Raw genomic sequence first — 57,437 nt, forward strand, 5'->3', positions numbered from 1 at the left:
CTCTGTTAGCAAAGTTAATACTTTATTTGTTTGCTTTGCTGACACAGTTTAAATTACAGCCTCTAAGAACAAAAAAGTTCATCAAATTAAGCATTTACGATTTAGCGTTCCCTGAATACTACTTTTCTATTACTTATTTTTATTCTATCATAACTCATTATGATATTTCCATTATGCTTAATAAAAAATTCATTCATGATTATAGATTATATATAATTTGGATTTATTCATTGGATATTTTATTCTTTTTACTACTCTCATAGGCTTGTAATAATCTATAGTCATTTACTGAATAAGATTTTAGCGGAGATACCCCTATTAAAAGTCTATATTCATTTATTAGATTATCTCTCAATTTGATTATTTCACTTTTGTTAAATTGATAAAAAAGCCGAAAAGAATCCAATGCCTTTTCCTTAGAAGTATTATCAAGGTTATGATTTATATCATAGGCTTCTTTTCTCAAATTATATACTAGTGCAATGATTTCCATGTGTTTTATCGTAACTTCCATAGGAAAAAACATCTGATTGCTTTCTAAGAAGTCATTAGTTTGTCGAGTATATTTGTCGAATGAGACAATTTTTTCCCAATAGTTTATAATACAATCATTGCTACATTCATTTCCATCAGAAGGACATTTTTTGCCATAATCTACATTTTCTTTACAGTCATATTCGTAATAAGAGGCTATAATATTTATTTGATTTAATATTTCTGTTAGCCTACCACATGCTTCTTTAAGTATTTGTAGCCTTTCTGATTGGATCAGTCCGAACTCGATTCTCATAGTTTCTAATTGAGTATCAAGGCTTGATTGGATTTGTCTGCTTTTCCTATCTAGTTCTGCACGATGAGATTCTAAGTCTTTATTAAACCAATGAGAAATTTTCCCTTTTATAGAAAATAATATAATTGTAGGAATAGCAGATGTGCAAATAGTTAGAATTTTCCACCAGTGATTAATAAGGAAATCATTCATATTAGTTGAATTTAAATTATTTTTTTACAAGTTTACTGTGCATGTTATACGGAAATGAACATTATATAGAAAAATACTCAAAGCATGACTATATAAATATCAGCAACTAGCATTCTCAAAGATAGAAAATTTTCTGTAAACAATCGGTATTATAGCTAATATACTTTCTCTGATCTCGATTAAAGAGAAAAAGTTCTTTTTTTATCTTCACTTTTAATCATCATCTTATTACTTTTTTTCTTGTGTTACTATACCTGTAAATGTTCTGTTGATATTGCATCGTAATTATTGCCATCTCCCAATGAGAAGATAGACAGTAAAGAATCTCCAGCCTTATTATTTACCTGATTAAAAGACTCTTAATTATTTTATTTACTATCAAGATTGCAAGAAATCATGTTTTCTTTTTCACCGGATTGGAATATCTCTTTTTTATTTTCGCCAGTAAAATATTGTTTTGGCTCTTTCAACTCCTGCTCCTGCATTTTCAGTTTATCGTCCATGTTACCGTTCTTCATAGTATTGGCATACTCAAAGGATTCAGATAATTGGCGGTTATAGCTGAATAGCTTAAAGCCCTGTTCCACTTGTTGAAATAGGTTCACACGGTCAAAGCCACCTATTATTACTCCGTTTTTGGTGTTTTTGTGATTAGTAAGCGGTGACAGCTTCTTTTTATTAGTTTGGTCTTTCCGGATCACTATCAAATGACAGTGCATATTCAGTTCGTTATTAGAACAGATGCGGTCAAAATGAATCTTACCGTAAAACTCTATATCCGAAGCGGATGGTTCTTTGTTGAAATTCTTGGCGTATTCGGGGATGAATACTTCCCCAATATACCGCTTCATGGCTTTGGCTTTCTCCTGTTCGGTGTTCCCCATTATCCGAAGTTCACTTTCCGATGGGCTGACATGGATAGCAAAAAAACTTAGTATCCGTTTTCAGTAATTGCCTTAATCTATTAACTTTGTGCAAAGTTACAGGTAAGCCTTAACTGTTACAATAGTCATTTATAATGAGACAAGATGTAACAATCTGAAAATTTGAGATATGAAAAGTCAATCAATAGATAAAGTAGAAAAAGTAGTAGATTCTGCCTACATCAGATGCTTTTATTGACGAGTTGGATTACTCTGTTATAGAACGGAAAAAAGCTGATTGGCTTAAACTATCAGAATTCGCACATAGTATAGTGTTGGTCTTTGACTGTTATGCTAAGAAATTCATTTTTGTATCAGACAATATCCCTCAATCATATGGGATTGACTCTAAAAGGTTATTTATCTATGGCCATGAACCTGTCTTAAAGATTATTCATCCAGGTGATATACATTATGGCTTGCTTGTTAGAAAGAAAATCTACTCCTTATTAAGTAGTCTTTCCGCTGAAGAAAAAATGAAGCATAAGATGGTACATGAGATGCGAGTAAAAAATGTACGTGGTGAATATATCCGTATTATTGAACAGGAGCAAGTAATAGAATTAGATAAGTCAGGTGATATTTGGCTTATGTTATCAGTTATCGATGTTGATGCAAGCCATGAATCAGAAATAACCAAAAGCCACCTCTATAATTTTGAAACAAGAGAGCAGATATTTATTGATTTATCAGATACCTTAGAAGAACCATTGACAAATAGAGAATTGAGCGTCTTGCAATTAATGAAACAAGGTTTATTAAGCAAAGAGATTGCAAACTCTTTAAATGTCAGCATCAATACAATTAATACTCACAGGCAGAACATCTTACAAAAGTTAAAAGCGAACAATTCTATCGAAGCTGTTAATTTGGCACAAAGGTTGGGTTTATTCAACTCAATTCAAAAACACATTTTTTCCGAAACGGATTAATAACATTAACTCTATCAATGCAGCAGCCAGTATGTGCAAGTCTTAAGCTAAAAATACGACCCGAAGCGTAGCGCAGGTGTGGAGATTTTTAGCTTAACCCGTAGGGCTTGGACTTGAACGGACTGGATGCGGAGCTTTTCTTTGTTAATGTTTTTAGTCTGATTTTGAAAAAACTAAATATATTTCAATACACCTATTTAGTAGTACGGTTTAGTTTTCGTCATGTGTAGTTATCAATCTTATCATCTTACTTAATAATGGTTTCACTTTTATCTCAACATCCTTTGACTTATTAACCATATTTGAGAAAGCTATGAAAACAAGAAAAGCTTTTAATATTGCACTATCGATATTAGTTGTTATCAATGGCTCATTATATTGTATCTGCATAAATCCTGATAGAGAGAGGTATAAGAAGTAAGCTAAATAAATAAGAAAATTTACATTGTTCTTATTGATAACATATAGAGCTAATTCAGTCTTAACGGCTTCATATTTATGGTTTTCCCAATTTTTCAATGGAGATTGTTCTTTTATCATCCAATGAATAAATTTTGACCCATGAACACTTATAATAGAACCAACTGCAAGTGTAATAAAAAACATAGTTTCCCATGAGATATTCAAATTAAGCAAAAAGTACAAGGCTATCACAATTATTATAGGTATTCCAAATGCATATGCTCCCAAACACATATAACTCATTAAAACTATCATTGTTGGAAACATTAAATTAAGCAATATTTTAGTGATTATTATTGGTAACGAAATTATAAAATCTAATATTTTTACTATCCTATTTTTACTCTTACTAATTAACGATTGCAAAATCATAAATATAACAATATATACAATAAAAAATACTATAGCTTTCCATTCAAATTTTATCATTAGCCATAAGTATAAAGAAGTTAAAGCAATCCCTATGCTAACGAATGCGAATATTATTAATGAAAGTTTTGCTTTTTCGGGTATCGCAATCTGCATCCACCATTTGGTAAAACTCCTTATTTCAATAACCTTTTTATGTTCTGGATTAGTACATTTTGTAGGTCTTTTTATAAACTCATGATATGCATATTCAATTTTTGTAGGTTTATGATATTTTAATTCATACTCTAAAATTTCGCCATCTGATAATAACACTAACATATAAGTGCCGGTTATAATACCGTATGTACCTTTTGAATCTTGGTGAAATCTACGCCTCACTTCATAGGTGTTTTTATTAAACGTTTTCAATTCATTGTGCAGACGTAAATCTACATTTTTATCCATCATCATTTCTTCTACTGCTTCATTGTCTTTGCATGGATAAACACACCAATACATAAAAATAAACATAAATAGAAATAATAGAGGAAATAAACTATAGGCAGTATTAAAGTATAGATATTCGGCAAATATTACAGTTCCAATACATATACCAATAACTGCAATTATTAATGGCTTCTCCATTGGTTGTCTCGTATTATAGCTAAAACAAAGATTTCCTTCTTTATTTTTCCAAGTCCTTATATTCTTTGTTGTCATATTCATAAAAATGGGTACTTACATAATATTATCACAAATACGATTATTTGATACTTATCAAAGATATAGTTATTATATATATAATCAAACACTTGTTAGAGATTTATTGATAAAGAGTAAGCGTCACCGTTTTCTATTAAAGCTCTTTTCTACATTAACCATATCACGCATAATGGAGCTATCAAATACTTTAGCATAGTATTGCGTCATTCTTATATTGGAGTGTCCTAAACATTCTCCATTGATACCTCATTGCCTAAAAATACGATTGTAGCCGCCGTATGACGGGCGACATGTGTCGTCAGCCGTTTGGTTATACCGCACAAATCAGCAATTTCTTTCAGATAGGCGTTCATGCGCTGGTTACTTATAGCAGGCAGAAGTACACCTTTCTCTATACACTCTATATTATCTTCGTACTTTCTAAGTATTCTTTGCGGAATAGACAATACAGGTATATTGCACATCTGATTAGTTTTTTGTCGTGCCTTGCGTATCCACAATGCACCGTTATTGTCTCTTACCAAGTGTTAGCGGCTCAACTGCTGAACATCTGCGAAAGCGAGCGCGGTAAAACAGCAGAAAATAAAAGTATCTCTTACCTGTTCCAATCGTTTGATAGAAAACTCTTTATTCAACAGAATATCCAATTCCTCACGGGATAGAAATTCTACATCTACTTCTTCCTGCTTGAAGTGAATACCATAAAAAGGGTCTTTCTTTATCCAGTCATTAGCCAAAGCAATACGAACGACTTTCTTTAAAGTTTTCAAATGCTTCAAGGCTGAATTGTTTTGGCAATGCTTATCTGTTTTTAGCCAAAAGTCAAAATCACGAATAAACTGCCCGTCCATTTCCGACAGCATTACATCATCACGATGGTAGCAGCTACGAATATATTCTTTCAGACGATTAATTGAAGTATCAAACTTGGCAACGGTAGACTCTGTATATTCCTTACCTATCAAAGCCCGGCATTTCTCGTTATGCTCTGCATAGACTTCCAATAAACTACGCTGTACTTTATCACGTCCGTAGAAACAATCCTTTATTATATCCGCTGTTATCAGTTTATTGTCTATCTCCAATTCACGATGTATCTGTAATACTTTGGCTCGAACTGTACTGATATAGTGGTTTAGTTCTGTGGCTATACGGTCTTTTCCTTTGGAACATTCCTTTTTCTGATTCCATAAATCTACGGGAATACTCCGTTTAATCATAACTTCGGCTACTCGCTTGTTTACGGTGATGCGCATACAAACAGGAGCTTCACCGTTTTTGAGAAGTTTGGCTTTCTTGATAATGAATAGTACGCTTAACGTGCTTCTTTTCGCTGCTCCCATAATCCTTTAATTTTTAAGTGTTGCAAAATTAGTTTATTAGGTTCAAAAACCAACTACGAAAAACACTGATAATCAAAGCCAAATACGTCAATTCGTGGGAGCAAAAACGGCTTTCAAAAAGTCCCACGAATAAGCCACGTGAAGACTACCTTAAACTGCCATTTTTTGCCTAAGCGAGGAAAAAGAAAAAGCTCTGTAATCATTGAATTACAGAGCTTTACTTTATTTCGCTTCTTTCGAAAGCGGTCCGGACGGGACTCGAACCCGCGACCCCATGCGTGACAGGCATGTATTCTAACCAACTGAACTACCGAACCAATGTTTTCATATCGCATCTCTCTCGATTGCGGTGCAAAGGTAGATAATATTTTTAATTACACAACAGTTTCATACAAATATTTCACATCGGATCGATTATTTTTTTACTTTTGTCCCCCATATAAACTATAACAGACATGAAGAATACTCCAGTAGATTATCAGACTGCCAGACGAATAATAGATGGCTACAGATTACCGGATTTCGGGAAAGCTACAATCCGTGAAGTTGTTGCCATATCCACACAATTGGAACAGGAAACAAAAACCGAGTTCATACATATGGAAATGGGAGTTCCCGGACTGAAAGCGGCGCAAGTCGGTGTTGATGCGGAAATAAATGCACTAAAGAGCGGCATCGCCTCCATCTATCCGAATATCAACGGTACGCCGGAAGTAAAAGCAGAAGCATCCAGATTCATCAAGGCTTTTATCAATATAGATATAGCACCGGAATGCTGTGTTCCGGTAACCGGTTCCATGCAAGGGACATTTGCCTCTTTCCTTACCAGCGGACAATGCACGGAAGGAAAAGATACTATCCTCTTCATCGATCCCGGATTTCCGGTTCAAAAACAACAGATCGTCGTGATGGGATATAAATACGAATCATTCGACGTCTATGAATATCGCGGAGAGAAACTGCGTGCCATCCTGGAAGAACACCTTTCAAAAGGCAATATCGCAGCCATGATCTATTCGAATCCGAACAATCCTGCCTGGTTCTGCCTGACAGACGAAGAACTGAAGATCATCGGAGAGATGGCAAACAAATATGATACGATCGTGATCGAAGACCTCGCCTACTTCGCTATGGATTTTCGCAAAGAACTCGGCAAACCTTTCGAAGCTCCTTATCAGGCAAGCGTTGCACATTATACGGATAATTACATCTTACAGATCTCCGGTTCGAAAGCATTCAGCTATGCCGGACAACGTATCGGTGTAACTGCTATCTCCAACAAACTTTACCACCGTGCTTATCCGGGACTGACGAAGCGTTATGGCGGCGGTACTTTCGGTACTGTTTACATCCACCGTGTACTGTACGCTCTGTCATCAGGAACCAGCCATTCAGCGCAGGTAGCATTGGCTGCCATGTTCAAAGCAGCCTCCGACGGCCAGTTCGATTTTATCTCGGAAGTAAAGGAATACGGACGCCGCGCCGAAAGACTGAAAAAGATTTTTACAGACTACGGCTTCACGATCGTTTACGATCATGACCTGGACGAACCGATTGCCGACGGCTTCTATTTCACGATCGCTTATCCCGGAATGACCGGCGGAGAGTTGATGGAAGAATTAATCTATTACGGAGTAAGCGCCATTTCTTTAAGCACAACCGGCAGTAACCAGGAAGGTCTGCGCGCCTGCACTTCGTTCATCAAACCGCACCAATATGACCTTCTGGAAGAGCGTTTAAAGCTATTCAAAGAAAATCATACCCTATAATTAACACAAACCCGGCATTTATTTTACACTTATTAACCCAAATGCCGGGTTTTTCGTTTGCTTCTTAACATCAAAAGCCATATATTGTCGCTGTGTATTAACAGTTAAGCGATCTTATCATGGCATCATACAAAAATATCTTCAAAATAACGCATAATAATCTCCTGCCTGCACAAGGTAGCATACTCATATCAGAACCTTTTCTGCAAGATGCCTATTTCCAACGCTCCGTCGTTCTGCTCGTAGAACACACAGATAACGGATCAATGGGATTAGTCTTAAACAAGAAAACGGATCTGGTAGTCAATACATTTTTTCCGGAACTGGAGAAGTTCCCGGAGATACCGATTTACCTGGGAGGCCCTGTAAGTGCCAATCGCCTGTTCTTCATTCACTCACTGGGTGATCTGATTATCCCCGATTCCCTGAAGATAAAAGACCATCTCTATTTTGACGGTGATTTCGAAGCGTTAAAACGTTATATCCAGAATGGTCATTCTATTGACGGGAAAGTAAAATTTTTCCTCGGTTATTCAGGCTGGACAGAAGGTCAGTTGGGTAATGAGATCAACCATAACTCATGGGTAGTAAGCCACGCATCGAAAGAAAATGTGTTGCTGGCCGACGGAGAGGATTTTTGGAAAGATTCATTGGGAGAGCTTGGCAGCAATTATGAAGCATGGACAAAATATCCCAAGGATCCGTATCTTAACTAATTATCTTTCAGTCCGTACCTTTTGCATTACCAAAACGTCGGAATATCTTTTTTCCGTCAGGACCCAATCTTTCATTATTCCGGAAAGAACAAACCCGCAACGGGTAAATAAGGCCTTACTGGCTTCATTCTCTATCGGGATATGAACAAATAACTGGTGCAATTTCAGAAACATAAAAGCATATTCCATCAATACATGCATCGCTTCCGTAGCAAATCCGTTCCCCTGATAAAGCGGATCGACCAGAATACCGATGCCTGCACGCCGGTGATGGGGCTCGAAGTCATACAAGTCGACCGTGCCGATAGCTGCTCCTGTCGAACGCAACTCGATCATCAGACGCAATTGCCTGGTATCGAAAATATCCCGGTGTGACTCCCGGATATACTCTTTCAATATATAACGGGAATATGGGGACATAGTGTTACCCAACTCCCACAGGTCTGAATTATTCTCCCAACGATATAAAAGTTCCAGATCCTCCGGCTCCAGTGCACGAAGCCGGATCATTTCATTTTCCAGTAGTGCCATATTACTTCCCCGGTGATATTAATTGTCCGCTCTCTGTACTATAAATATGATAGGTTACTTTTTTATCTACCAGCTTATCCATAAACAAAAGCATTTGTTCAAAGCGAGCATCCGGATAACAAAAGGCATAGTCTGTGAACTCTTTCATCTGATTACGACGGCAAATGGCATCCATCACACGCTCTTCACTCAAGTTCCATAGATTGATATGCTCCAGTTCAGGCATACGCTTGGCACAAGCCGCTTTCATTGCTTCGAAATGCTCTTCCCGGCAAATCACCAGCAGACGGCGGTGTTTGTTATTCGGCTTTGTCCGAACTCCCAACATCCGTGACAAAGCAGCCAGAGATGCACGCAACAGGATAGCCATCTTGATAAAAAATCCCATCAGCCAGCCGGACTGCGGATAATACTTTTTGAAAAAGATCAGCATAGCCCCGTAAAATGCCTTCACATATTTCATGTCGCCATGCTTGGTACTTTCTCCCTTATAATGAAGGATACGTTCGGGAATATAGTAATTCTTATATCCACCCAATACCAGACGGTATGATAGGTCAATATCTTCACCATACATAAAAAACGCTTCATCCAGCAAGCCGACCTTATCCAAGGCCTCATGACGGAGTAACATGAAAGCACCAGCCAATACATCGACTTTATGCTGTTTCTCCTTATCGAGATAAGCCAGGCTATACCTGGAGAATATACGCGATTTAGGAAACAATTTCGACAAACCGAATATCTTGCAGAACGAAACCCAGGGAGAAGGAAAACTTCGTTTACTTTCCGGAAGGAAAACGCCATGCCCATCCAACATCTTCACACCGATACCACCGGAGTTCGGATTCTCATCCATAAAGAAACAAAGGGTCCGCAAGCTCTCCTCTCCTATCACCGTATCAGGATTCAGCAACAAAACATATTCTCCTTTACACTGGCGGATAGCCTGGTTATTCGCTTTTGCAAATCCCGGATTATCTTTATTCTCTATAAACAGGACTTCCGGAAATTTAGGACGCAAATAATCGATGGAGCCGTCAGTCGAGTTATTGTCAACCACAAAAACCTCCGCATCCAGTCCGGCTATTGCAGCACGAACCGAAAGCAGACACTGCTCCAGAAAATACTTTACATTGTAGTTTACAATAATAATGGATATCTTGGTTTCGTACATAAAGAGTCTGATTAAATTTTTATCGAATCATTAAAGCTAGTCCGGTTCACGATGGAACGACCGAGGGTTATTTCGTCGGCATATTCAATCTCGTCACCAATAGACACCCCACGGGCAATCACCGTAATTTTCACTTCATAAGGAGATAACTTGCGATATATGAAAAAGTTCGTCGTATCGCCCTCCATCGTTGTACTAAGTGCCAGCACGATCTCCCTCACTTCGTCATTCGCCACCCGCTGCACCAGACTATCTATCTGCAGGTCGCCAGGCCCTATGCCGTCCATCGGGGAAATAATTCCTCCGAGCACATGGTAAACGCCACGGAACTGCCCGGTATTCTCGATAGCCATCACCTCCTTAATATTCTCGACTACGCAAACGGTAGAATGGTCGCGCTGCGGATCGGCACAAATCGAACACATGTCGTCATCACAAATATTGTGGCACACCTTACAATATTTCACTTCTTTCCGCAAAGCCAGCAAAGCCGAAGCAAAGTTTTCCGTATAACCTTCATCCCGGCGAAGCATATACAAAGCCAACCGGAGAGCCGTTTTTCTTCCTACTCCCGGTAGCGAAGCCAGCTCGTTCACAGCATTCTCCAATAAAACGGACGGATATTTCTGAGTCATTGATTACCTTTCTTTGACCACAAAGATAATTAATTCCGCACAAACAACTCTATCCGTAATAAATAACGAATCGTTTTTATTAAAAATACCAAACCAATCAAAAACTTCATATTTTTGACACATCCATACAGCCCTTATAAAATCATATCTGTGAAACAATGTTAGCACTCAGAATATTTTCTACTAGAAAATTGTTTTATTAAAAAATAGAATATAAGTTTGCAGTATCATTGCAAGTAGAAATATTTATCAGTAGAAAACAAATAAGTAAACGCATGGCAAAGTTATTTTTCAAGAGACATTGGCTTACACTGCTAGGGATAGCACTCGGCGCCGCAGGGGGATTTCTATACTGGAATTTTATTGGTTGCACAACAGGAACCTGCCCTATCACATCTTCTCCTATCAACAGTTCAGTTTGGGGAGCAATTATAGGAGGTTTATTGCTCAGCTCTTTTCAGAAAGAAAATAAAATATCAACCGATAAAGATCAATGATATGGAAGCACTATACAAGAAACAGGCATATTCACTGTTCGGTATGTTTACACTGGCACTACGCCTTGTAGTCGGCTGGACTTATTTTTCTGCTTTTTGGAGAAGATTAGTACTTGAGAATAAACTTATCCCGGATACGGCAGGTTATATAGGAGAGAAATTCAACCATTTCCTCCCTAACGCATTCGGAATAAAACCGGTGATAGAATATCTCGTTTCAAATCCGGATCAACTTTGGTGGGCGATGGTCGTTTTCACGATCATTGAAGGAATTGTAGGTCTGTTTTTTATGCTCGGCTTCTTTACACGGTTGATGAGTATCGGAGTGTCGAGCCTTGCAACCGGTATATTATTAGGTTCGGGATGGCTGGGAACCACTTGCGTGGATGAATGGCAAATCGGGATATTAGGTGTCGCAGCAGGCTTTACCCTATTCCTGTCCGGCGGAGGCAAATATTCTCTGGACAACATAGTCATTCCCCGGATTCCACTACTAAATAAGTATGCCTGGACAACCTGGTTGACATCCGGCCCGCTTCCACTCGATGAGAAGTCATCGGGAAGACTTTCGGTAGCCGGTGCAACAGCCATATTGTTTCTCTCCCTCCTGACCAATCAGGTATTCCATAATGGAGTATGGGGAAAGCTACATAATAAGTCGGTCAAGCCGAAGATAGAAATAAACGATGCCAATCTGGGCAAAGAAAAGTTGTCATTCACCGTCTATCGTGTAGAAGGTGTGGATGTATACGGTTCCTTCCTGATCGGCGTTACTTTGAAAGATGCAAATGGCAATATCATCCTCGACAGAAACGGAGAGGAATTATCTGAATTTCCGGAAACAGATATCCGGAATATGTATATAGCGAAAGTGGCTCCTGGTAAGCATAGCCTTGTCATCCCTTTGGGAAGCAAAGCGGAGCTGACAATAAAAGATGAAACACTCGCCAATCTGCCCAAAGGTGACTACGAGTTGACATTGACAGATATCAGCGGCATTACCTGGAAACAGAAACTGAAAAATTAATTATTAACATCAATTCAAATCCAAATGAACAGTAAAAAAATCTTCACATTATTAGTATTGGTCGTAGGTTTCATGACTTTATCCTCCTGCAAAGGACAAGCCAAAAACGCTGCCGGTGAAACAGAAAGCAGCCAGGAAACAACAGCCAATACACCTGTCCATATCACAAAGGCTGATTTTCTGAAAAAGATATACAATTACGAAGCCAGCCCCAACGAATGGAAATATCTAGGCGACAAACCCGCCATCATCGACTTTTATGCAGACTGGTGTGGCCCCTGTAAAATGATCGCTCCTTCTCTGGAACAACTAGCCAAAGAATATGCCGGAAAGATCGATATATACAAAGTAGATGTCGACAAGGAAACTGAACTGGCACAGGTTTTCGGAATACAAGGTATCCCGGCATTGCTGTACATCCCCATGACAGGGAAACCCCAGATGCTTCAAGGAGCATTGCCTAAAGATCAATTAAAAGAAAAGATTGAAACTATTTTACTGAAAAAGTAAAAGCATTCTATCCATAACTAAAAAAGAGGTATCCCAATAAAGGGACCAGACGCAGACGACGCAGGATTACTCCGCGTTCGTCTGCATCCGGTAAAGAAGCTAATAACTCACCACCACCCTCAACATCGCAATATTACACCTCTCATTTCCAGTCCGTATAAAATGGAATGCAGGTTGCACAGTAAAATGATCCGACACTGTATAATTCCATGTTATTTCCAAAGCCCTCTCCCGGACATCGGAGAAAGAAGCCTGAGAAAAGATTACTCCCAAAGCATCCTCCCGTGAAGCAGAAAGTATCCCTCTGAAAACACCACCGGCAGCCACATACCGCCGGCAGTCATTACGGTCAGACGGAGCAAAAGAATACTGTCCCAACACCCCCGCCGAATAACGTCCCGAACGCCAACACTCTTGTTCCGCAGAAAGCCAGCAGGCATAATTCACCCGCCAATGTTTTGCCGACGACGTTTCCGTCTGCGCCTGTTCCGACGGCAGACGACAGTCAGACGCATCACCGAGACGATTGCTGCCATGTACAACAACACCCAAATTATAAGTACCATGATAACTGTTGTTTGTAGTATAACTTATTTCTGCCAAATCAAGCAACCCATCCCGGCGTGGCGCAACGGTAAAAACCGAACTTCCCCGCTTAAAAGGAAGATAAGCCTTCCCGTTATACAGACTGTTTTTTATCCCGATTTTCTCATTTATCCGATATTCCAGATGCAGACAGACAGCAGACAAAGGATAGTTCGCCAACACATAATTAGCCGATAACGTCGGATAAATTCCAAAAGAACTATTCGTGAACAAGGAAGCATATGGAGTCGTAAAATAATCCTCGTTCACATTCCTTAATCCCCCGAACAGAAGCACCTTCCCTATCTGCTGGGAATACCCCAGAATAAAAGGGCTAAAAGGCAGATTATCCTCTTCTATATTCGAAAAGACCTGCCTGTCCCCGGCAATCCGTTCACGGGAAGTCTTGTAGACAGAAATCGCCTGAACCTCCAACTTCCCGTTACCCCATAGCCCCAGCCATTCCATCGGTACTGTAGCACGAAGAGAAAGAAGATTCACCCAATTCAACCGCCTGCCGAAATCCGACTGTAGTTCGGTTGTGTACTGAACGGATACTTCCGGCTTTTCCCGGGCAAAAACCACTCTCTCCTCGCCCATCTGCAACACTATTACAACCAGCGTGTAAACCGTTTTACGTACCATTGTTTTACGATTTGAGTCAACATACAATATCCAAGTAAAGTCGCAAGCAGCCAGGGGAAATAACTCAGCGGCAGCGGTACAAGCCCGATAGATGCACCTATCCCTGTAAACGGCAGGAGGATACCGATCGCCATGATCGCAAAAGTGGTGAGTAATACCGGCCATGAAGCCCGGCTCTGTATAAACGGAATCTTTCGTGTACGGATCATATGCACGATCAATGTCTGCGAAAGCAACCCTTCCACGAACCAACCGCTCTGGAACAAAGCCTGATGTTCCGGCGAAGTACACCCGAACACATACCACATCAACAGATAAGTCGTAATATCGAATATCGAACTGATCGGCCCGATACAAATCATGAAACGGCTCAGGTCAGAAGCATCCCATTTACGCGGCTTCAATAGGTATTCACGGTCGACCTTGTCAAACGGTATTGTCGTCTGCGAAACATCATACAACAGGTTCTGTACCAGCAAATGAATCGGAAGCATCGGCAGGAAAGGCAAGAAAGCACTTGCCGCCAACACACTGAACATATTACCGAAATTTGAACTCGCTGTCATCTTGATATACTTCATAATATTACCAAATATCTTACGCCCTTCGAGAACACCCTGCTCCAGCACCATCAAATCCTTTTCCAGCAGAATGATATCGGCACTCTCTTTAGCAATATCGACCGCCGTATCCACCGAAATCCCGATATCCGACTGACGCAAGGCCGACGCATCGTTGATCCCATCCCCCAGGAAACCGACTGTATTCCCATCCTGTTGCAGTAACGTGATAATACGCGTTTTCTGCATCGGAGTCAGTTTCGAATAAACCGTCGTATGTTGCAGCTCCTTTACCAGTTCCTCATCCGTCATCTTCTCGATCTCCGGTCCCTGCAACGTATGCGTAATATCTACACCGACCTGGCGGCAGACCGCTTTCACCACAGCTTCATTATCACCAGATAACACCTTCACCTCTACACCATGCTCATGCAACTGTCGGATCGCTCCGGCAGCCGACGATTTAGGAGGATCGAGGAAAGCCAGATAACCGATCAGCACCATATCCATTTCATCCTCCACCGAGAAATCCAGCTCCTTTTCTATCCAACTCTTCTGGGCAACTGCCAGCACACGCATACCGTCACGGTTCATCCGCCCGCTTATTGCCAAAGCAATCTGCTTCAGTTCGTCCGTCATCGGGCATACTTCACCGTTATATTCCACATACGAACAGATCTGCATCATCTCCTCGATTGCTCCTTTCGTGATAATCTGCCGTTTACCGTCGTTATCTTCCACGATCACCGACATGCGGCGGCGGGTAAAGTCAAACGGAATCTCGTCCACTTTCCTGTATTTATCACCCAGATGCTCAAAATCCAGTTCCTTCGCATGCGAAAGGATCGCCTTGTCCATCAGGTTCTTCAGCCCGGTCTGGAAATAACTGTTGAAATAGGCATGTCGCAACACACGTAGATCGTCGTCCCCATGTACATTGAGATATTTCTCCAACACGATCTTATCGCGCGTCAACGTCCCCGTCTTATCTGTACAAAGAATATTCATCGCCCCGAAACTCTGTATCGCATTCAGATTCTTCACGATCGTCTTGCGGCGCGACATGCTGACAGCCCCTTTTGCCAGATTGGAGGTAACGATCATCGGCAACATCTCCGGCGTAAGACCAACGGCAACCGACACAGCAAACAAAAAGGCATCAAACCAATCCCCTTTGCTCAACCCGTTGATCAGGAACACAAACGGAACCATCACCAGCATAAACCGTATCAGTAACAAACTCACCTTATTGATTCCCCGGTCAAAACTCGTCTGCGCCCGCACCCCCGTCAGGCTTTTGGCAATCGTCCCCAGATAGGTAGAACGCCCGGTAGCAAACACCACGCCTATTGCCGATCCGCTCACCACATTCGACCCCATGAAACAGATATCATCCAGCTCGACCACACTGCCTGTCCGGTGCGTCCTGTTCCCCAGTTCCGCCCTTTTCTCTATGGCATCCGACTCGCCCGTCAACGATGACTGACTGACAAACAAATCCTTAGATTCCACAATACGGATATCGGCAGGCACCATATCACCGGCAGCCAGGTAAACGATATCCCCTGGCACAAGTTCAGCGATATTCACTTCCTGTCCGTCTTTTGCACCCAGGCGGTAGACGGTAGCCGTATTCTTCACCATCCGTTTCAAGGCATCCGAAGCCCTGCCCGATTTCCATTCCTGCACGAAACGAAGCACCGCACTCAGCATCACCATCGCCGTAATAACAATAACGGTCACCCATTCCCTGTCTTCCGGCGCAGCCATCAGAACATCTATCACCAGCGAGACAACTGCCAATGCCATCAATATACCGATAAAAGGATTGATAAAAGTTTTAATAAACATGATCAGCCAACGGTCGCGTTTTTCGCGTACGATTTCGTTAGGCCCATGAAAACGTAAACGGTCTGTAACTTCTCCTTCCGTCAGTCCCAGACGTGAAGTGTCGAAATAACTGAACACAGATTTCAGTGGTTGGGTAGCAGCCAGGAACACCCGTTCGCTGTTGAAAGAGATTGCGTTGTTGTTCTTTCTTTTCTTTCTTCTGATCCACATGATAACTCTCTTTTGTGAAGCCCCCTGCTCCCAAAGCAGGAGGTCTCCGGTTTGGTATTCGTTTTATGTCTCTCTTTTTGACAGCACAAAAGTAGAGACACCCGCCCAGACAAGCCGTTAGAGAACTATTAGAAGGGTATTAGAGAACCATTAGAATTTTGCAGTTTACTTCTGCTTTCTAAATATTATACATATACATAATGAACAAACCAACAACATCACTCCTACCACCCAGTTTGAAAAAGAAAACTTCGCCACACTATTTCCCTGAAAAGATTCCGTATCAACCGAACGTCTCTCATCTGCCGAACCGGAACTAACAACCGATTCAGCCTCTACCTTCCCCTGCTCCTTAATAGCAACGCGGGTAACAGACTGTACCCCATCCGACCGACAGCTATCGAACACGACATGCTCTATACCGATCACCTTATTACGGGAAGCCTGATACAGCTTTCGCAACAACATACTATCATTATGAAGGCTATGCAATTCCCCCTTTATCTCTCGATGCTGCACTCTACGCCACCCGGCACTACAACCAGGCAGCAAAACAACCAACAAAACCACAGAAACAAACAAATTCCTCCCTCGCATATCCACACCTATCGCTTCCTTCATTTATTAATGATCACCTGATAACGATTCTCTCCATTTACCCGAAGCGACAAATGCAGGAATTTCTTCTGCTTATAAAGAATCGCCTGATCAAAAGGCAATTTGCTGAAAAGCAATACATCCAGTAACACCTTCGGATCAGGCACATAACAATCCGCCGCCTCTCCCTTCACATGTTGGCTCGAAGGTACACCACCCACCAACCTGTTCACCTCCGGACTCCGATAACCGCTTGTAATCGCGATCGGTTTCCCATAAGCAACCCGCAACGGCTGTAACAACCGTTTCACCAACTCCATCATGATCAATCTCACCTCAAACGGTGGCTCATTCAACAACCCATTCTCCACCGCCACCCTACTATACGTCATTTCCTCCCAGGTAAAATCCCTACTTATCCTCTCTCCCATTTTGTACCGATTTTATTTTATACGAATAATCCACCCCAAACAAAGCCCCGGCAAATGTGCAAGTCTCCCCGAAAGCCACCAGCACACTATTATGAATCTCCCCTTTCGGAGCAATCCAGAAACCGGAGAAGAGAAGTACAATCCCGCTCATCACGAGCAGGATTGCCATCACCAATTGAACAGTCAGCCTCTTTCTCATACATCCCCCTTTCTTCTTACATCCCAACTGCCACCAGCCGACCACCGACTCTATTCAATCACCGGTCTGTCATCCTCACCCGAATCTCCCTTCTTTTTCTTAGGTTTCGTATCTTCGTCCTCCTCGAACTTCACGATCTCACTCATCCAGCGCAGACTCGTTCCCGGCGAGAAGATCACACGTGCCTTCTTTATCATCGAAGCATTGAACGCCTCCTTCGTTTCAGCCCCTCCCGAACGGATCGAAAGACGGAAACTACCGAACTCGCCTACCTGCACAATACTCCCCGAACGAAGTTCCAGACTCATCGCCCAGTTCAGCGAATCCAATATCGCCTTCACATCCGCACTCGACATCGCCGAACGGCTGGAGATCAACTCACACAACTTCGCCATATCGCAGTAACTCGACGACCTCGCCATCGCATAAGTCTTCACCTTGTCCTTATCACCCCCACTAAGAACCTTACGCTGTACCTTTCTGAATTTTAATGTCATAGCTTTATACGTTTAATGATTAATACTAGAACTGAATTACTCGATTTCCGGTCTGTCTCCCGACCCCGAACCTTCCTCTTTTTTCTTAGGCTTCGTAGCTTCATCCTCCTCAAACTTCACGATCTCGCTCATCCAGCGCAGACTCGTTCCCGGCGAGAAGATCACACGCGCCTTCTTTATCATCGAAGCATTGAACGCCTCCTTCGTTTCAGCCCCTCCCGAACGGATCGAAAGACGAAAATTGCCGAACTCACCCACCTGAACGATACTTCCCGAACGAAGCTCCAGACTCATCGCCCAGTTCAGCGAATCCAGTATCGCCTTCACATCCGCACTCGACATCGCCGAACGACTGGAGATCAACTCACACAACTTCGCCATATCACAGTAACTCGACGACCTCGCCATCGCATAGGTCTTAACCTTGTCCTTATCATCCCCACTAAGAACCTTACGCTGCACCTTTCTGAATTTTAATGTCATAGCTTTTATACATTTAATGATTAATATGATTGTTTCCGGAGAACGAGACAAAGGTATAAGCAGGTAGATAGACGAAGATCAGCGCAAAACATTCGTGTAAAACAATGCATAATAAGACTTTAGAAGTAATCAAAATCTTAAAATACTATTTTCCACGAACCTTCACACTGATAAATTCAGGTTCTTATTTAACGTATATCAGTAGAATAATCATTATTCTGTAAGATTATCGATACCCTTTAGGGTATTGTTTTATCAGAACCACAAAATAAATACCCGAAAGGGTATCAAATAAAAAACATTCATTATATTTGTACCCGAAGAGGTATCAAATATGAATAACTTATCATTAAATGAATACGTAAAATCAAAGCGCAAGTCGCTTGGATTATCACGTGAAGAACTTGCATTGAAAGCTGGTGTCGGTCTCCGCTTTCTGCGTGAACTTGAACAAGGAAAAGAAACCTTGAAGATGGATAAAGTAAATCAAGTACTAAAACTGTTCGGAATGCAACTCGGTGCCATGCCTATGGACAGGAATAATTTAATAGAACCATGAAACAGGCTAAAATTTATATGTATAGTAATTTTGCCGGGATTCTTACAGAAGATGAAAACGGTTATACATTTATCTATAACCCTGAATATCTTGCAAGTAAAGATGCAGAACCGATCAGTTTAACAATGCCTTTGACAGATAAGGCATATATCAGTAATATATTGCATCCGTTCTTTGATGGATTGATTCCTGAAGGTTGGTTATTAGATATTGTCGAAAAAAACTGGAAAATCGACAATAGAGATCGTATGTCTTTATTATTGGCCTGTTGCAAAGATTGCATCGGTGCAGTTAGTGTTCAATCCTTTTAATACGCAATTATGGAAAGATGTTTATATTGCTATCAGCCATTAGAACAACACGAAACAGACTTTCATTCGCGATGTTCAAAAAAAATATTCGGAACAGCTACACCTCCCCTTCTTCCTTATAGTAAAGCTGATATTGAATCGCTAGCTTTAGAAGTGGTACGCTCGCAAGTCACTATCACAGGTGTACAACCCAAACTATCTGTTGATTTAAAGAAAGAAAAAGGAGGAGAAAAACGTTTTACAATTGTAGGTTTATGGGGAGGTTACATCCTCAAACCACAAACTGAACAATATGCTAACCTTCCTGAAAATGAAGACTTAACTATGCATTTAGCCAGATTAGCAAAGATAAATACCGTTCCTCATTCACTCATACGTTTTAAAGATGGTTCGCTAGCATATATTACCAAACGAATAGATCGAGACAAAAAAGGCAAAAAAATACCTATGGAAGATATGTGTCAGTTAACAGAGAAACTTACTGAACAAAAATACAAAGGCTCCCATGAACAGATAGCCAGAAAGATTGTAGAGTTTTCTGCAAATCCCGTCCTGGACTTAATCAATTACGTTGAGATTTTATTATTCTGTTATCTTACAGGTAATGCAGATATGCATCTAAAAAACTTTTCTCTCTACAAAAAGATAAAAGAATCCACACTAACGCCTGCTTATGACCTCTTATCAACTAAACTGGTTATACCTGAAGACACAGAGGAACTAGCTCTCACTCTAAACGGGAAAAAAAGAAAACTAAAAAAATCAGACTTTGACAATCTACTAAAAACGATGAAAGTAGAGGACAAAGTTATTGATAACATATATAAAAAGTTTAGAAAAGTGTTACCACTATGGAATGATTTTATTGAGATTTCATTCTTACCAGATCAAATGAAAACAGACTATAAGTCATTAATAGAAAATAGATCTTCTATACTAAACAAGTGATGACAATATATTTACAAAAATTAACCCACATATTTTCCGCACATTATACGCTAAATATGGATACCAATCAGTTAATTTATGACTATTTCCTTCAAGATAGATTTACAATAACGATGTATGTTAGAAATTGAATAACCCTCTTTCGAGTGATCGCTGTTTCATATCCTGCTCTAAGGAATAAAATTACTACATGTGTTAATCATTGTTATTTTCATCTTTAAAGCCCAAATAAGAAACAAGTTTATCCGAAGTATCAATAATACTTTGGTTCTCATATTTCATCCCTAAATCTCTAATTTTTGAAATTATATCTAGTATATTTTTTGACTTTTTATTTTGAAGCTCTTGGAGTGATGCTAACAATGATATTAAATACTTATCAATTCTATTACACAATAAAATAAGTTTGAGAAGTTGCTTCAATTCCTTAACATGATTCATCTTCTCAAATGCTTGCCATCTTTCACTTATATTCAATTGCCTCTCTTCTCGGTAATGGGTATATAAATTACGCCTAGTACAATCTATATGTGTTGTAAGTTCTTCTAATTGTTTCTCTACTTCATTCGACATTGGATTTGCAACAAATTCAGGAATACCCTTTAATTTATGCCATATACTTTCCGATTTTTTATCGTCATTATAACCATATAGTTGAGTCAAAGCTGCTGTTTCAAATCTATATATCCTATGCAAGCAAATTGAGCGTTCAATTATACTTGACGCCTTTAGATAACTATCCATTGAACAGATCAAATCTGATCGCATAAAAGTAATAATCCAACGTATTTCAACAAGAGATTGCAAATATTGGATACTTGCTGTATCTAAACCTTGCTGTTGCAAAAATGATATACCCACATCACATTGACTAAAAAGTTTATTCATGGATTCAACTTCGGTCCATGCCTTCAATATTTGGTCTGAAATTATTGTTTTAAAGTCAGTCTTTTTATCGAATGCTTCTGCAATTTGGCTATTTATAAAAGTTTGTATTTCTATATCCATTTGTTTTCTAGTTTTGTGTTCAGTTGTATTCGCTGAAGAAATATTAGAAAAAATGGTGGTAAAAATTGAGTTTGTCAATTTTAAAACTTTATCGTGTATTTCCATCTGTATTCCCAATCTTATAGCATATTCATCTTCACTATTAAGTGTTAATAATTTTTGATACATTTGTGATGGCTTATCATAATGAGCTGTCATATTTCTTAGATCCTTATCACAATTACCACCTAAAGTTTTTATAAGTAGCCTTAAGTCTTGTAGATATGTATTAGTCACATCGTCATTACAATCTTTAAAAAAATTTATCAACCGGACTAAAACACCATTACCATCTCTTCCCAAGAAATATTTACACCATTCATACTGACACAAGTTTATCATTTGCATATGATAACGCTTTGCGTAAATACTATCAGTTTGTAACATATTTTGAAGTCCGTTAAATCCCTCATACATCCCTGAAAGACTTCCACTAAGCAACTCAAAGACTATCTGTAAAAACTCTAAAGAGGTGTCCCCTATTGTAGATATAGATTCGAAAATCGTTTTCGCATCCTCAATCTTTTCTAATAATTCTTCGCTATCATAAATACCTCGTTTTGAGTTCTCAATCAAAATAGCAACACTTTCTGGACTAGCTGGTTGTTTTCCCATATCACTTTAATTTAATAGAGTTCTTTTCATTTGATTAAAGATTCCCCTGGCCTCTTTTCCATTAAAACCATCTTCCTTTACAACAATAAGTAAGTCTGATATTTTTTCTGTTACAAAAATAGCAAAACTCTTTGTAATCATCATAAATTTTCTATCATTGAACAATTAAAATAATTCGCGTATGGCAATCATATTGTAAAACGCACACATAGATCAAGCTGACAATCTATAAACTTGCCTGTACAGTGCTCCCGATAACTTCAATCAGGAATGGGAAATGGGGATAATATTCGATATAGATAGTAGCTCATCGGAGCAATAACAGTCAATACAACTGTATATCAATGGCGGCAGGGAGTATTTCCTGTTATCTTTTCTCTATTAAGTGATTAAATTGTCTTACCTTTGTTCCGTCAAATAAATCTAAACTCCATTCTTGCATGAAAATAACACTCAGGATACTACGCATTATCTGCAAATTGCTACTGCTGACCTACGTGACGGTAGTCAATCTAATCTTTATCATCATGTTTTATGCCCTGATACTGGGAATTATTCATCTGATATTTCCCACATTTAGCGCTAAGCTATCAAGTGGGGCGTTAGGGTCGCATCTCATCAATACATTACCGTTCTATCTTCTCCTGCTACATATTCTGTATTGTCTTTCCCCGATAAGGGTCTGGTTCCTGCGAAAAAAAGAAGGTTTCAAGCCATTGACCGGAAATGAACAAGCAAGAATAAACCGACTGCTCTTGGAGATAGGAATTGAAAGGAAACTGAACCTGTACTGTAACAGGGATACCCGCCCCAATGCCATCACCTTTGGTTTCAATACGATAGGCTTCACTGAAGGAATAATGAAACAGGCCTCGGATGAAGAACTGAAAGGGGTTATCTGCCATGAGATAGGACACATCACACATTACGACTATGTGTATCAGGTGTTCATTTACTCAATGGAAGCGTTCGGTTATCGTTGTCTCTATGGGCTCTATTTCATCCCCGCTTACCTGTTCGGGATTATCGGTGCTTTCGTATTCGCCTTGGTTCCAGCCCTTAGTTTTGTTGGAAGGCTGATAGAAGAATTATGGAATATCGCATATAAACTGATACATAAAGTGATTTATGGAATCAGCCACTTGCTTAGTGTGAATATAAACAAGTACACGGAGTATCGTTGTGATGCCCATTCCTTAAAATATGGCTGTGGCGAAGGACTGCTTTATTTTCTGCGTCGTCTGAAGTGGATGGAAGAAACATACGGTGAACGGATGTCATTCACCGAATATATCATGAGTACCCATCCCGCAACAGAGAAACGGGTGAAGAGATTGGAAAAATTATTGGATTAACAACATTAAAACAAGTTAGGCAACCATCCAAAATAGCTTGACTTGTTTGTAAATTATTTGTCGGTGTAGGGTGTGGCAGGTCAATCCAACATCTTTCTCACAGCTAAAATCTGCTTGAGTTCCAGTAATAGTTATGCACTCCATTACCAGAACTTTACCGTTTTTCACTGATTGATTTTTTGTGTAAAACAAGACCTTAAACATCTATTTAAAGCAAATTGGACGTGGTAACAATTTGATATTAATTATTTTGCATTACATTCACACATCTAAAAAACATTGTTTCTTTTTGAGAAACTTGGCATTTTATTATAACTTATTGTAAATCAGAAGATGATTACAGTACTTAAAAAATGCAGGTAACGATTTAGTAGCAAAAGTTTTGCTTTCGGTTACACAGCTTTGCATAGTTTCAAATAACTCATATACAAATATAGGCACTGTTTGGGATATAACCAAATTTATAAGGATTATTTTTTACAAGTATTTGCATATTAATATTTTACCCAATAATAGGCTTTATAATCAGATGCCTGTTCTTTTAAGAATGACTGAAAATTGTTTCTAATTATTTTTTGTCCTATTTAGAGCTTTCTGTTTTTTGGCGAGATTGTGTCAGACTATAATTGACAACCTCTTATATTTCCTAGAATCAATCCTCCCAAAATAGACTTAAAGCAGAATTTTTATGAGTGATGCAATGTTCATAGAACTTTCTTTGTCGATCCTCATCTTTAACGTATTTGAAACAATCTATAGCCCAAACTTGCTCCGTTCGAAAAACCTCTGCAATATGATTATTATTAAAATAATCTCCCATTACAGTGTTTCGTGGTACGATTTTGTCATTAATCATCCATTTGAAGGGAAAATCCTCGCTTGAATAGGACCATCTTATAATATTATTTTCTGCATATACTATTAAAAGAGGATAATTTCCAATATCTGCAAATCGCAAAGCACAAGCCGTTCTACTTATTTTATATTCAGACCTCAAGTAGTCTATCACCTTGATGCCAAATTTCTTATTCCCAATGTCTTTGCGAAAACGTTCTTCAGGCATTAATAAGCAGGCGGCAAAATAATCAGCTTCACGTTCAATAGAAAAATATTGAGCTTTATTGGTAAGAGAAGGATGTGGTTCTAACAATCCATTTTTCAAACCGATTCTATGTGTGTCAATAAAATAATGACCAAGTTCGTGTGCTAAAGTAAATCTTCCTCTATCTGTATCGACTCGGTTACCATTGTATGTATTAATATGAATATAAAACTTCCCATTATCATAAATAGTCATTCCATCAAAAGTATTACTTTCGTAGTTATCATAAAATACATCTAAGTTCTCATCAGCGACAATCCTTTCAAGCGGCGTTATTTTTTCATCGAACTGTAAAGCAATATATTCCGCTAATTTCTTAATTTTTAATCTATTCTTCTTCGCTATCATTGTTCTTGCGATGCTTTTTAGTCATTTTATCAAGAATATGTTTAGGAACTTCCTGTCCTTTTCTTGCAACCATTCTCAATCCTTCTATTTCACTTTTCAGTTCATCTGATTTTTTGATATGAAGCACTTTTGTACCGCAAGAACAAATTTTCCCTTCAACTATAGACTTCGCATCAATTGAAACGTCTTTTAATTTGAAGTCATAATCAGCATACAATTTATCAAACCTTGCAAGTTCCAATTCATTTGTCGGAAATAAAAATCCAGTAGAACGGAACCACTCTTCCAAATTCTGATTGTTGATTTTATGTTTATTATTTGTTCCCATTGACTTTGTTTATATAATTATTGACAAGATCGGTTGCCTCTTTTCTATATACTCTGATGGAAGCTTGTGTCAACTCCAATTGTTCTTGTAACTTATTGCTTACAGAACGTGGAATGTTCTTATCTTTATCTGGTTTGTATGCTAAATAAGTGAAATAGATTATTCTATGTTTTAGTGAAAGCCCTTGTAGTACTCTTTCCAGAAAACTTAAATTTTCTTTTAATTCCTTTTGTTTCTCAAGTTCCTCTGGAGCATACACCTTAATGAGTCCGTCCACATTATCAATTAATGACAAATCTTCCTCTTTTGTAGGCTGAGCGCAAGTGTCCCTATTTTTAAAAAGCAATATTTGGGTGAATAGTATTTTATACATCCATAAAAGAATGGCCTTATCAACATTTTTAGTATTTGCTTTTTCCATACTAAAAGTATGAGCGTTTTTCCATACTTTATCAAAAGTACATGTTGCTGCTAAAAAAGCAATAACTTCATTATATTCAAATTTTGAACATAAAACCTCTGATTTTTGTAATATATCTCGTTGATATCGAGCTTGGAATACATAGAAAGCCATTTCTGCCTCATTGGGGAATTCATCTTTGAATGATATATATTCCAACAATTCAGAACCAGCCATATTCTCAAAATCTATCTTTTTTGTCATTACGTCACTTTTCATATATATACTAAAAGCGTTACTAACGGAATTGGTATATTGTTGAAGGGGATACCAATTATTCTGCAAATATAGGGATATATCATAGAATAACGGGATTTTATCCTAACGGAATTTGTATATAATAAAATGGTGGCGAATAAAATAGATACAGAATGAGCGTAACAAGCATTACTACTAAAAAACAGAATCTCCTATGGGCAGTCTCTGGTGGGAGATGTGAATATGAAGGATGTAATAGGATATTGTACACAGATATATTGACAAAAAAGAAATACAATAGTGCCTATATTGCCCACATAGTAGCGGATAAACCAGATGGCCCAAGAGGTGATACTGTACGTTCCAAACTACTTTGTGATGACATAAGCAATTTGATGTTATTATGTAATGAGCATCATAATTTAATAGATAAGGTGGACATAGAAGGACACCCTGAATCCCGGTTATTAGTTATGAAACATCAACATGAAGAACGTATTAGACGAATAACGGACATAGTCCCCAATATGTCCAGTGAAATAATCTTATATGGAGCGAATATAGGGAGCAACAATTCTCCCTTATCTTACCAATCTGCATGTGAAGCATTGTTATATGATTATTACCCGGCAAGCGATAATGCCATAGAATTAAGAATGAAGAATGTGCCGTTTACGGATGACACTGATACTTATTGGGTGATAGAAGAAGCTAATCTTTGTGAACAGTTTAAGCTACAAATAAAGCCACGATTGATGCAAGGAAATACCGATCATTATTCTGTATTTGCACTCGCACCGCAGCCGCTACTTATAAAATTGGGAGTTTTATTGAACGATTTGAATGATGTAAAAGTATATCAAAAACACAGGGAACCTTCTACGTGGAAGTGGCAGTCGATGATATCCAATGATATAGAATATGTTCTAAATGAACCTGCTAATAAAACGAAGATTCCCGTACTCGTATTTAGTTTGAGTGCAACAGTGACACATGATAGAATACAAAAGGCTCTTGGAAAAAATACAAGTATATGGGAAATCACAATATGTGGTACACCTAACAATGATTTCTTAAAAACAGAAGCATTATTATCTGATTTTCGTCGTACGGTTAGAAATGCTTTTAACAAAATCAAATTCCATCATGGTTGTACGGAATTACATGTTTTTCCAGCTATGCCAGTATCGGCATCTATTGAATTGGGTAGAGTGTGGATGCCCAAAGTTGATATGCCTATGATAATCTATGATGCGAATAAGTTAAAAAACGATTTTTACAAGACAATAACAATAGAATAAACAGATATGCTGACACAAGAAGAAAAAAAACAATTCAGTGAAATTTTAGAAACACTCGGCGAAACATTGGACATCACAGAAACCCAATATAACACCGCAGTTAGTAGTTATGGTGCAGTAGGAGAATGGCTGGCAAAGCCCGAATCATCGCTTGCTCCATATAAACCGGTCATTCGCCCGCAAGGCTCATTCTTGCTTGGAACAATGATCAAACCTATTTGTGAAGATGATGATTTGGATATTGACTTAGTATGTGAACTGACGGGAAAAAATCCACAGTGGACACAATATCATCTCAAACAAGTGATCGGAAATAGACTTAAAGCAAATGAGACTTACAAGAATATGCTTGACAGAGAAGGGCGAAGATGTTGGACGTTGATGTATTCTGATAGTGCCAATTATCATATGGATATACTTCCAAGCCTTGTTTGCAGTGGATATAATATTGTATTTGAAAAAGCCTTTTCAGATACGGAATTGGAGAAAGATTACGAATCATTGGCAATACGTATAACAGACAATAAACAAAACAACTATTACACCGATACAATTGCTGAAAACTGGATGAAAAGCAACCCATTCGGTTATGGTCGATGGTTTTTCAATGCAGCTAATGTTGTCTCATTACATAAATCTATAATGTTGGCAGAAGCTGTAAGTCCTGTTCCGAAATATAATAAAGAGAAGTTACCGCTTCAGCGGGTTATTCAAATTCTGAAAAGACATCGTGATATAATGTTTAACGGAGATGAAGATAAACCTATATCCATTATTATTACAACTTTAGCTTCAAGGGCATACAATAAAGAAACGTCTATCATAGATGCATTGACGAATGTGATTATCAATATGCCGAATTATATTGAGAGTCGCTATGACTCAAGCATAGGCAGAACTGTTAAATGGATTCCAAATCCGGTGAATCCTGAAGAGAACTTTGCAGACAAATGGGTAGAACATCCACAGCGAGAAAAGAACTTTTATAAGTGGCTCAATCAGGTTGAACAAGACATTCAAACTATAATTCAACAACGGGGATTGTATAATATTTCTGAATCTATGGGAAAGCCATTTGGCGAAAAAATTGTAACAAAAATTTTTTCAGAATTAGGCAGGAAAAATTTTAATCTTCGGGAAAATGGAGTATTAAAAATGGCAACAGGTACAGGGATTCTTAGTACAGCTGGTAGCGTTACCGCTGCTGCACATAATTTTCATGGTAATGATTAAAAGACAAGAAATTTCACTAATGATACAAGCTCTTAAACTTCAGTCTTACTTCCCTGATTCTAAGTATTCAATCAGGTCAAATACTCTTGTTTGGAAAGGCTACATACAACCCACCTACTTGAGTCCCAGATATCTTATTAAAGTTGTTTACCACCGGGAAAGCCATCCTAATGTCTATGTTTTAGCTCCAAAACCTTTGACATTAGCCAAAGGGGAAACGAGACTTAAGCATGTGTATAACACAGAAAAACAACACCTGTGTATATATTATAAAAGGGCAAAAGAATGGGATGAGTCTCAATTTATTGCAGATACAATTATTCCTTGGACAAGTGAATGGTTACTTCATTATGAAATCTGGGTTGCCACAGGTATTTGGCATGGTGGTGGAATACATTAAAACTATAAAAATATGAATAATAAAATTTTAGCTGTTATTTTTTCTTTGTTATTGCTGGTGTCGTGTGCCTCAATACCCAAAGAAACCGTAACCCTGTCGAAAACGATAGGCTCGGATTTGCAAATTTTGCATAATTCTCAGCGTAATATGGTACAACTGTATTATAACGGAATAAAGCATAACATAAATGCTTTCATCGACGATGTGTATGCTCCGTTTATCATCCATCATGTTTTAGAAATAGAGCTGAATAAGTATAAAAGAAGTGAATCGTCGATATACGGAATTATAGAAAATGCCGGGAAAAAAGGTGGTAAAGATGAGACGGAAGAAGCCTTGAATGTTATGTTGGAATTTCAAGAGGCAGCGAATCAACAAATAAATGCGAAAAAAGATGAATTGCTTTCTCCGATACTACAGCAAGAAAGAGAAGTATTGAGTGCAATAGACCAATCCTATCAAAATACGATATATGCCAATACAACTCTAACTGCTTATCTTGTATCAGTTCGTAAAGTCAAAGAAAGCCAAAACGAAGCACTTTCCATTGCTGGTCTTAATGGTTTAGATACTACAGTTACCAATCAATTGGTCGAGTTGTCAAGTTTTGTAGATATGATTCTTGATAAAGGGGAAAAGATTAACATTAAAAGTGACAAAGCCCAACAGCAAATCGAAGATATAACAAATAAAATCAAAGAATTAACCAATAAAATAACAAAATGAAAACAAACAGATTTTCTGAATCATTTGCCAATGCAGATGCAGTGTTTAACGGCATGTATAGTGCTGAACTAAGACAGTTAAAAGGATTATCAAAGGAGGAAATTAATGCAATCGTACCTGCATCAAACAGTATGCAAACCTATCAAGCATTAGTGGAAGTTGTAGAGAAAGCCTCCAAAGATAATTTGGCACAAGCCCAACTTATATCGAAAATAAAAAGTTTAGGTACTTCAGCGATTAAATTAGCCAAGAAAATTCCTAGCTGGGCTGCATTGTTTTAATATTAAACAGGTATAAGGAAATTCGCTATTTAAGAACAATTTTCGACAGAAATCAACCTGCATTATTTGGATTGGAAATAAAACTTTAAGGTAATGGCTAAAAAAGTTACTGGTAAAGCAGCTGCTAGTGCCACTTCAAAAGCATTAAGAGACGGACGGGTAAGTGCCACAAGCAAAACCGCCGCAGAAAGTGCACTTTCTCAAAGAGAAAAAGATGGAAAGAGAAAATAAGCAGAAAAGCAAAGAGCGTAGAGAGTTTTTGAACCTACGCTCTTTTAATATTTACCATCTTTCCATAGACATTAAATTGAACTATCTCATAAAACTTGTGTACATCTGTGGACCTGCTTCATATCAATATGAATATAATGGAAAGTATATCTGACCATAGATATTGATATATCACTATTTATCACTGATTAGTAACTTAGACTTTACATAATTTATTAGTTTCCACAACCAGTGCCATTTGTATATAGGCATCCGCTTTTTTGTAAGAATATCCTTCTGGGAAAGATTCAATGAGATATGAATGACCGGCTTACTAATGTGCGAATTGAGTGCAACGTAAGGTTTGAAAGTCTGCACTCAATTCGCACATTACTGGAAGTGTCCACCGCTATTTTCGGATATCATAAGACCTTTACCGTACCGTCATCCTCCTTTTTTATTATAGGCAGCCACCCCGTAGGAGAAACTGCCCGATATGATATTCAGCACCATGAACATTATTCCTTTTTAGTAAGATACTCCTTTTCGTACCGTTTTGTAAGTTCAATAACCTGCCTGCATATTTCTTCCAGCTTACGGGTTTCTTCGGCGAGTTTATAGAGAAATGCAAGCGATTTCTTCTCCCCGTAAATGGTATGGATGATCTTTACACATTGGTTATAGTTATTTCCTATCCTGCGGAATTGCTGATAGAAAGCGGTAAGCTGGGCGTAATACTCCTGAGCTTCCTTGTCAATCTTCACCACCTTGAACTCTCAGCCGAAGATGCGGGCGAAGATAAATTCGGCCTTGTTCTTCATACCCGATTGTTCAAACATCGTGAGGAATTTTTCATTTTCCTCACTGCTCAACCGCACAGAGTGGCGATGCACCCGTGGGTCAGCGAGCACTTTGTGTCCCGCTTTGTTTCTTACAAGCATTCTTTTCTTCATGACATGAATATTTTTAAAAGGTTCGACTTGGGAGAACCGCCGTCCCCGAAAGGTCTTTCGGGCGAGACTTTGAGGGCCTGAACTTCAAGTGAGGGCCTCAAAGTACACCTCGCTATATGCTGACGCATATTAAAATCCGGTCGGGCCGGATTAAGGGTCTGAAGCATTTGTCTTACGTTCTCTTTCGAGAACGGGCTGCGCTCTCCCGGCGACAAAGGTAGATAGTTTTTTCTGTCCGAGCATTATGGCGGTTCCCGCCAACAACCGCCAATAAATGACTTTGGAATTATGAATAGCTCTCTTGAGGTTTATTTGCAGCCGGATAGTCATTCGGCTACTTATTCGGATAGATGAAAAAACGGTTATCCGAATAAATGTTCGGGTAGTTTTCTTTTTGAAGAGCTATTCGATTAAGTATGTTTTCAGGCAAGCGTTCATAAGGCTGCCTATCCGCTTATACAGCCATACATATATAATGATATATAGACAAACAGATACTCGGATAGATGAATAGGAGCACAGATTATTAAACGGATGCTTACATAGACAACCGGATAGCTAAATAGCTATATAGCTGAATAGACAGATAGCTTTGTAGCTAAATAGCTATAAAACAAAACAGATAAGTGGACAGAGACCTGTCTGCCTGACTAAACAGATAAAGGTTGCTCTTATATGTTATCATTCAACCATTTCTAATCTTATAACTTTCTTGATATTCTATTCAACTGCGTAAGAATATTAAAAGTCGGGCAATCCCATAAGGACGGCCCGACTTTTTAATACGGTCACTTATCAGGTGTGGGGTGTGGCAGGTCAGTCCACCGGTTCTCCGCCATAGCACAGACGGCAGATGTCACTATGGATTTCACGCATGATGTACTCCTGCATCCGTTTGCTGATGCGGCGGTTCTTGGAACGCATGAACAGTCTGTTTTCTATCAGACTGCAAAACTTCGTGCCTTCCTCGTCCACGATACAGAGTATCTGGTTCTCAAGGAAAAAATCCATGTCTGTGGAGTATTCCACATTCGGGGAGATTCTTATATATTTCATACGGTTACAATTATTTGGTGATTACGGTGGCGGTGTGGGTGGGGTCATACGCCCTTGTCCGTCTTGTCATTTTTGAAAAGAAAAACCATACCGGATTTTATTTCCGGCATGGCTTTATTTGCATTTTAGGCCGCCTTATCACTTCCTGCGTTCCCTTTTTTCGTTCCGGTGAGTTTCCTCTCCTGCTTTTCTTCAGTCGGCTGCGCTTCGGCTTTTTGTGCTGCCGCCTTTTCCGCTTTCTTCATCTCCTTTATCCTCTCTCCCAAACGTTCGTGCCTTTTCTGATATTCTTCCTCGTGGGTGGCTTTGGCAAGTCCGTACTGGTCGGGGAAGTGCATGTTTGCGAAGTCCCTCAAGAGCTTGGATGCGTTATTGTCTCCGTAACCGCCCTCGCAGAGGGAGTGGATGATGAAATCGCGTTTGATGACCGTCCTTTGTGCGTCCGTCAGTTTGGCTACAATCTTCATCCGCTGTTTCTCGTCCAACGGCATCGGCTGGTCCTTGATGCCGCAAAGCGGATAATGCTTCCTTTGCAGTTTGGTCAGCATGATGAAATAAAGCATTCCGTCCTCATACTGCGTAAACGGACTTTCGGGATAGTCATTCTCACGGACTATCTTTTTCGTATCGGCAACAATCTTCTCGGTGGAGAGTTGTTTGAAACGCTTGTCCCGCTCCTGCAATGTCTCAATGGTGACGGGGGCGGTTTCCTTCCTGTTTATCTCCACATAGCAAAGTTCGGGTTCTGTCTGTCCCACTTTGACGTAGGTCTTTATCCTGCCCTCCTCCCTTTTACGGTTGAGTTCTTCCACCTTTCGGGCGTATTCCTCGTTTTTCTGTTCAAAGGTCTGTACCGCTTGTTCATACTCTGTCGGTTCGGAGAACTGCTCCTTTTGCGGTGCTTCGGGTGCTTTGGGAAATTCCCTTGCCGATACGTTATAGTCGAGTTCTTTGATTTCATGCCCTTTCTTGTCCAATTTTTGGAGTGCCGTGTCGTTACGGCTTCCGTAATAAGGTCGGGCGATTACCAGCTTCGGGTCGGATTTCAACAGTTTCTCCGTTTCCTTTGCCACATGCGCTGCGTTCTTGGCTTCCAGACATTTGCGGTTGGTACAATGTCCGCACCCGTTATGTTCGGCAAAAAGGTTGTAGTTGGCTGCGTTGTGTGCACACGCCTTGCATTCCGTCTTGTCGAACTTGTATTGTTCAAGGTCGGTTGTGTAGTATTTCTCAAAATGTTTCTTGAACAGATTGAGCGTATAACCGCTCCAATCGTCCCTATTGCCCTGCTTCAGATGGCTCTCGTACACGTCCTTTTGGATGTTGGCTTCATAGGTGCTTATTTCCTCGGCCACGCTGACGGTGATTGTCCCGTTATCCAGCAGTTCACCGACAGGCGCATACAATTCGTTCAGTTTCAAACGTGTATAGATATATTTCTCGCTCCGTCCGAAGCGGCTGACGAGTGAGTACATGTCGTACCTGCCCTTTTCAAGCAGGCGTTTGAAGGCTCTCGCTTCCTCGGTGGGGCGTACCTGCTCACGCTGTAAGTTCTCGCTTAGTGACATGTCCTCCACTTCATCGTCCGTTATATGGTCGTATATGGTTGCCTTTATCGTCTTTGCTCCTGCAAGCAGTGAGGCACGGTAGCGGCGTTCGCCGTAGATGATTTCGTAACCGCCTGCCGTGCGTGGACGTACGGCAATGGCCTGCAAGACTCCCACTTCCCGAATGCTGTCCGCAAGTTCCTGCAAGGATGTGTCATTGAACGTCTTGCGGTGGTTGTCCGCACTTGGGTGTACGGCTGTGATGTCAAGGTCTATTTCAGCCGTTGCCGTTGCAAGCGGTGTCTTAGGCGTGGCTTGCTGCGGTATTTCTTCCACAACGGTGGGAACGGTTGCCGTTTCGGGTGCTTCCGTCACTCCGGCAGTTGTGGGTATGTCCTGCCCACAGATTAACGTCATTGGCTTGGGGATGATTGCCAAAGCGGTTACCTTTACTGCCGTTTCTTTCTCTGATTTCTGAACTTTGTTGTTCTTCCGTGCATTCTTGTTCGTTTTCATAACTATAAATTTTAATGGGTTGATATTGATTGAATTACTTTCGATAGGCAGGGCGGTTTGTTCCGCCCTGCCTTTTACGTCTCTATACGTTGGCATACGTTGCGAGTGTCTCACGTACTTTCTGTTCCTGCTTCCTGCTGTATATCCATCCTGCACGCCTTTCACCGTTATAGGTAAGGTTCGCACGGAACAGACCGTTCAAGCCTTTCAAAACGTCCTTTATCGGCTTGGTGTCCCCGAATACGGCTATCGCCTTTTCGCTGTATTCCACAATTTCAAGATTGAGCGTTGAGAGGTCTGTGGATGTTGTCGGCTGTGCTTCGGTTTCCCCTTGCGGTGCTTTCAGACAAATGTTAGCTTTATCCCCTGCGGTGTGGGCATATCGTTCGATAAACTTTTCAAGGTCGTAAATCCGCTCTTTTGAAATCGTCCAACCGCTGTACTTGTTACGTCCCAAATACATGCCGTCCCCCATGCTGTAATTTTCACGGTGTTCGTACTCCTTGTCGTTCCCTGCCAGATAAGCCGTTCCCTCAAAATTGGCGGCATATTTGCGCATTTCGGAAAAGAGGTTTCGTGTATGCGTGGAAAAGCCCAAAATCACGGTTCTTTCTATACGGTAGTCGTAGTAGTCCGTATAGCTGTCACACTCGCTCACCCGTAGTTCACCGATAATGGCGGCTTTCGCGTCCGAAGGGATAAGGGGGCGCAAGCGTTCCGCTCCGATTTTTGCGGTGTGTTCGTTCCTCTGCCGTTCTTCCTCCGCTTTTCTGTCATCCTCCGTTTTCTTCTCCCTCGCTTTGGTAAGCAGGGCGGCTGTTTCCAACGGATCCAAAAATTTGGGGTTCGCATCGTCATAATACATGCCTATCCCGAATTTTTCCGACAAGGGCCGGATAAGGTCGGAAGTATGAAACTCGTGTGTCCGCAAATTGATAAGATGATAGGTTATTCCCCACTGGCTGCGGCTTATTTCATACACTACATAGCTGTCGTAGCTGTAACCTTCCAGCATTACCACTTGATTGACTGAAACGGTCTGTTCGTCTCTGTCATAGCTTCTGTTCGCTCCCAATAAATGTACTTTGTTCATAATGAGTTGTTTTAATGATTAATATTTCGTTTCAGAGTATCACGCAAAAAAGGATGATGAAAAGGAGAAGGATAGCGGAAAGAATGCGCCACACGGCACGGATGAGGAAAACCACCACCGCCAAAACTACCAACGTGGGCAGAATACCGCCTAAAACCGTCGCCACACCACCGACAAAGGCACACACGAAACGCACCGCCACATACGCACCGAAGCCGACCAGCAACCACTTCACCAAAATTTTTATGCCAGTTGGAGCGGAGCCGAAGCCTCGTTTCAAATCTTGCTGTATTTCTGTTCTCTTTTTCATAACATTGACTTTTTTTTTATGCCTTGTCGGTGGCTTCACCTTGCTCGTTTCAGGGGGCAGATACGGACGGGGAGAAAATATGCAAGGCTTTTGGTGAAAAATTTTCAACCGCCCCGCTGGACGGATTGAAAAATTTTCGCCAAAACCCGTAGGGCGCAAAGCGGCCTTGCAGATTTTTAGGGGCCCCGGCCGTAGCTTCGCACCCTGAACCATGCAAGGGGAAGTCATGACGGGATAATAAAAATGAGGAAATTGTTATATGAGGAAAAAGAGATAAGGAAATACTGCAAGATTCGAGAGGATTGCTATCGTCTCAATCAGTATATGACCATTCGCAACATGGTGTTAAACCCAACCGATTGAAACCATTTGGATGAGAGTTATTGTATAAGGGAAGACTTTCACGTATGGTTATGTGAGAGGTTTGGGCTGAAATACCCAGACCTACTTGATTTAAAGTCTTAGGTTATTATTTCTTTTTATGCCCTTGTGTCCAGCTTTGCATCCGTTTGGTTAATGCTTCTTTCAATGAATCCAAGAAAGGTGTCTTATTATTACGGATACGCATATCGCTGAATGTGCGTGAATGGTTAGAGTCCAATTCAATATTAAAAACGGTCTGGATATAGTTAAAAAGTTTTGCCAAAGGAATATCACCAAAGACTTTACGGCTATCCCAAGCGTAAATCTGTTCATAAAGTTCTGTTTTTGTCGCAACCCACGTGATACGGACGCGAGGTAAAGATTGTTCTAACCGGCGATTTTCCAATGCTTCAAGTTCCTTATTCAGATATACCATCAACATCTCGTTAGCTTTCAGCCTGGCGACCTTGAAATCACAATTAGTAGAAAACATCGGATCACGTTCGTAATGGAACGATTCCAGATAAAGAGCCGTGTCGATACGTCCTCGCAAATAGTAGATTGAATCCAAATGCGTCAAGCCTGAACGGTAATAACGCACGAAATCCGAGCGTTTTGTGTTGTAACGATTGATAGCCTTGATTTCATCAATCAGATAAGCCCGCTGTGAATCTACTCCTACCGGACGATTCATTTCGATATTATAGACCTTACGATAGTAAAGCAATCGGTAAAACAAACGAGGTTTTATTTCTTTGAAGAATTCTATTTCTTCCGCTTCATCTTTGAATGTATAGGAACCTATAAACTCTTTTACCTGTTGAAAAGCATTAGCCAATACTTGTGAGGCTTCAAGAGATTTCTTCATGATATTCAAGTCTGCGGACTCGATTTTCTTCAATTTCTTTTCAATCTCTTTTTCGAGATTATTGATAAACTCATTCATTTCTAATTTAGAACTTTATGATGTTTAGACTGTTTTACAATCAAAATGCTAATCTCATACAATACCCACATCGGCAATGCAACCAGCGAGAGCGTGAACACGTCCGATGTCGGGGTAATAACCGCAGCGATTACGAGAACAATCACGACGGCGTGTTTCCGATAGTGGCGCATGAAATCCGCTGAAAGAAACCCCAACTTGGTGAACAGCCACGATAGTATCGGAATATCGAAAACAATGCCCATTGCAAGACACATCATTACAAGTGTCGAGATATACGAATCGAGTGCGATCAGATTATCCACCTCGCCGCTCACCTGATAAGTTCCTAAAAAGCGGAATGTCAGCGGAAAGATCAAAAAGTCGCTGACGAGTACCCCCAGAGAGAACATCGCATAACCGCCTCCGACCATCCGCACTACATATCGTCGTTCATTATCATAGAGTGCCGGGGAAACGAACCGGAACAACTGGTAGAGAATATAAGGCGAAGCGCACAGTACTCCGGCACATAGGGCTGTCTTCATGTGGATGATGAACTGCTGCGCCAGCCCCGTATTGATAAGCCGTACGGAAAACGGTTCCACCGCACCTCCCGCCCATACCGCCATGCGGTCGAGCAGCCGGTAGGTAACGAATCCGTCGTCTTTCGGTGCAAGTACGATGGCGAACAATTCTTCCTTGAAACAGAACGCCGCGATGCCGAACACGACGGCTACGGCGACAATCTTCACGATTGCCACCCGCAGCACATCTAAATGTTCCCAGCAAAGATTGTGTGTGCGTCCCCGTTACCATCGGTTATTTCTTTTGCTCGGTATCCTCAATCTCTTTTTCCACGCTGTTCATCCCCTCTTTGAAGGAACGCACGCCCTTACCGATTCCCTTCATTAGTTCGGGGATTTTTTTGCCGCCGAAAAACAGCAATACTACCAATACGATCAGTAGCACTTCCTGCATACCGATACCGCCGATAAATAGTGGTGTCATCATCATTATTTGCGAATTAACCCGTTTATCATTTCAAAGATTTCATTTTCATCAAGTTCCGTATCGCAAGGAATACAGCCGACTTGTTCGTGGTTGATTATGCCATCGTAATACATATCCATCCCGAAATCGGAAAACAACGCTACCAGCTTCCTCGAAGATTCCTCTATGGAAGAATCGAAACCGAATACGTCGAGATAGTATTTTCCGACATCCTCCGCATGGCGTTTTCCCATCGCTTCGAGGAATCTCGGAAAAATAGACGTCAGGCTTCTACGGTAAGAACTGCCGAATAACTTTTCCGGAAGAAATTCCAACTCGTAAATGTCGTATGCGTAAGCCTCCTCTTTTCCTATGCCCATTCTGGACGAAGTGGAAAGAGATGCGCCCATCATAATAATACCTCTTGCATCAAGGTCATTCGGATTTTTCAGTAAAGTCTTCGTCGCTTCGAGTACGTTTTTGATATAAGAAATTCCTGCATCGTAGGACATCCGGTTTTTGTCGCCCAAAATACACGCCGATAGTTGAACCAGTGTAACAAGTCCCGTATATGCGGTCATCTCTTTGTCTAAAGTCAGGGAATATTTGGGACAAAGAATAGCATAGTCGGCCGGTATGCCGTATGCCGTTCCGAAATCGTCCGTCTTCGAATCGACGGATACAGCCCCAAGTCCATTCTCCGAACCGCTGGACGGATAGGTCGGTATCAATACGAGCGGCAGTCGTTGCAGCCCGTAAGAAGGTTTCCCTTTCAGGTAATCCCACAAATCGGATTCATGATAAAAGCCGAAAGCCATCAATTTGGCACTATCCATCACACTTGCGCCTCCGGCTCCGACAATCAGGGTTACGCCGTTGGACTTGGCAAACCGAATACCCTCTTGTATTTTGGAAAATTCCCTTGAAGAAGCTCCATATTCCACAAAATGAATGTCGGCATCGGTCAATGTTCGGATTATATCATCGTAGCACCCATTTCGTTTTACGGAACCGCTACCGTAAACAAACATCACTTTATGCCCTTTAGTCACTTCTGCGATAGTCTCCCGTATATCATTACGAAAGAGCAGTTTCGTATCGTTTCTGAAAATAAAATCTTTCATTATAATGTCTCTTGTTTAAGTTGTTCCACAAAGAAGTTTATTCGCTGCATTTGTGCCGGGATATTGATGCTTTGCGGGCAATGGTGTACGCATTGGTCGCAGCCGATGCAATGGTCGGCCTGCCGCAATTTCGGCACGGAACGGTCGTATCCGACGAGAAATGTCCGTCGAGCTTTCCGATAATTCTCGTCCTGCGAAGAGACGGGAATATTCCCTTCGTTGATGCACTTATTGTAATGTGCGAATATGGCAGGAATATTCAATCCGTATGGACAAGGCATACAATACTGGCAGGCGGTACAGGGAACCGACGGGTATTTCAGCATAGTCTGCGCCGTATCTTCCAAGACTGCCAACTCCTCTTCTGTACAAGGATCGAGCGGCGAGAAGGTACGGATATTGTCCTGCAAATGTTCCATATAGGTCATGCCGCTCAATACGGTCAATACCTTTGGAAACGAACCCGCAAAACGAAATGCCCACGAAGCGATACTATCTTCCGGGCAACGCTGTTTGAGCCTGCCGTTCAGGTAGTTGGTCAGCGTGGTAAGTCTGCCGCCCAACAGCGGCTCCATTACAATAGCCGGTATATCACGTTTCTCCAACTCGGCATAGAGGTATTCCGCGTTGAAATTCATACCTGAAGCGTGCCGGTAGTCCATATAGTTCAGTTGGATTTGTACAAAATCCCATTTGAACTCATCGTGTCGGGAGAGCAGGTAATCGAACACTTTCACATCCCCGTGATAGGAGAAACCCAAATGCCGGATACGCCCCGCTTCCCGTTCTTTAAGCAGAAAGTCGAGCAGTCCGTTATCAAAAAAACGCTCCATCAAAAAAGGCATACCGCTCCCGATACCTACTATATGGAGCAGGTAATAATCGAAGTAATCGGCCTGCAACTCCTCGAACGACCGGCGGTACATCTTTACCGAAGCATCGAACAGCTCTTCGGGAGACAACCCTTGCCCGGCCAAACGGTGGTTCGACATCTTCGTTGCCAGATAGTACGAATTGCGCGGATGGCGCTTCAATGCTGTTCCGGTGGCTTTCTCTGAAAGCCCGCGACAATAGGGAGGAGCCGTATCGAAATAATTCACTCCATGCGCTAGGGCATAATCTACCAATCCGTTGACTGCTTCTTGGTCGATAACTTCTCCAGTTCCATCCGGCGACGGCATCATAGGCCAGCGCATACAGCCATAGCCGAGTAGCGAAATCTGCTCTCCCGTTTTCGGATCGATACGATAGGTCATCTTATCGGTCGGGACTTCGCCTTGTGCGCTACCTCCGGTTCCGGCATCCCGAAAGGAACATCCCGCAACCGTCGTTGCAGACACCGCAGTAACTCCGGCTCCCAACCGCTTCAGGAACTCACGCCGGTCTATCCTATGTTTATCTGTTTTTTCCATACTGTTATCTGATTTTATATGATTCTATGGGCTTCGTGTCCCTCGACATAAATGGCACTGAACGGACGTGCCGGACACAGATTTTCACACGCACCGCACCCGATACACCGTTCGGTATCCACCATCGGTATCAAGGGCGAGAAATCATCGTCGGGGATGGAGGGTATCATCGAGATTGCTCCCGCCGGACAATGTCTGGCGCAATTACCGCATTGCACGCCGTCTGTCAGGACAACGCAATTCTCCTTTACCCATACGGCATGGCCGATCTGTATAGCGGACTTTTCTTCAGCAGAAACCTTTCGGATTGCTCCAGCCGGGCAAACCTCCGAACATTTCGTACATTCGGGACGACAATAACCGCGTTCATAAGAAAATTCCGGTTGCATAAGCGTTTCCAACCGGGAGGAAGGGCGCAGTACCCCGTTCGGGCAGACCGACACGCATAACTGGCAGCCCGTGCAACGACGATTCATATTACACAGGCTACCTGCTCCGGGAGGGACAAGAGGTGTGGTGCGCTTCGGAATTTTCTTGTCGAGAATAACAGCCAGCCCGCCGTCCACATTCTTTTCCTGCGCTTTGGCCGCAGCAGTACCGAGAAGAAGAGCAACCCCGGTGAGGAAATGGCGTCGGGAAGGATTCTGTTCCTCTGTTTTAGATGATAGCACGGCTGCCCGTTCCCGTCGTCGGGTATAAGAGATGGCCCCGTGTTTGCAGGCATCGAGACAATCCATGCAAGCCACACAACGCGAATGGTCTATCTCGTGATTCTTGTAGTCGATACAAGACGCCTTGCATTTTCGGGCGCACAAACTGCACGAGGTGCATTTCTTGGGATCAATGACCGGACGTAAAAGTGCATATTTCGAGAGCAAACCAAGTACAGTACCTACCGGACAAACCGTATTGCAGTAGGTACGTCCGTTACGCCATGTCAAGACAAATAACAGGATACAAGTAACAATGGCTATAATGAATGTCGGCAGGCTTCTCATCCAGACCTCCGTTTCATAAAAGGTGTAACTTTCGGCTCTCTCGGCAAGGTAGGCCAAGAGGTTGTTTCCCCATCCATAAAACGGAGCCAGTAAATTTTGGGCAATCCGACCGTAAGCACTGTACGGAGCTATCAAGGCGACCAGCGAACCTGCGCCTGCTGCTATCGCCACGAGGAAAAGAGCCAATACGCCGTACCTGATTCCAGATTTTGCCGGAGAATAGGAAAAACGGTTTTTTCCTTTTTTACGCCGACTGCCTACCCACGAAACAATATCCTGCATGACACCCAGCGGGCAGATGACGGAGCAATAAATGCGACCGAAAAGCAGTGTCAGCACAACGAGCAGAGCCACGACACCTACATTCAAGGCCAGCAGAGCAGGTAAGAATTGTATTTTTGCCATCCATCCCATCCATGTATGCCACCCTCCCGTGAAGTCGAGAAACAGCAACGTGACAGACACAAAAAAGATGATTGCCAGTATAGCCCTTATTTTCCGTAACATAGCTATCATTTAAGGGTTTTCATATCTATCACATACCTGAATTTTACATCTCCATCCACGACCTTCTGATAGGCTTCAGTAATCGTTTTTCCGTCAGCCGGAATAATTTCGACTTCGGGATAGATACCGTTGGCGACCGAATAGTCTAACATCTCCTGCGTCTCCTTGATTCCCCCAATCTGGGAACCGAAAATCTTGCGATTGGAGTTCATTACGATGGCATTTACCGGAATACTCGGCATATTGGCTGCCGAGGGGATTCCGACGATAGCGAGCTGACCGTCCAGCTTCAACATTTTCACATACATTACCGGATCATACTTGGCGGGAATGGTGGAGAGAATGAAATCGTATTGCTTGTTCAACCCTTGCAATTCATCGCTGTTGTTCACATTGACATAACGGGTAGCCCCCATGCGTGCGGCATCCGCACGTTTTGCTTCCGTTACATCGAATACGGTCACATCAGCTCCCAATTTCACAAGATACTGCACAGCCAAGTGTCCCAACCCGCCGAATCCGGCGACACCGACCTTATCACCTTTCTTGATACCTACATTACGGATAGGCGAATAGGTCGTGATTCCGGCGCAGAGTAGTGGCGCGACTTTTTCGATTTCGGCATTTGCCGGAATCTTGATGGCGAAGTCTTCCGCTACAACGTAGTTGTCGGAATAACCGCCCTGCGTCGGCTCGTTACCGTTATAGCGGTCTATGTCATGGTAGGTCATGATAGCCCCTTCCTCGCAATACTGCTCCAGATCATGTTCGCAAGCCTCGCAATGACGGCATGAACCGATCATGCACCCGATACCGGCATAGTCGCCTACCTTGAATTTCGTGACGTTGCGGCCTACTTTCACCACACGTCCGGCAATCTCGTGTCCGGGAACCATCGGGTATTTTTCAGGCCCCCAATCCTCGCGGACATGGTGGATGTCGCTATGACAGATACCCGCGTAGAGAATTTCAATCTGGATTTCATTATCGCCGACAGCGTGGCGGGTAAATGCGTATGGTTTGAACTGACCGTCGTTCTTGAAAACGGCGAATCCTTTGGTCAGCACGCCTCCGACACATTGTGCCGAGGCTGTCATTGTGCATACTGTACACATAATTGCTAAAATGATATTTCGTTTCATATTGATATTATTGCTTATTCTCATTGGTATTATTGGATGATATGGATGTCGCGCAACCAACTTTCTACGCCACCGCCCGTATAGGTACGCAGATGAACCGAAGCGGGCGTCACCTCATGAATCTTGTCGATGGATTGCTGGAGATATTCTGTCGAGCCGTAAGTGAAGAACGGGATAACGATCTTACCTTCGAGGTCGTAGTTTTCGAGGAACGTACAGACGACCATTGCCGGATTGTGCCACCATATCGGCGAACCGACAAAAATCACATCGTATTCGTCGATATTTTCAGGCAGGTTGCCGACACCGGGACGCAGGTTGTTGTACGATTCGTTCTGGATACGGTCGCTGTCGTCATAGGGATTCGAGGCATAAGGTTCGGACGCCTCGATACGATAAACGTCCGCACCGGTCGCCGCCACGATCTCCTCGGCTCTCCGCTGGGTATTGCCCGTAGCGGAAAAGTAAGCCACTAAAATTTTGCGGCTACCATCGTATTCGATCTCATCGGAAGGATAATCCGTATCGAAATCATCCTTGTCACACGCGCTTGCCAGCGTCATTATAGCCAGTACCATAAATACATAATAAAAAAATGTTCGTTTCATAATCATATTGTTTTTGAAGTTATTGTCTGTTGGCTCTTATAATGTCATTCAGTGAAATATCCGGATGGCGGTATCGCGCATCGGGATTTTTCTCTCCCGCACGGAGTGTGATGGCTTTTTGCGGACAATTCTGAACGCAGGAGAGGCAATATTCACAGGCTCCTTTGCATTGAACACCTTCGCCCGTCAAGGTATAGTTCCGGCGCGGGCATACCTTTACACAGATTCCACAGCCGATACAGTTTTCCTTGATGACAAGCAACTTTTCGGCGGAAGGGGAAAGAGTGTGTCCCGCACGTTGCATGAACTCGGCGTGCTGCTGTCGTTCCTCCTCGGTAACGGGTTGTATCCAGTGCTTGCGTGCCTGTATGTCCTGCATGATTTCGGCTATTTGCTTGTCTTCCTGCTTGTCGATTTTTACTTGTTCATTCATATCGAATGACGGGAGAAAGTTATCCACCATTTTCAGGGTGGTGATATAGTCGAAGCGCGTCCCGTTTTCTGTTGCCAGATTGTTCCATAGTTCGGTCGCACTGCACTTGCGGTTGCCGTAGGTAAGGATGGAAAACAGATAAGGGGCTTTTAGTTTGGCCTTTCGGATAAACTCCTGCACCATTTGCGGGGCAAGATGTCCGTAAATGGGGTAAACGATACCTATTTCATCCGCCTCGAACTCCAGCTTGTCCTGCCTGATAATCTGCGGAATACTCAACGGATTTTCCGCGAATTTCCGAGCCACGTAGAGGCAGTTCCCGGTTCCCGTGAAATAGAATACCAGACGTCTCTTTTTCTCTTCCGTGCAGGACGTGATAGAGGAGAGCCCGGATGCGGTCAATGCCAACCCTGCCAATGTAGTTCCCATACATTTGAGAGCTTCTCTTCTGGTTATTTTTTCATTGTTCATATTCGTATTAAAACTACTTGTTATTCATTTCTTTATCTGATGCAAAATTACGTCAGACCAGCAAGGGAGACCTTATATGAATTACGGATTGGCGTATAATTATTACAGATTGAAATTATACTTGAAAAAGTATCCTCATTTAACTTTATATATCCCTTATTAAGCAAGTTACCCGGCCGGAAATCCGGTCGGGTAACTTATTGGATAGGTTTGAACCGTTATCATTTATTCGGCCATTCCGATTCTTTTCAGCCAGTTCAAGACATTGGGTTTCGCTTCGCTGACACGGTCACGGGGAATTGCATAACCATCCAACACGGAGGCTTTAGGCTCCAACTCCCGTATGGTCTTGATGGCATCCGAGAAACGGCTGCCGCCATGCGTACAGAAAGGGATAACGGTTTTACCACCGAAGTCGTATTCGTCGAAGAACGAGTATAGCGGCATCGGCATATCGTACCACCAGTTGGGGAATCCAATGAAGACCACATCGTAGTCATTGAGATTTTTGATGTGTGTAGCCAGCTTTGGACGGGCATTGTTGTCTATCTCGACCTTTGCCGCATCGATCAATGCCTTATGCGAGCCGGGATAGGTGTGTACGGTCTTTATCTCGAAAAGGTCGCTACCCGTAGCTTCCCCGATGACGGATGCGATGTATTGCGTATTCCCCATTACTTTACCATTGGAAATAAGGCGGCTGGCTCCGGAAGAAGCATCCACTCCATCCGTTTCGGGAACGGAGAAATAAACCACCAAAGCTTTTCCTTTAGTATTTTGAGAAGTCGATTTTACTTGTTGCCCGGATAGGGATTGCGCTACATTTGTACTCTCCGATACGGTCTCGTTCCCGGCAGCCCAACAATAGGCCGTTATCGTACAAGCAATGATTGCCAGTACACTCATTGTTATAATTCCTTTTTTCATTCTTTACTTGTTTTATAAGTCTATTCAATAATTCCAATTCGACGCAACCAGCCTTCCGTACCGTTTGCACTGCCCGGCATATCAATACCCGCATCGTCGGGACGCCCCGGCGTCGTAATGTCGTCCGCATCGAGGTCTTCGGGAAGTGTTTCCGGAATATGCTTTGAGCCAGGTGTTACCTTATAAATTTTCTGCATGGATTCGTTCAGATAGGTAGTAGCTCCATAGGTAAAGAACGGAATGACAACCTTATCTTTCAAGTCGTATGCTTCGAGGAACGTGCAGACTACCATCGCAGGTTGATGCCACCAACAAGGCGAACCGACGAAAATCGTATCATATTTCGCAATCGTTTCCTCATCAAGCAGGTTCGCCACTCCGGGACGCAGGTCGTTGTAGGCTTCACGCTGGATGCGGTCGCTGTCATCGTAAGGATTTGCGGCATACGGTTCGGCAGCCTCAATCCGATGGATGTCAGCACCCGTAAGCTCCACGATTCGTTCCGCTACGGCCCCGGTGTGTCCTTCAGCGGAGAAGTAAACCACAAGCATATTGCCGTTCCCGGACGGAGTATTGGGTTCATCTGGGTTAGTCGGATTTTCAAAATCATCGGGATTTTCTTCATCGCCCGGTTCTTCGGGAGTGGAGGGTTGCTCCGTTGGCGACATAGGATCATCATCGGGAGAACAAGCGGCCATAGTCGTCAGAGAAAGAAGCAAGAGTGGAATAAAAAGTAACTTTTTCATATTCAGTCTGTTCTTTGATGTTTATTTATTGTTATACTCTTTTTCGGTTACGGGAGCATACCACTGGGTAGTACCCAAATGAACCTTTGTATTGATTGCTATATGCGTGAATCCGCTGTCGGAAGCCGCCCCGTGCCAATGCACCACGTCTGCCGGAATAGCGACCACGTCACCGGGATTCAAAACTTGTATGGGTTTCCCCTTTTCCTGATAGTAACCTTTTCCGGCAGTGGCGATCAGAATCTGGCCGCCCGGATGCGAGTGCCAACTGTTTCGGGCTTTCGGCTCGAATATCACGTCGGACACTACTACATCGAATGTTTCACTGTCGGTCATCAACCGTTGGAGGTAGGCCGTACCGTTGAAATTAGCACCTTCAATGACATTTCCTTTGGGAAAGATGGAAGAGGATGTGGCAGGCTGGATTGTTTCAACCTTGTTTTCCGGTTTCGGGGTACAGGCACCGAGTGCTGCAACCAGTAAAAATAAGCAAGTTATCTTTTTCATATCGAATCGTTATTTTAGATATTGTTTGAAGAAAGCGTCCAGTTTCGGAATCGTGATTTTCAGATATTTCGGCTGGTCGTACAAATCCACGTGCGTTGCTTCGGGAACGACGAACAATTCTTTCGGTTCGGCAGCTTTCTCGTATGCGTCTTCCGAGAAATATTTCGACACCGCATTTTCTCCCACGATGAAAAGCACAGGACGTGGAGATATGGTCTCAATTTGCGCGAACGGGAAGAAGTTCATCATCGGCGCAAGGCTCGTGTAAGAGTAATAACCCGTAGAGTTGGGGTGCTGCCCGCGCTGCGGATTGTCGTAATAATCGAGGAAATCGATGGCAAACTTCGGCGTGTTCTCATCTACCTTTTCGGGCAGGGCGCGAATATCCCGACGTGTGGCTCCACCGTATTCCGCCGTGCGCTGACGACCGATCTCATCGAGAATCGCCATACGCTGCTCGTAGGTCTGCGTGTCGCCCACACCCTGACGGCGGGCACGTCCCATGTCGTACATACTGATGGTGGCAAGAGCCTTGATACGATGGTCTATCTGCGTAGCACTGACAGAGTAACATCCCCCGCCACAGATACCGATTACACCTATCTTATCTGCATCGACCGCCTGATGATTCGAGAGGAAATCGACTGCCGCGCTGAAATCTTCCACCCTTACTTCAGGTGATTCCATGCGACGCGGGTAACCGCCGCTCTCACCGTAATAGGACGCATCGAACGCCAATGTCACATAACCCATTTCCGCCAGAAGGCGGGCATGAAGTCCTGAAGTCTGCTCCTTGACACCACCGAAAGGATGCCCGACGATGATGGCGGCATATTTCTTTGCAGGGTCATAACCAGCAGGCAGATAAAGGTCGCCTGCAATGTCAATCAGAAAGCGGTTATGGAACGTAACTTTCTGTTTCTTCACGCCATTCTCGACTGTCTCGACCGGTGTTTCCGGGTTGGCGATCAATCCTTTGCTTTGCAACAATTCGTTCAAAACCAGTCTGCCGCCATCGGCTTCGCTGCGTCCGACGTGCTTTTCGACTATAGCCAGCACACCGCGCAGTTCATCCGGTGTCACGCCGACATTCAGCGCGATACCCATGTGTCCTTTCAGCATTGGTTCTACGCCTTTGCCCAAAGAGGCGATGACGGCGACGGTCGTCAACTCCCGTTCGGCATAGGTCAATACATCCCGTTCGAAAAGGTCAGCAAAGAGGTGTTCTTTGAGGAATACCTCGATTTCCGGAGCCAGTACTGCATAGTCGGCTTTCGGTGCATCTGCCGGAACGCCCGAAATTTCTGCGAGAATGTCGCGTCCGCGCTCGTACTTACGGCGGGTATCGGTTATCGGCGACGCTTCGCGTCCCCAATCGTCTTCGATACCTTCTGCCTTACGCTCGTCGAGTACCGCAACTAATGTTTGCAGTCCGCGCAGGGCACGGGGAAAACCGCAATAGGCGTAGGCATGTACCATCACTTCTTTCAGCTCACCGACGGTCATGCCGTCATTCAACCCGTCCGTGAGGACGGGTTTCAGTTTGTCGAGGTCTCCCGTACTCGTAAGGGCTGCGACCTCTGCAATGTGTTGTCGTTTACTGTCCATAGCTTGTTCTGCTTTCGGTGTTTGAGAGTCTGCGATTCCGCATCCGAAAAAAACACCGAATAGGGTTGTCATAATTTTTAATTTTATTTTCATAATCTCTATCATTTTATTTATCTGTTTTACCTGATGCAAAATTAGGCTGGAATTTTCGCCCCGACCTATCACGAATTACGGTTTGAAGGATAATTATTACGGTTTTTATAGTTCACTGACTGCAAAAACGTACACAGTAATTGAGTAGCAATTCGATATGCGAAGCGATGATCGTTGCGCTATGCCGGTCGATGGCATGGTGCAACTCTTCTCCGATTTCCCGCAGATTATCGGTTATGATTCTCCTTTCGTGCTCCGACAATGCGCCCTTACAGCAGCAGCGTTTCGGATAGGTCTCGATACGGTTTTCAAGCGATGTGTCGCATAACAGATCGGGATGAAACAACACACCCGAATAGTATCCGGTATGTCGATGCCGGTTCGAGGGTATTTCAACCGTTTCGCCGGGATAAACCAGTCGTAGCCACTCTTTTTCAGATGCTTTTTCTTGCTCTGAATCGTTGTAATACAACAGCCCGTAAAAATTGCACATCATCCGAATATCCTCGGTCAGATTTGCTTTTGACAAATCGACCATGCAGATCAACGGATGCAGTGTTTCATGTCCCGTCAATTTATTGAACTTATCAATGGTCATAAGTCCCGAATTATTCATTTGTATCATTGTTCTTTCTTTTATTCAGTTTTCCACGATGCAAAATTACAGGTTGTCCGAGTGCTTCATAGGGTATGAATTACGGTTTCATGTATAATTATTACAGATTGGAACCGATAAGCCAAAGATATTTTCTACATTTGCATAGAAACAATGAAAGAGACTGTTATGGAGAAGATTATGCAACTGAAAACGATAAAGGAGTACAATGATTACATGGGTGTGGAAACGAGGCATCCGTTGGTCAGCGTCATCGAAGGAAGCCGTATGCCGCACCCTGTACCCCATGCACGCAAGCACGTGGGAATGTATGTGGTCTTCCTGAAAGAATTACGGTGTACGGACGATTTGACCTATGGCCGACGCTCCTACGATTTTCAAGAAAATACGTTGGTGTTTATCGCTCCGGGGCAAGTGTTCGGACATGAAGCCGACGGAACAACTTTTACTGGTTCGGGCTGGTGTCTGCTGTTCCATCCCGACTTGCTGCGGGGCACGCCGCTCGGCCGCCATATGCAGGATTATACTTTTTTCTCCTATGCCGCCAATGAAGCGTTGCACCTCTCCAAGCAGGAGCAGCAGACCGTCATCGACTGTCTGACAAAAATCGACGAGGAGACATATGACAAGGCAGATCGCCACAGCAACCTGATTATCGCTTCTGCCATCGAATTGTTGCTCAACTATTGCATCCGTTTCTATGACCGACAATTCATTACCCGCAAAAAAGAGAACAAGGATACGCTCGGTTCTTTCGAAGCCTTGCTGAATGACTATTTCATTTCGGATAAACCCTCTAAATTCGGTACACCAACCGTTGCTTATTGTGCTGACCAGTTGCATCTGTCTGCGAATTATTTCGGAGATTTGATTAAAAAAGAGACCGGTTTATCTGCACAAGAATATATATTGGCAAAAACAATGGATACAGCAAAAGAGCTGCTTGCCGATCCTACAAAATCTGTCAGTGATGTGGCTTATGCTTTGGGGTATCAATATCCGCAGTATTTCAGCAAGGCTTTCAAGCGTGTCGTGGGATGTTCGCCGAATGAATACAGAAAATTAAATTAACTTATAAATAGCTATGTAATAATTGATTAAGAAAAAATACTTATGATTCTTCCTTTAGCATTCATCTTGTTACCGACATAATAATCATTTTTCTTCGCTAATAGGTAAATGTGTATCGCAATACTTCTTTCTATATTGCAAAGGAGTCATATTATGATATTGCTGAAACAACTTGTTCAAGTAGCACGGGTCGGTATAGCCCATTCTGTTTGAAATCTCTTTAATGCTCATTTGAGTGCCGACAAGCATGTCTTCCACCGTTTTCAATCTGCTTTTTTGGATGTACTGTTTGAAATCCTCTCCAAAATTCCGTTTAAAGAAACGTCCTGCATAAGTGGGGGAAAGGTGAAATTTTTCAGCCACAATATTCAATTTCAGGAGTTCGGGCTGGTGGATATGCTGCCTGATGTATTTTAGCATATACTGTGCCTTGCTACTGTCCGCATTATCATGCTCCGGGGCCAATGTGGAAAGATTTCTTACAGCAAGCACAATGACACTGTTCACGTAGTAGTTCAGCAGATAGCCCGACATCATTTTCTTTTCAGATACCTCCCTGACAATTAGTTCAATCAAACTGTGAAGCATTTCCGCATCACTCTGTTGAAATCGGATACAGTATCCGGCTTGTATGTCGAGAGCCCCTTCAGCATATCTGTTTATATAATCGGTCACATAATTCTCCGTGAACCGGATAAACAAATAACGACTATGTGAACAAGTCCGAAACAGGTGAACTCTATTGGGCGGTATCAGGCATAAGTCGGCGGCACAATAGTTATGATGTTCTTCCCCGCCATTTACGGAATTGACAACAAAACTTCCGGTACCTTCCAGAATATAAGCCATTTCGAAAAAAGAATGCTGGTGCTCTCCAATCGGAAATGTATCGTGCTCCCTTAAAAGTATTTCAACCGGCTGATATAGATTTTCTTTCCACATAGCTTATTTTTCCATGTTTATGGTACAAAAATACAATAATCTTCATTTCCATGACATTTAACTTTGCACAAAAAAACAGAAACATGAGAATATTAAAATTTATAGTAACATTTATTTTACTTATGGGAAGTGTATCTAATAGTTTAGCACAAGTATCTTCAGGAAGGCTGAAAGATAAAGTTGCAATTGTAACGGGAGCTGCATCCGGCAATGGAAAGGCAATAGCTGTCTTATTCGCCAATGAGGGAGCAAAAGTTATTCTGGCAGACATCAACGGTATAGAAGTAAGGAAGATTGCAGACACGTTGCAACAAAACCAATCGGACGTTATACCGGTTGAAGTGGATGTAACCAGAGAAGATGATGTACAGCGGATGATAAACTCGGCTTTAGAGCGATTTGGACGGATTGATATTCTGGTAAACAATGCCGGAGTTTTTGATGAACTTCTTCCGGCAGGCGAGGTCAGCGATGAGATTTGGGACAGAGTGATTTCTACAAATCTTACAGCGCCGATGCGTGGAATCCGTGCTGTTATTCCTGTATTTGAAAAACAAGGAGGAGGAGTCATTGTGAATACAGCTTCCATTGCCGGCTTTACGGGAGCAAGGGGTGGAGGGGCAGCCTACGTCGCCTCCAAGCATGGCCTGATAGGACTGACAAAAAATGTGGCATTTAATTATAAGGACAAGAATATCCGTTGTAATGCGGTGGCACCGGGCAGAGTCGAGACAAACCTGCGGGTAAACAGTGAGAACTTAATCGGATCAAAAACGGCTCATGACAAATCCATTGATAATTGGAGAGACATCGAGACCAAAGTTTCGGAAGGTTATATCACTAATATGCGGAAATGCACTCCTGATGAGATAGCCAAAGTTGTACTTTTTCTGGCATCTGACGAGGCCTCTTTTGTCAACGGTTCCATATTTGTAGCAGACGGAGGTTGGACTTCTTATTAAAGACATAACAATAGCATATGGAAAAGATTTGTTGGAAAGGACATGCCGCCATGTTCGGGGCAAATGCCATGTGGGGGTTGATGTCTCCCATATCCAAATTTATCATGTTGGGAGGAGCTGTTACGCCTCTTGTCGTAACTGATTTACGTATCGGGGGTGCGATGGTTCTCTTCTGGATAGCTTCTTTTTTTCAAAAACCGGAACATGTCAGCCATAAGGACTTGGCAAGCCTGTTTGTTGCCGCCCTTTTAGGTATTGTATTCAATCAAGGTTGTTTCATATTCGGTGTCAGTCTAAGCTCACCCGGTGATGCCTCCATTATTACTACCAGTATGCCTCTATGGGCTATGGTACTGGCTGCATTGATACTGAAAGAGCCCATTACGGGCAAGAAGGTGCTGGGCATTGCGGCCGGAGCGAGCGGTGCATTGCTGCTGATACTCGGAAACGGGCAGCATGAGCAAGGAGCATCGGCAGCAACCGCGGGTGGCACAATGATATGGGGCGATTTGCTGGTGTTGCTGGCACAGTTCTGCTATGCCCTTTACATCGTATTGTATAAGGATTTCGTGAATAAATATTCGCTGGTGACCATTATGAAGTGGATGTTCACCTATTCGTTCATATGTGTCCTTCCGTTTTCAGCCGGCAGCCTGATGCGTACAGATTGGAGCAGCCTGCATCTTCCCGAACTGGGTGGCTTGTCCTTTATTGTCGTGGGAGCTACCTTCATCAGCTACATGCTGATTGTGGTCGGACAGAAGAATCTCCGTCCCACCGTGGCGGGTATGTACAACTATATCCAACCACTTGTTGCCTGCATTGTTGCCGTTTGTTGGGGTATGGACTCTTTCAATTTCATCAAGGGCATGGCTGTTATCTTCATTTTCGGTGGTGTCTATCTGGTTACTTCGAGCCGGAGCAGGAAGGAACTGGAGTCCTATAAAGCTATACGTACAAAGGAAAAAGTCGGATGAATATGATGAGAAAATACATCTTAGGATTAGTAAAAACAATGGATGCAGCAAAAGAATTGCTTGCTGAGCCTACAAAATCTGTCAGTAATGTTCCTTACGCTTTGAGGTATCAATATCCAGTACTTCAGCAAGGCTTTCAAGCGTATCGCGGGATGTTCTCCGAATGAATACAGAACATTTAATTAGGATATTATTTGATTTTTGAAAAAGCCTAAAAAATAGAGAAATGGAATACCGATATTTGTTTTCTTTATTAGTTAAATAGATTGTTATGTAATAGATTATTATATGATAAACATACCGTAGTCGGTATTTATTGAGACAATATTAAAAATCATGTAATTTTATCCCGTTTTTTTCTGAAAAGAGAAAAACGGGTATTTTATTATGGCTCAATAGGTCAATAATTACGCTTTATCTGCTATTAATACCCTATATCCATCTGAATGAAAACAAATACCGAGTGTACAATTATTTGGGGGAGAAATACTATTTAATTCTAATTCAATATAACTTGCTATTTATCAGTATGTAATATAAATTAAAATATAATCGTACCGACCTCGTTTTTAGCTATCTATATAATCCCGAACTTTGCAAAAGATAAAAATGAGGATATATGGAAGTTTGTACTTACTCTTGACGTTTTTATGATAATTTAGTCGGAGGCGATGATTTATAAAACCTAAAATGTGATATGATGAAAATATTAACAAATGCACTCCTTTTCAACCTATTTGCCTCCTACTTGGAGGGCATGGTACAAGTAGCGGAAGAATTGCCTGCTGCTTATGATAATTTTGTAACTCTGCTTGGAGGACTTCCACAAAGTGAGAACCTAATATTGAAGTTACGTCGCTTGAATTATACCAAAATAGAGCTGGTTTCTATGCAAATAGCATCGGAGCAAATGTTGGAGAAAAGGCATATTTTGTACGATGTGTTTATCGGTAAGGCATTATCTCTTCTCGATACAGAGATAGAAATGGTTAAAGAGTTATTTAAATTGAGGAATATTATCCCCGAATTGAAATCGGAAATAATGAAAGATACAAAAGATAAATCTGTTATCATGTTGACCTGGAACGGTACAGACAGTGATTTGATTGAACTGGTGGCTGCGTTGATGGCAGCCGGTGCAATAAGCTCGAAAAATGGTGGCAAACTGACTGTGATAAGTGTAATTCGGGCTTTTGAGGATATGTTTCATCTGAAAATAAATGCATTATATACCAAACGGGGAAAAGTGTTTGATCGTTGTACAGACACTACTCCTTTTATTGATTCCTTGCGTGTAAGCTATAACCGGATGCTGGAGAAACGGTTAATTTAAAAGTCATACGCCAACGGATGTCAAAATCCGACTTTGATTCCGCACATTTGTTTTTACCGGAGAGTATGACTTATTTTGCCGGAGAAAACATCAAAATGTATAAACTAAAAACATCATGTATGGAACTGACTATTATTGAAACAAGCGCGTATCTGGAAATGAGGAAACAGTTCAGTCTGCTGGCGGTACAGTTGGAAAACTTCCGTAAAAAGGTTGCCTCACCCGCACCGGATAAATGATTGGACGCACAAGAGGTATGTCTGGCTCTGAAAATATCGAAGAGATGCCTGCAAAATTACAGGGACAACGGCCTTATCCCTTATTCAAACATAGGCGGGAAATTCTTCTATCGGGAAACGGATATTCAGGAGATATTGAGTGAAGGACTTGTAAAAAGGAAATAGGCTATGGCAGACATTATCACAAAGGATTCAGAAGAGTTCAAGGAACTGACCGGATGGATAAGGAGAGCGGGTAAGGCGGCTGAGGAAGCCACGGCAAGAATACGTCCCACGATTGCGGATGAGCATTACCTGACTGGAGATGATGTGTGCGAGAGGCTGCACATCTCACGGCGGACGCTACAAACCTTGCGTGACGAGAACATGGTGTCCTATACTACCATCGGCGGAAAGATTCTTTATCCCGAAAGCGGACTGTATGAGGTGTTAAAAAAGAACTATCGGGATTTCCGAAGGTTCAGGAAATAAAGAAAAGACAAAAAGAATGTCCCTCCGGCCTACCGGCTGAAGGGGCATTCCTTTTGGTCGGTCTTAAACGGCCAGTTTGTAAACATGGCCTATCTTCTCGCAAAGTTTGTCGGTATCTTCGCCCACTTTCGGATTGATAAGCTCAGCATATACCTGCGTGGAAAGGATGGAGTTATGCCCTAATACCTTTTGCAGAGTTTCCAACGGCATCCCTTTGAGAATGGCCAGAACTGCAAATGTATGACGTCCGATATGCGGGGTGATTTCGGTATGGCAATCGCACTTCTTGCCGATGATTCTGAGGCTGAGGAACATCGTGTTGTATTCGCCTACGGGGAAAACACAATCGGGGGAATCCTTCTTCTCGTCCACACCCCTGTATTTCTCAATAAGCTCAACGGCTATGGGCAATAACTTCACGACATAGGCCACTCCGGTTTTTATACGGTTGCCCATCAGCCATGTGCCTCCGTCGGAATCGGTATGGATGTTGTCATAAGTAATGGCTTTAAGGTCGGCATATGCAAGACCGGTGAAGCACATGAAGAGAAACATGTCCCGCATGGCACGCTGGCGTTTGTATTTCAGATCCACATGGATGATTCTCTGTAATTCCTCTTCAGTAAGAAAAGACCTTTTCTTGTATTCCGGTTTGCACTCGAAGGATGTGAAAGGATGAACTCTCAACCACCCCTTTTCCTGCGCGATGTACATCAGCCATTTCAGGGTGTTAATACGGTTGAAAGCGGTGGCATTCGCATTGCCTGCCGTGCCGAGCATCCATGTGTAATAATCCTCAATGAACGATTTCTCAAGCTCGTCAATAGCTATATCCTCGATGTTCTTTTTGGTTTTCATGAAAAGCAAAAGACTTTTGTAGTCGGCAACCAGTCCACGGTAAGTGTTTTTCGCCTTTCCTTTACCTATCTTTTCTTTATACGATTCAAGCTGTTCTCTGAAGAGCACCATAAGAGTATGGCATTCCTCTGAGAAACCTGCATAGCGGTTATATACTTTCTTGGCCGTAACAAAACTGTCATGGTCGCAGATGTACTGATAGTGCTTCGTTATCTGCGCCTTGATGTTGTCAAGTTCTTGATTCAGCGTGCGTGCTTCCTCGGACTTGCCTTTCGCACGGTTGGCTTTTACGTCCCATAAGGAAAGGGACACTGTTCTTTTGCTGCTGAAACCCGCTTGGGTTCCATTGACTGTGATGCGTCCCATTATCGGGGCCTTACCATTTTTTACTGACTGGTTCTTGGTGTAGAACAATACTTTGAATGTGCTTCGCATAACTCAACTTTTTTTAGTTACAAATTTACTTTCTGTTGAGTTATCTGATACTATGCAAAAACAAGCAATAGGCTGAAATATAATATATTACACTTCTTTTTATAGCATATTTGGCGGAGTTACGATTTGGTAACCTAACTCCTTTCCAAATCTGCTTTTTTTTGCTTTCCTTTTGCCTCACTGCTAAAAATATGTTTTATAACCATTTGATTTTTAGCGTAGTTGCATTATCCTTACACATCGTTTAAAAATATTTGGTTTCTTTTTTTGAAACATATATTTATGGCAAGTTGACAAATTAGAATTTAGATATTACAAACCAAGTTCATACAGATAATGGAGTTAGTCTCCCACTCCTTTACATTATAAATTTAAAGCCATCGTAATAAAATCCCCAATGCTTTTACCTAGAATAGCCATTCCTGCTTCATGTGGATCTTCAAGTTTATATTTTCCTTTAGCTGCACCATTTAAAGCGTAATCATAACCGTCAATAGTGACGATGCACCAATGTTTTTGTCTACATTCAATTATTACTTCATCGGCATAAAAAGGCCAATCTCCATTATAATCGCATTTTCTTATTTTCTTTGATTTGAAATCAGGATTAAATTTTCTATTTAATTCATCAGCGGTTGTTCGTTTGTGTATTGATTTGGGAGTTTCTGTATACTTGATTGTATTTTTTCGATAATCTGTTTTTCCGAAATCTTTTTCATACCATGTACCATAATCAAAAAAAGAGCTTGTTGTTAATTGTTTTCCTAGCTGCCCTAATGTACCCCAAACGATTTGTCTTGAAAGACTTGCTATAAACCTTTCAAAAATATTAATTATATAATTTGTTATTTCTTGATACACTTCACGTTCTAAATCATGATTCATTAATTTTGCCATTGTCCGCATATCAATAGGCTTAATCCTATTTTCAAATTTTCTCCAAGATTCTTTTGGGTTTATACCGATTTTAGCATTTCCAGTAATAAAGTCAAAATTGTAATAACGTGCAAATTTTCCAAATTCTGATAATATGAATAATAGTTCTTTTAAATCCACATCATCATTTATTAATAACCAATCTACCTCAAACTGAACTGGTTTATAATGATTATAATAGTTCGTTTTTATCTCTATCAAAAGTCG

The 57,437-nt window shown here is 41.8% G+C and carries 60 protein-coding genes, 1 tRNA gene and 5 pseudogenes (1 of these 66 running past the window's edge); 23 read left to right on the plus strand and 43 right to left on the minus strand.

The window, feature by feature from the left end:
• Positions 1-223: 223 nt before the first annotated feature.
• Positions 224-982, minus strand: a complete 759-nt coding sequence (locus IEY67_RS10750) for a hypothetical protein (RefSeq protein ID WP_183671542.1) — start codon at positions 980-982, stop codon at positions 224-226.
• Positions 983-1,230: 248 nt separating this feature from the next.
• Positions 1,231-1,936: pseudogene (locus tag IEY67_RS10755) on the minus strand (DUF5712 family protein); the annotation flags it as partial.
• Positions 1,937-2,108: 172 nt separating this feature from the next.
• Between IEY67_RS10755 and IEY67_RS10760 the strand changes: the two are divergent.
• Complete coding sequence (locus IEY67_RS10760) at positions 2,109-2,837, plus strand: LuxR C-terminal-related transcriptional regulator (protein WP_229801030.1); 729 nt, start codon at positions 2,109-2,111, stop codon at positions 2,835-2,837.
• Positions 2,838-3,047: 210 nt separating this feature from the next.
• Here IEY67_RS10760 and IEY67_RS10765 read toward each other — a convergent pair whose 3' ends face one another.
• The 3 genes and pseudogenes from IEY67_RS10765 to IEY67_RS10775 all read right to left on the minus strand — a co-directional run bounded on the left by IEY67_RS10765 (position 3,048) and on the right by IEY67_RS10775 (position 6,033).
• The gene (locus IEY67_RS10765) at positions 3,048-4,370 is read right to left on the minus strand and encodes a hypothetical protein (protein ID WP_229801031.1); all 1,323 of its coding nucleotides are present in this window, start codon (positions 4,368-4,370) and stop codon (positions 3,048-3,050) included.
• A gap of 123 nt (positions 4,371-4,493) precedes the next feature.
• A pseudogene (locus IEY67_RS10770) lies at positions 4,494-5,716 on the minus strand (site-specific integrase).
• 243 nt (positions 5,717-5,959) lie between these two features.
• A tRNA-Asp gene (locus tag IEY67_RS10775) sits at positions 5,960-6,033 on the minus strand.
• Between the two features lie 138 nt (positions 6,034-6,171).
• On the opposite strand from IEY67_RS10775, the gene IEY67_RS10780 reads away from it, so the two are divergent.
• Positions 6,172-7,485, plus strand: coding sequence for an aminotransferase class I/II-fold pyridoxal phosphate-dependent enzyme (locus IEY67_RS10780; protein WP_183671540.1), 1,314 nt, complete (start codon positions 6,172-6,174; stop codon positions 7,483-7,485).
• A 119-nt stretch (positions 7,486-7,604) separates the two neighbouring features.
• Positions 7,605-8,201 (plus strand): YqgE/AlgH family protein, encoded by a 597-nt coding sequence (locus IEY67_RS10785; protein WP_122373371.1) that lies wholly within the window; start codon positions 7,605-7,607, stop codon positions 8,199-8,201.
• Here IEY67_RS10785 and IEY67_RS10790 read toward each other — a convergent pair whose 3' ends face one another.
• From IEY67_RS10790 to recR, 3 genes are read right to left on the minus strand one after another with little or no spacing between them, the layout of a single operon-like run.
• The gene (locus tag IEY67_RS10790) at positions 8,202-8,732 is read right to left on the minus strand and encodes a GNAT family N-acetyltransferase (protein ID WP_183671539.1); all 531 of its coding nucleotides are present in this window, start codon (positions 8,730-8,732) and stop codon (positions 8,202-8,204) included. It lies immediately after the preceding gene.
• Between the two features lies 1 nt (position 8,733).
• Entirely contained in the window at positions 8,734-9,909 is a 1,176-nt protein-coding gene (locus tag IEY67_RS10795; protein ID WP_183671538.1) for a glycosyltransferase family 2 protein, read from the minus strand.
• 11 nt (positions 9,910-9,920) lie between these two features.
• A complete protein-coding gene (recR, locus tag IEY67_RS10800; RefSeq protein WP_075557748.1) occupies positions 9,921-10,544 on the minus strand; it encodes a recombination mediator RecR in 624 nt (207 codons plus the stop codon).
• 275 nt (positions 10,545-10,819) lie between these two features.
• Here recR and IEY67_RS10805 point away from each other — a divergent pair, with 275 nt between their 5' ends.
• From IEY67_RS10805 to trxA, 3 genes are read left to right on the plus strand one after another with little or no spacing between them, the layout of a single operon-like run.
• The gene (locus IEY67_RS10805; protein ID WP_075557749.1) at positions 10,820-11,041 is read left to right on the plus strand and encodes a DUF6132 family protein; all 222 of its coding nucleotides are present in this window, start codon (positions 10,820-10,822) and stop codon (positions 11,039-11,041) included.
• Between the two features lies 1 nt (position 11,042).
• Positions 11,043-12,068 (plus strand): TQO small subunit DoxD, encoded by a 1,026-nt coding sequence (locus IEY67_RS10810; RefSeq protein WP_183671537.1) that lies wholly within the window; start codon positions 11,043-11,045, stop codon positions 12,066-12,068.
• A 24-nt stretch (positions 12,069-12,092) separates the two neighbouring features.
• On the plus strand, positions 12,093-12,578 hold the full coding sequence (gene trxA / locus IEY67_RS10815) for a thioredoxin (protein WP_122351434.1): 486 nt from the start codon (positions 12,093-12,095) through the stop codon (positions 12,576-12,578).
• Between the two features lie 99 nt (positions 12,579-12,677).
• Here trxA and IEY67_RS10820 read toward each other — a convergent pair whose 3' ends face one another.
• The 7 genes from IEY67_RS10820 to IEY67_RS10850 form a co-directional block, all read right to left on the minus strand.
• Positions 12,678-13,808 carry a carbohydrate porin gene (locus tag IEY67_RS10820; protein ID WP_183671536.1) on the minus strand — a complete coding sequence of 377 codons (1,131 nt, stop codon included), beginning with the start codon at positions 13,806-13,808 and terminating at the stop codon, positions 12,678-12,680.
• Positions 13,775-16,429: a magnesium-translocating P-type ATPase gene (gene mgtA / locus IEY67_RS10825; RefSeq protein WP_183671535.1), complete on the minus strand. Its 2,655-nt coding sequence runs from the start codon at positions 16,427-16,429 to the stop codon at positions 13,775-13,777. Before mgtA ends, IEY67_RS10820 begins: the two co-directional genes overlap by 34 nt.
• A gap of 165 nt (positions 16,430-16,594) precedes the next feature.
• The gene (locus IEY67_RS10830) at positions 16,595-17,050 is read right to left on the minus strand and encodes a hypothetical protein (protein ID WP_221267802.1); all 456 of its coding nucleotides are present in this window, start codon (positions 17,048-17,050) and stop codon (positions 16,595-16,597) included.
• Positions 17,047-17,457 (minus strand): D-Ala-D-Ala carboxypeptidase family metallohydrolase, encoded by a 411-nt coding sequence (locus IEY67_RS10835; RefSeq protein ID WP_075557753.1) that lies wholly within the window; start codon positions 17,455-17,457, stop codon positions 17,047-17,049. The genes IEY67_RS10830 and IEY67_RS10835 overlap by 4 nt, the downstream gene beginning before the upstream one ends.
• Positions 17,438-17,656: a hypothetical protein gene (locus IEY67_RS10840; protein ID WP_075557754.1), complete on the minus strand. Its 219-nt coding sequence runs from the start codon at positions 17,654-17,656 to the stop codon at positions 17,438-17,440. Before IEY67_RS10840 ends, IEY67_RS10835 begins: the two co-directional genes overlap by 20 nt.
• 50 nt (positions 17,657-17,706) lie before the next feature.
• The gene (locus IEY67_RS10845) at positions 17,707-18,153 is read right to left on the minus strand and encodes an HU family DNA-binding protein (protein WP_075557755.1); all 447 of its coding nucleotides are present in this window, start codon (positions 18,151-18,153) and stop codon (positions 17,707-17,709) included.
• Between the two features lie 36 nt (positions 18,154-18,189).
• Positions 18,190-18,636 carry an HU family DNA-binding protein gene (locus tag IEY67_RS10850; protein ID WP_183671534.1) on the minus strand — a complete coding sequence of 149 codons (447 nt, stop codon included), beginning with the start codon at positions 18,634-18,636 and terminating at the stop codon, positions 18,190-18,192.
• A gap of 334 nt (positions 18,637-18,970) precedes the next feature.
• Here IEY67_RS10850 and IEY67_RS10855 point away from each other — a divergent pair, with 334 nt between their 5' ends.
• Genes IEY67_RS10855 through IEY67_RS10865 form a run of 3 tightly spaced genes read left to right on the plus strand, consistent with a single transcriptional unit; the run spans position 18,971 to position 20,454 of the window.
• Positions 18,971-19,195, plus strand: coding sequence for a helix-turn-helix domain-containing protein (locus IEY67_RS10855; protein WP_075557757.1), 225 nt, complete (start codon positions 18,971-18,973; stop codon positions 19,193-19,195).
• On the plus strand, positions 19,192-19,506 hold the full coding sequence (locus tag IEY67_RS10860) for a HipA N-terminal domain-containing protein (RefSeq protein WP_183671533.1): 315 nt from the start codon (positions 19,192-19,194) through the stop codon (positions 19,504-19,506). The genes IEY67_RS10855 and IEY67_RS10860 overlap by 4 nt, the downstream gene beginning before the upstream one ends.
• Before the next feature lie 9 nt (positions 19,507-19,515).
• Positions 19,516-20,454 carry a HipA domain-containing protein gene (locus IEY67_RS10865; protein ID WP_183671532.1) on the plus strand — a complete coding sequence of 313 codons (939 nt, stop codon included), beginning with the start codon at positions 19,516-19,518 and terminating at the stop codon, positions 20,452-20,454.
• 195 nt (positions 20,455-20,649) lie between these two features.
• Here the strand turns inward: IEY67_RS10865 and IEY67_RS10870 are convergent, their stop codons facing one another.
• Together IEY67_RS10870 and IEY67_RS10875 are read right to left on the minus strand one after the other, a co-directional pair.
• Positions 20,650-22,116 carry a hypothetical protein gene (locus IEY67_RS10870; protein ID WP_183671531.1) on the minus strand — a complete coding sequence of 489 codons (1,467 nt, stop codon included), beginning with the start codon at positions 22,114-22,116 and terminating at the stop codon, positions 20,650-20,652.
• 6 nt (positions 22,117-22,122) lie between these two features.
• Positions 22,123-22,260 (minus strand): hypothetical protein, encoded by a 138-nt coding sequence (locus IEY67_RS10875; protein ID WP_189086822.1) that lies wholly within the window; start codon positions 22,258-22,260, stop codon positions 22,123-22,125.
• Between the two features lie 296 nt (positions 22,261-22,556).
• On the opposite strand from IEY67_RS10875, the gene IEY67_RS10880 reads away from it, so the two are divergent.
• Positions 22,557-23,471, plus strand: a complete 915-nt coding sequence (locus tag IEY67_RS10880; protein WP_183671530.1) for a M48 family metalloprotease — start codon at positions 22,557-22,559, stop codon at positions 23,469-23,471.
• A 78-nt stretch (positions 23,472-23,549) separates the two neighbouring features.
• Here IEY67_RS10880 and IEY67_RS25375 read toward each other — a convergent pair.
• The 4 genes and pseudogenes from IEY67_RS25375 to IEY67_RS10895 form a co-directional block, all read right to left on the minus strand.
• Positions 23,550-23,675 (minus strand): annotated as a pseudogene (locus IEY67_RS25375) (site-specific integrase); the annotation flags it as partial.
• 448 nt (positions 23,676-24,123) lie between these two features.
• The gene (locus IEY67_RS10885; protein WP_183671529.1) at positions 24,124-24,921 is read right to left on the minus strand and encodes an ImmA/IrrE family metallo-endopeptidase; all 798 of its coding nucleotides are present in this window, start codon (positions 24,919-24,921) and stop codon (positions 24,124-24,126) included.
• Positions 24,902-25,249 carry a hypothetical protein gene (locus IEY67_RS10890; RefSeq protein WP_183671528.1) on the minus strand — a complete coding sequence of 116 codons (348 nt, stop codon included), beginning with the start codon at positions 25,247-25,249 and terminating at the stop codon, positions 24,902-24,904. Before IEY67_RS10890 ends, IEY67_RS10885 begins: the two co-directional genes overlap by 20 nt.
• Positions 25,236-25,928, minus strand: coding sequence for an RNA polymerase subunit sigma (locus tag IEY67_RS10895; RefSeq protein WP_183671527.1), 693 nt, complete (start codon positions 25,926-25,928; stop codon positions 25,236-25,238). Before IEY67_RS10895 ends, IEY67_RS10890 begins: the two co-directional genes overlap by 14 nt.
• A gap of 152 nt (positions 25,929-26,080) precedes the next feature.
• Between IEY67_RS10895 and IEY67_RS10900 the strand changes: the two genes are divergently transcribed.
• The 6 genes from IEY67_RS10900 to IEY67_RS10925 all read left to right on the plus strand — a co-directional run bounded on the left by IEY67_RS10900 (position 26,081) and on the right by IEY67_RS10925 (position 30,079).
• Entirely contained in the window at positions 26,081-27,208 is a 1,128-nt protein-coding gene (locus IEY67_RS10900) for an SAVED domain-containing protein (RefSeq protein ID WP_183671526.1), read from the plus strand.
• Between the two features lie 6 nt (positions 27,209-27,214).
• Positions 27,215-28,441, plus strand: a complete 1,227-nt coding sequence (locus IEY67_RS10905; protein WP_183671525.1) for a nucleotidyltransferase domain-containing protein — start codon at positions 27,215-27,217, stop codon at positions 28,439-28,441.
• A 19-nt stretch (positions 28,442-28,460) separates the two neighbouring features.
• Positions 28,461-28,841 carry a type II CBASS E2 protein gene (locus IEY67_RS10910; RefSeq protein WP_229801032.1) on the plus strand — a complete coding sequence of 127 codons (381 nt, stop codon included), beginning with the start codon at positions 28,461-28,463 and terminating at the stop codon, positions 28,839-28,841.
• 12 nt (positions 28,842-28,853) lie between these two features.
• Positions 28,854-29,567, plus strand: coding sequence for a hypothetical protein (locus tag IEY67_RS10915; protein ID WP_183671523.1), 714 nt, complete (start codon positions 28,854-28,856; stop codon positions 29,565-29,567).
• Positions 29,564-29,848 carry a hypothetical protein gene (locus tag IEY67_RS10920; protein WP_183671522.1) on the plus strand — a complete coding sequence of 95 codons (285 nt, stop codon included), beginning with the start codon at positions 29,564-29,566 and terminating at the stop codon, positions 29,846-29,848. Before IEY67_RS10915 ends, IEY67_RS10920 begins: the two co-directional genes overlap by 4 nt.
• 93 nt (positions 29,849-29,941) lie before the next feature.
• Positions 29,942-30,079 (plus strand): hypothetical protein, encoded by a 138-nt coding sequence (locus tag IEY67_RS10925; RefSeq protein ID WP_183671521.1) that lies wholly within the window; start codon positions 29,942-29,944, stop codon positions 30,077-30,079.
• 497 nt (positions 30,080-30,576) lie between these two features.
• On the opposite strand, the pseudogene mobA reads toward IEY67_RS10925, so the two are convergent.
• From mobA to IEY67_RS11025, 19 genes and pseudogenes are all read right to left on the minus strand, one after another.
• A pseudogene (mobA, locus tag IEY67_RS25150) lies at positions 30,577-31,011 on the minus strand (conjugal transfer protein MobA).
• Positions 31,012-31,827: 816 nt separating this feature from the next.
• Positions 31,828-32,067, minus strand: a complete 240-nt coding sequence (locus IEY67_RS10940; RefSeq protein WP_122355098.1) for a hypothetical protein — start codon at positions 32,065-32,067, stop codon at positions 31,828-31,830.
• 125 nt (positions 32,068-32,192) lie between these two features.
• Positions 32,193-34,130, minus strand: coding sequence for a ParB/RepB/Spo0J family partition protein (locus IEY67_RS10945; RefSeq protein WP_183671519.1), 1,938 nt, complete (start codon positions 34,128-34,130; stop codon positions 32,193-32,195).
• Between the two features lie 82 nt (positions 34,131-34,212).
• Positions 34,213-35,223, minus strand: a complete 1,011-nt coding sequence (locus IEY67_RS10950; protein ID WP_183671518.1) for a fusion protein — start codon at positions 35,221-35,223, stop codon at positions 34,213-34,215.
• A 31-nt stretch (positions 35,224-35,254) separates the two neighbouring features.
• A complete protein-coding gene (locus IEY67_RS10955; protein ID WP_183671517.1) occupies positions 35,255-35,533 on the minus strand; it encodes a hypothetical protein in 279 nt (92 codons plus the stop codon).
• A gap of 469 nt (positions 35,534-36,002) precedes the next feature.
• Positions 36,003-36,842 (minus strand): RteC domain-containing protein, encoded by an 840-nt coding sequence (locus IEY67_RS10960; protein ID WP_122348859.1) that lies wholly within the window; start codon positions 36,840-36,842, stop codon positions 36,003-36,005.
• A gap of 2 nt (positions 36,843-36,844) precedes the next feature.
• Positions 36,845-37,594, minus strand: a complete 750-nt coding sequence (gene tatC / locus IEY67_RS10965; RefSeq protein ID WP_183671516.1) for a twin-arginine translocase subunit TatC — start codon at positions 37,592-37,594, stop codon at positions 36,845-36,847.
• Between the two features lie 49 nt (positions 37,595-37,643).
• Positions 37,644-37,835 (minus strand): Sec-independent protein translocase subunit TatA/TatB, encoded by a 192-nt coding sequence (locus tag IEY67_RS10970; RefSeq protein WP_182423189.1) that lies wholly within the window; start codon positions 37,833-37,835, stop codon positions 37,644-37,646.
• A 2-nt stretch (positions 37,836-37,837) separates the two neighbouring features.
• Positions 37,838-38,938, minus strand: coding sequence for an iron-containing alcohol dehydrogenase (locus IEY67_RS10975; RefSeq protein WP_183671515.1), 1,101 nt, complete (start codon positions 38,936-38,938; stop codon positions 37,838-37,840).
• Entirely contained in the window at positions 38,938-40,350 is a 1,413-nt protein-coding gene (locus tag IEY67_RS10980) for an aldo/keto reductase (protein ID WP_183671514.1), read from the minus strand. Before IEY67_RS10980 ends, IEY67_RS10975 begins: the two co-directional genes overlap by 1 nt.
• Positions 40,351-40,364: 14 nt before the next feature.
• Positions 40,365-41,855, minus strand: a complete 1,491-nt coding sequence (locus IEY67_RS10985) for a 4Fe-4S binding protein (RefSeq protein ID WP_183671513.1) — start codon at positions 41,853-41,855, stop codon at positions 40,365-40,367.
• Positions 41,856-41,860: 5 nt separating this feature from the next.
• A complete protein-coding gene (locus IEY67_RS10990) occupies positions 41,861-42,997 on the minus strand; it encodes an NAD(P)-dependent alcohol dehydrogenase (protein ID WP_183671512.1) in 1,137 nt (378 codons plus the stop codon).
• 29 nt (positions 42,998-43,026) lie between these two features.
• Positions 43,027-43,605, minus strand: coding sequence for a flavodoxin (locus IEY67_RS10995; RefSeq protein WP_183671511.1), 579 nt, complete (start codon positions 43,603-43,605; stop codon positions 43,027-43,029).
• A 19-nt stretch (positions 43,606-43,624) separates the two neighbouring features.
• Complete coding sequence (locus tag IEY67_RS11000) at positions 43,625-44,509, minus strand: EFR1 family ferrodoxin (protein WP_183671510.1); 885 nt, start codon at positions 44,507-44,509, stop codon at positions 43,625-43,627.
• A 225-nt stretch (positions 44,510-44,734) separates the two neighbouring features.
• Complete coding sequence (locus IEY67_RS11005; protein WP_122355112.1) at positions 44,735-45,436, minus strand: flavodoxin; 702 nt, start codon at positions 45,434-45,436, stop codon at positions 44,735-44,737.
• A gap of 20 nt (positions 45,437-45,456) precedes the next feature.
• The gene (locus tag IEY67_RS11010; protein ID WP_183671509.1) at positions 45,457-46,182 is read right to left on the minus strand and encodes a flavodoxin; all 726 of its coding nucleotides are present in this window, start codon (positions 46,180-46,182) and stop codon (positions 45,457-45,459) included.
• 21 nt (positions 46,183-46,203) lie between these two features.
• The gene (locus IEY67_RS11015) at positions 46,204-46,689 is read right to left on the minus strand and encodes a cupin domain-containing protein (RefSeq protein ID WP_122348869.1); all 486 of its coding nucleotides are present in this window, start codon (positions 46,687-46,689) and stop codon (positions 46,204-46,206) included.
• Positions 46,690-46,698: 9 nt separating this feature from the next.
• The gene (locus IEY67_RS11020; RefSeq protein ID WP_183671553.1) at positions 46,699-48,390 is read right to left on the minus strand and encodes an alpha/beta fold hydrolase; all 1,692 of its coding nucleotides are present in this window, start codon (positions 48,388-48,390) and stop codon (positions 46,699-46,701) included.
• A 112-nt stretch (positions 48,391-48,502) separates the two neighbouring features.
• On the minus strand, positions 48,503-49,015 hold the full coding sequence (locus IEY67_RS11025; protein WP_183671508.1) for a transcriptional regulator: 513 nt from the start codon (positions 49,013-49,015) through the stop codon (positions 48,503-48,505).
• Between the two features lie 159 nt (positions 49,016-49,174).
• Here IEY67_RS11025 and IEY67_RS11030 point away from each other — a divergent pair, with 159 nt between their 5' ends.
• On the plus strand, positions 49,175-50,077 hold the full coding sequence (locus tag IEY67_RS11030; RefSeq protein ID WP_183671507.1) for a helix-turn-helix domain-containing protein: 903 nt from the start codon (positions 49,175-49,177) through the stop codon (positions 50,075-50,077).
• Positions 50,078-50,161: 84 nt separating this feature from the next.
• On the opposite strand, the gene IEY67_RS11035 is transcribed toward IEY67_RS11030, so the two are convergent.
• Complete coding sequence (locus tag IEY67_RS11035; RefSeq protein WP_038607225.1) at positions 50,162-51,019, minus strand: AraC family transcriptional regulator; 858 nt, start codon at positions 51,017-51,019, stop codon at positions 50,162-50,164.
• A 50-nt stretch (positions 51,020-51,069) separates the two neighbouring features.
• Between IEY67_RS11035 and IEY67_RS11040 the strand changes: the two genes are divergently transcribed.
• The 6 genes and pseudogenes from IEY67_RS11040 (at position 51,070) to IEY67_RS11065 (ending at position 55,001) form a co-directional block, all read left to right on the plus strand.
• Entirely contained in the window at positions 51,070-51,981 is a 912-nt protein-coding gene (locus IEY67_RS11040; RefSeq protein WP_182423187.1) for a glucose 1-dehydrogenase, read from the plus strand.
• A 17-nt stretch (positions 51,982-51,998) separates the two neighbouring features.
• Positions 51,999-52,958 (plus strand): DMT family transporter, encoded by a 960-nt coding sequence (locus tag IEY67_RS11045; protein WP_122348873.1) that lies wholly within the window; start codon positions 51,999-52,001, stop codon positions 52,956-52,958.
• A 26-nt stretch (positions 52,959-52,984) separates the two neighbouring features.
• Positions 52,985-53,144 (plus strand): annotated as a pseudogene (locus IEY67_RS11050) (helix-turn-helix domain-containing protein); the annotation flags it as partial.
• Positions 53,145-53,658: 514 nt separating this feature from the next.
• A complete protein-coding gene (locus tag IEY67_RS11055) occupies positions 53,659-54,291 on the plus strand; it encodes an RteC domain-containing protein (protein WP_183671552.1) in 633 nt (210 codons plus the stop codon).
• 239 nt (positions 54,292-54,530) lie between these two features.
• Positions 54,531-54,695: a helix-turn-helix domain-containing protein gene (locus tag IEY67_RS11060; RefSeq protein ID WP_038610719.1), complete on the plus strand. Its 165-nt coding sequence runs from the start codon at positions 54,531-54,533 to the stop codon at positions 54,693-54,695.
• Between the two features lie 3 nt (positions 54,696-54,698).
• Entirely contained in the window at positions 54,699-55,001 is a 303-nt protein-coding gene (locus tag IEY67_RS11065; protein WP_038610716.1) for a helix-turn-helix domain-containing protein, read from the plus strand.
• A gap of 63 nt (positions 55,002-55,064) precedes the next feature.
• Here IEY67_RS11065 and IEY67_RS11070 read toward each other — a convergent pair whose 3' ends face one another.
• Positions 55,065-56,294 carry a site-specific integrase gene (locus IEY67_RS11070; RefSeq protein WP_183671506.1) on the minus strand — a complete coding sequence of 410 codons (1,230 nt, stop codon included), beginning with the start codon at positions 56,292-56,294 and terminating at the stop codon, positions 55,065-55,067.
• Between the two features lie 363 nt (positions 56,295-56,657).
• Positions 56,658-57,437, minus strand: the 3' portion of a protein-coding gene (locus IEY67_RS11075; RefSeq protein ID WP_183671505.1) for a hypothetical protein. The gene runs 252 nt beyond the window's last position; 780 of the gene's 1,032 nt are visible here — the last part of the coding sequence; the start codon falls outside the window, past its right edge; the stop codon is at positions 56,658-56,660.

The sequence above is a fragment of the Parabacteroides faecis genome (assembly GCF_014647375.1).
GTDB classification, from domain to species: domain Bacteria; phylum Bacteroidota; class Bacteroidia; order Bacteroidales; family Tannerellaceae; genus Parabacteroides; species Parabacteroides faecis.

Bases quoted from the DNA above. Each gene is read 5' to 3' on its own strand.
- IEY67_RS10750 (WP_183671542.1), bottom strand. From the start codon at position 982: ATGAATGATTTCCTTATTAATCACTGGTGGAAAATTCTAACTATTTGC.
- IEY67_RS10765 (WP_229801031.1), bottom strand. From the start codon at position 4,370: ATGACAACAAAGAATATAAGGACTTGGAAAAATAAAGAAGGAAATCTT.
- IEY67_RS10780 (WP_183671540.1), top strand. From the start codon at position 6,172: ATGAAGAATACTCCAGTAGATTATCAGACTGCCAGACGAATAATAGAT.
- IEY67_RS10785 (WP_122373371.1), top strand. From the start codon at position 7,605: ATGGCATCATACAAAAATATCTTCAAAATAACGCATAATAATCTCCTG.
- IEY67_RS10790 (WP_183671539.1), bottom strand. From the start codon at position 8,732: ATGGCACTACTGGAAAATGAAATGATCCGGCTTCGTGCACTGGAGCCG.
- IEY67_RS10795 (WP_183671538.1), bottom strand. From the start codon at position 9,909: ATGTACGAAACCAAGATATCCATTATTATTGTAAACTACAATGTAAAG.
- recR (WP_075557748.1), bottom strand. From the start codon at position 10,544: ATGACTCAGAAATATCCGTCCGTTTTATTGGAGAATGCTGTGAACGAG.
- IEY67_RS10805 (WP_075557749.1), top strand. From the start codon at position 10,820: ATGGCAAAGTTATTTTTCAAGAGACATTGGCTTACACTGCTAGGGATA.
- IEY67_RS10810 (WP_183671537.1), top strand. From the start codon at position 11,043: ATGGAAGCACTATACAAGAAACAGGCATATTCACTGTTCGGTATGTTT.
- trxA (WP_122351434.1), top strand. From the start codon at position 12,093: ATGAACAGTAAAAAAATCTTCACATTATTAGTATTGGTCGTAGGTTTC.
- IEY67_RS10820 (WP_183671536.1), bottom strand. From the start codon at position 13,808: ATGGTACGTAAAACGGTTTACACGCTGGTTGTAATAGTGTTGCAGATG.
- mgtA (WP_183671535.1), bottom strand. From the start codon at position 16,429: ATGTGGATCAGAAGAAAGAAAAGAAAGAACAACAACGCAATCTCTTTC.
- IEY67_RS10830 (WP_221267802.1), bottom strand. From the start codon at position 17,050: ATGAAGGAAGCGATAGGTGTGGATATGCGAGGGAGGAATTTGTTTGTT.
- IEY67_RS10835 (WP_075557753.1), bottom strand. From the start codon at position 17,457: ATGGGAGAGAGGATAAGTAGGGATTTTACCTGGGAGGAAATGACGTAT.
- IEY67_RS10840 (WP_075557754.1), bottom strand. From the start codon at position 17,656: ATGAGAAAGAGGCTGACTGTTCAATTGGTGATGGCAATCCTGCTCGTG.
- IEY67_RS10845 (WP_075557755.1), bottom strand. From the start codon at position 18,153: ATGACATTAAAATTCAGAAAGGTACAGCGTAAGGTTCTTAGTGGGGGT.
- IEY67_RS10850 (WP_183671534.1), bottom strand. From the start codon at position 18,636: ATGACATTAAAATTCAGAAAGGTGCAGCGTAAGGTTCTTAGTGGGGAT.
- IEY67_RS10855 (WP_075557757.1), top strand. From the start codon at position 18,971: ATGAATAACTTATCATTAAATGAATACGTAAAATCAAAGCGCAAGTCG.
- IEY67_RS10860 (WP_183671533.1), top strand. From the start codon at position 19,192: ATGAAACAGGCTAAAATTTATATGTATAGTAATTTTGCCGGGATTCTT.
- IEY67_RS10865 (WP_183671532.1), top strand. From the start codon at position 19,516: ATGGAAAGATGTTTATATTGCTATCAGCCATTAGAACAACACGAAACA.
- IEY67_RS10870 (WP_183671531.1), bottom strand. From the start codon at position 22,116: ATGGGAAAACAACCAGCTAGTCCAGAAAGTGTTGCTATTTTGATTGAG.
- IEY67_RS10875 (WP_189086822.1), bottom strand. From the start codon at position 22,260: ATGATGATTACAAAGAGTTTTGCTATTTTTGTAACAGAAAAAATATCA.
- IEY67_RS10880 (WP_183671530.1), top strand. From the start codon at position 22,557: ATGAAAATAACACTCAGGATACTACGCATTATCTGCAAATTGCTACTG.
- IEY67_RS10885 (WP_183671529.1), bottom strand. From the start codon at position 24,921: ATGATAGCGAAGAAGAATAGATTAAAAATTAAGAAATTAGCGGAATAT.
- IEY67_RS10890 (WP_183671528.1), bottom strand. From the start codon at position 25,249: ATGGGAACAAATAATAAACATAAAATCAACAATCAGAATTTGGAAGAG.
- IEY67_RS10895 (WP_183671527.1), bottom strand. From the start codon at position 25,928: ATGAAAAGTGACGTAATGACAAAAAAGATAGATTTTGAGAATATGGCT.
- IEY67_RS10900 (WP_183671526.1), top strand. From the start codon at position 26,081: ATGAGCGTAACAAGCATTACTACTAAAAAACAGAATCTCCTATGGGCA.
- IEY67_RS10905 (WP_183671525.1), top strand. From the start codon at position 27,215: ATGCTGACACAAGAAGAAAAAAAACAATTCAGTGAAATTTTAGAAACA.
- IEY67_RS10910 (WP_229801032.1), top strand. From the start codon at position 28,461: ATGATACAAGCTCTTAAACTTCAGTCTTACTTCCCTGATTCTAAGTAT.
- IEY67_RS10915 (WP_183671523.1), top strand. From the start codon at position 28,854: ATGAATAATAAAATTTTAGCTGTTATTTTTTCTTTGTTATTGCTGGTG.
- IEY67_RS10920 (WP_183671522.1), top strand. From the start codon at position 29,564: ATGAAAACAAACAGATTTTCTGAATCATTTGCCAATGCAGATGCAGTG.
- IEY67_RS10925 (WP_183671521.1), top strand. From the start codon at position 29,942: ATGGCTAAAAAAGTTACTGGTAAAGCAGCTGCTAGTGCCACTTCAAAA.
- IEY67_RS10940 (WP_122355098.1), bottom strand. From the start codon at position 32,067: ATGAAATATATAAGAATCTCCCCGAATGTGGAATACTCCACAGACATG.
- IEY67_RS10945 (WP_183671519.1), bottom strand. From the start codon at position 34,130: ATGAAAACGAACAAGAATGCACGGAAGAACAACAAAGTTCAGAAATCA.
- IEY67_RS10950 (WP_183671518.1), bottom strand. From the start codon at position 35,223: ATGAACAAAGTACATTTATTGGGAGCGAACAGAAGCTATGACAGAGAC.
- IEY67_RS10955 (WP_183671517.1), bottom strand. From the start codon at position 35,533: ATGAAAAAGAGAACAGAAATACAGCAAGATTTGAAACGAGGCTTCGGC.
- IEY67_RS10960 (WP_122348859.1), bottom strand. From the start codon at position 36,842: ATGAATGAGTTTATCAATAATCTCGAAAAAGAGATTGAAAAGAAATTG.
- IEY67_RS10970 (WP_182423189.1), bottom strand. From the start codon at position 37,835: ATGATGACACCACTATTTATCGGCGGTATCGGTATGCAGGAAGTGCTA.
- IEY67_RS10975 (WP_183671515.1), bottom strand. From the start codon at position 38,938: ATGAAAGATTTTATTTTCAGAAACGATACGAAACTGCTCTTTCGTAAT.
- IEY67_RS10980 (WP_183671514.1), bottom strand. From the start codon at position 40,350: ATGGAAAAAACAGATAAACATAGGATAGACCGGCGTGAGTTCCTGAAG.
- IEY67_RS10985 (WP_183671513.1), bottom strand. From the start codon at position 41,855: ATGTTACGGAAAATAAGGGCTATACTGGCAATCATCTTTTTTGTGTCT.
- IEY67_RS10990 (WP_183671512.1), bottom strand. From the start codon at position 42,997: ATGAAACGAAATATCATTTTAGCAATTATGTGTACAGTATGCACAATG.
- IEY67_RS10995 (WP_183671511.1), bottom strand. From the start codon at position 43,605: ATGAAACGAACATTTTTTTATTATGTATTTATGGTACTGGCTATAATG.
- IEY67_RS11000 (WP_183671510.1), bottom strand. From the start codon at position 44,509: ATGAACAATGAAAAAATAACCAGAAGAGAAGCTCTCAAATGTATGGGA.
- IEY67_RS11005 (WP_122355112.1), bottom strand. From the start codon at position 45,436: ATGAAAAAAGGAATTATAACAATGAGTGTACTGGCAATCATTGCTTGT.
- IEY67_RS11010 (WP_183671509.1), bottom strand. From the start codon at position 46,182: ATGAAAAAGTTACTTTTTATTCCACTCTTGCTTCTTTCTCTGACGACT.
- IEY67_RS11015 (WP_122348869.1), bottom strand. From the start codon at position 46,689: ATGAAAAAGATAACTTGCTTATTTTTACTGGTTGCAGCACTCGGTGCC.
- IEY67_RS11020 (WP_183671553.1), bottom strand. From the start codon at position 48,390: ATGAAAATAAAATTAAAAATTATGACAACCCTATTCGGTGTTTTTTTC.
- IEY67_RS11025 (WP_183671508.1), bottom strand. From the start codon at position 49,015: ATGATACAAATGAATAATTCGGGACTTATGACCATTGATAAGTTCAAT.
- IEY67_RS11030 (WP_183671507.1), top strand. From the start codon at position 49,175: ATGGAGAAGATTATGCAACTGAAAACGATAAAGGAGTACAATGATTAC.
- IEY67_RS11035 (WP_038607225.1), bottom strand. From the start codon at position 51,019: ATGTGGAAAGAAAATCTATATCAGCCGGTTGAAATACTTTTAAGGGAG.
- IEY67_RS11040 (WP_182423187.1), top strand. From the start codon at position 51,070: ATGACATTTAACTTTGCACAAAAAAACAGAAACATGAGAATATTAAAA.
- IEY67_RS11045 (WP_122348873.1), top strand. From the start codon at position 51,999: ATGGAAAAGATTTGTTGGAAAGGACATGCCGCCATGTTCGGGGCAAAT.
- IEY67_RS11055 (WP_183671552.1), top strand. From the start codon at position 53,659: ATGAAAATATTAACAAATGCACTCCTTTTCAACCTATTTGCCTCCTAC.
- IEY67_RS11065 (WP_038610716.1), top strand. From the start codon at position 54,699: ATGGCAGACATTATCACAAAGGATTCAGAAGAGTTCAAGGAACTGACC.
- IEY67_RS11070 (WP_183671506.1), bottom strand. From the start codon at position 56,294: ATGCGAAGCACATTCAAAGTATTGTTCTACACCAAGAACCAGTCAGTA.